Here is a 57,671-nt window from a genome sequence, read left to right as displayed (position 1 = left end):
CAGTAGGTATGAGTCCGGATAACGTGATTGCCGGTCCTATCGTAATGGTGCTGATCTTTGTGATCGGTCATGCAATCAATATCTTTATGAATGTGCTTGGTGCAATGGTTCACCCGATGCGTCTGACATTTGTAGAGTTCTTCAAGAACTCCGGTTATGAAGGAGGCGGCAAGGAGTACAAGCCTTTTAGAAATTTAGAATAAAACATTGAGAAATAATAAACTAAGAATTAAACAATAAAAATAGAATAAGATTATGGAAATGAATTTGTTTATTGCCTACATTGGCATCGCAGTTATGGTTGGTTTGTCAGGCATTGGTAGTGCTTACGGAGTAACTATTGCAGGTAACGCTGCTATCGGCGCATTGAAAAAGAATGATAGTGCATTCGGTAACTTCCTGGTATTGACTGCGCTTCCGGGTACACAGGGTCTGTACGGTTTTGCCGGTTACTTTATGTTCCAGACTATCTTCGGTATCCTGACTCCTGAAATCACTGCTATCCAGGCATCGGCAGTTCTCGGTGCAGGTATCGCTTTGGGATTGGTAGCCTTGTTCTCGGCTATCCGTCAGGGACAGGTTTGTGCAAACGGTATCGCTGCTATCGGCCAGGGACACAACGTGTTTAGTAATACATTGATTCTTGCCGTATTCCCGGAACTTTACGCTATCGTTGCTTTGGCTGCCACTTTCTTGATCGGTAGTGCACTTGCGTAAATTTTTCAAGGAAAAATTTTTTTAATAAAGATCTTTCAATCCCCTTGTGAATGCAGCTTTGCGTTCACAAGGGGATATTCTTTTTTCATGGCGGGCTAACCTTTCTTTCCTCTTATTAACTCATATTTTTCGCATAAAGTATTATTTTTCAAAGAATAATGCGTACTTTTGCACTCGCATACTAAAAAGAGTTTTAATATATTATATGGTAAAAGATTTATTAACCCCCGATTATATCTTCGAGTCCAGCTGGGAAGTATGTAATAAAGTGGGAGGGATATACACCGTATTGTCGACACGGGCGAATACATTGCAGGAAAAATTCCGCGACAGAATTTTTTTTATAGGTCCTGATGTGTGGCAAGGAAAAGAGAACCCTCTATTCATCGAGTCGGATAATCTGTGCGCTGCCTGGAAAACGCATGCACTTGAAAACGATCATCTTTCCGTCCGTATAGGACGATGGAATATACCCGGTGAACCTATTGTCATTCTTGTTGATTTCCAACCTTTTTTTGAAAAGAAGAACGATATATACACAGAAATGTGGAATCGTTTTCAAGTAGACTCGTTGCACGCTTATGGCGATTATGACGAGGCTTCTATGTTTTCGTACGCTGCTGGAAGAGTAGTAGAAAGTTTCTACCGCTACAACCTGACAGAAACGGATAAGGTGATATATCAGGCACATGAATGGATGACCGGAATGGGAGCACTTTATGTACAGGAAGCTGTCCCCGAAGTTGCTACTATTTTTACAACCCACGCTACTTCCATCGGACGTTCGATAGCCGGCAATCATAAGCCGCTGTATGACTATCTGTTTGCGTATAATGGCGATCAGATGGCACAGGAATTGAATATGCAGTCGAAGCATTCCATCGAGAAGCAGACGGCGCATCATGTAGACTGTTTTACGACAGTAAGTGAAATCACCAATAACGAGTGCAAGGAATTGCTCGACAAACCGGCAGATGTAGTACTGATGAACGGTTTCGAAGACGATTTCGTACCCAAAGGCAATACATTTACCGGAAAACGTAAGCGTGCGCGCTCATTAATGTTGAACGTAGCCAATAAATTGTTGGGAACAAATCTGGATGATGATACGTTAATCATCGGTACCAGTGGTCGTTATGAATTCAAGAACAAGGGGATCGATGTCTTTCTGGAGTCATTGAACCGCCTGAACAGAGATAAAAACCTGCATAAGAATGTATTGGCATTCATCAATGTACCCGGTTGGGTGGGAGATCCCCGTGAGGATTTGCAGGCGCGATTGAAAAGCAAAGAAAAGTTCGACACACCGCTTGAAGTTCCTTTCATCACTCACTGGCTGCACAATATGACGCATGACCAGGTATTGGATATGCTGAAGTATTTAGGAATGGGCAATCGTCCCGAAGATAAAGTAAAGGTGATTTTCGTACCTTGCTATCTGGACGGTCGTGATGGTATTATGAACAAAGAGTATTATGATATATTGCTGGGACAGGATTTGAGCGTTTATGCTTCCTATTACGAACCTTGGGGATATACTCCTTTGGAAAGTGTAGCGTTCCGTGTACCTACAATTACTACTGATCTGGCAGGCTTTGGCCTTTGGGTGAACAGTCTGAAGAATCAGCATGGCATCAATGATGGAGTAGAAGTGCTGCATCGTTCGGACTATAATGATTCGGAAGTGGCGGATGGTATCAAGGATACGATTACGCTCTTTGCGGATAAATCGGAAAAAGAAGTGAAGGAAATCCGCAAACGTGCGGCAGATGTTGCAGAGCAGGCACTGTGGAAGCACTTCATTCAATATTATTATGAGGCTTATGACATTGCTCTGCGCAATGCTCTGAAGCGTCAGTTAAGCTAAAAAAACATTTTATTCATCAATAAGTAAACAAAAACATTATGAAAATTAAAGTTAGTAATGTGAATACTCCGAACTGGAAAGAGGTTACAGTGAAATCACGTATCCCTGCTGAGTTGGAGAAATTGTCCGAAATTTCACGCAACATCTGGTGGGCATGGAATTTTGAAGCGACAGAACTATTTAGAGATCTAGATCCGGAACTTTGGAAAGAATGTGGACAGAATCCTGTGTTGTTGCTGGAACGTATGAGCTATGAGAAGCTGGAAGCTTTGGCAAAAGACAAGGTAATTCTGAGAAGAATGAATGATGTTTATACAAAATTCAGAGATTATCTGGATGTGAAGCCGGATGAGAATCGTCCGTCTGTAGCCTATTTCAGCATGGAATATGGTTTAAGCAGCGTCCTGAAAATATATTCCGGTGGTTTGGGTGTATTGGCTGGCGACTACCTGAAAGAAGCTTCTGACAGCAATGTAGATCTTTGTGCAGTAGGTTTCTTGTACCGTTACGGCTACTTTACTCAAACGTTGTCTATGGACGGTCAGCAGATTGCTAACTATGAAGCACAAAACTTCGGTCAGCTTCCTATCGACCGAGTGATGGATGCGAATGGTCAGCCGTTGGTAGTGGATGTTCCTTATCTGGACTATTATGTACATGCTAACGTATGGCGCGTAAACGTAGGACGTATTTCTTTATATCTGTTGGATACGGATAATGAAATGAACAGCGAATTCGACCGTCCTATTACTCACCAGCTTTATGGTGGCGACTGGGAAAACCGTCTGAAACAGGAAATCCTGTTGGGTATCGGTGGTATCCTGACACTGAAAGCATTGGGCATCAAAAAAGACGTTTATCATTGTAACGAAGGACACGCTGCATTGATCAATGTTCAGCGTATCTGCGACTATGTAGCTACCGGACTGACATTTGATCAGGCTATCGAGCTGGTTCGCGCTTCTTCTCTTTATACAGTTCATACTCCGGTTCCTGCCGGTCACGACTACTTCGACGAAGGTTTGTTCGGTAAATACATGGGCGGTTACCCTGCAAGAATGGGTATCAGCTGGGATGACCTGATGGACCTTGGACGTAATAATCCGGGGGATAAGGGCGAACGTTTCTGCATGTCAGTATTTGCTTGCAACACTGCTCAGGAAGTAAACGGTGTAAGCTGGCTGCATGGAAAAGTATCTCAGGAGATGTTCTCTACTATCTGGAAAGGTTACTTCCCCGAAGAAATGCACGTAGGTTATGTGACTAATGGTGTTCACTTCCCTACATGGAGTGCTACGGAGTGGAAAGAACTGTACTTTAAATATTTCAATGAAAACTTCTGGTTCGACCAGTCGAATCCTAAGATTTGGGAAGCAATCTATAATGTGCCCGATGAAGAGATCTGGAAGACTCGTATGACGATGAAGAACAAGCTGGTAGATTATATCCGCAAGTCATTCCGTGATACATGGCTGAAGAATCAGGGAGATCCTTCACGTATCGTTTCATTGATGGATAAGATCAATCCGAATGCATTGCTGATCGGTTTCGGTCGTCGTTTTGCTACTTACAAACGTGCGCACCTGCTGTTTACTGATCTGGAACGTCTTTCTAAGATTGTGAACAATCCTGACTATCCGGTACAGTTCCTGTTTACAGGTAAGGCTCATCCGCACGATGGAGCAGGACAGGGGCTGATCAAACGTATTATCGAAATCTCCCGTCGTCCGGAATTCCTGGGTAAGATCATCTTCCTCGAAAACTACGATATGCAGTTGGCGCGTCGTTTGGTTTCCGGTGTTGATATTTGGTTGAATACTCCGACTCGTCCGTTGGAAGCATCCGGTACATCTGGTGAAAAGGCTTTGATGAACGGTGTTGTCAACTTTTCTGTATTAGACGGATGGTGGCTGGAAGGTTACCGTGAAGGTGCAGGTTGGGCGTTGACTGAAAAACGTACATATCAGAATCAGGAACATCAGGATCAGTTGGATGCTGCTACTATCTACAGCATTCTTGAAACAGAAATCCTGCCGTTGTACTATGCTCGTAACAAGAAAGGCTACTCAGAAGGCTGGATCAAGGTAGTGAAGAATTCTATCGCTCAGATCGCTCCTCACTATACGATGAAGCGCCAGTTGGACGACTACTACAATAAGTTCTACAATAAGTTGGCAAAACGTTTCCATATGCTGTCTGCTAATGACAATGCAAAAGCAAAAGAAATTGCTGCATGGAAAGAAGAAGTCGTTGCCAAGTGGGATTCTATCGAAATCGTATCTTGCGACAAGCTGGAAGATTTGAAAGCCGGTGATATCGAAAGCGGAAAAGAATATACTATTACTTACGTAATCGATGAAAAAGGCTTGAATGATGCTATAGGGCTTGAACTGGTAACTACTTATACAACTGCGGATGGTAAACAACACGTTTACTCTGTAGAACCGTTCAGCGTTATCAAGAAAGAAGGCGACCTTTACACATTCCAGGTTAAACATAGCCTGTCAAATGCCGGTAGCTTCAAGGTGTCTTACCGTATGTTCCCGAAGAATCCGGAACTTCCGCACCGTCAGGACTTCTGCTACGTGCGTTGGTTTATCTGATAGCTTGACGGAGTAGGGAAGTGACGCTTCCCTGCTTGACGTCCCTATATAAAAGAAGCCCCTGCAATTCGAGCGATCGAAATTGCAGGGGCTATCTTTTTATATCTCAATGTAACGGCGTGGATAAGATCAGTATCTTCGGCAAAAGTGCCTGTACTTGGATCAGATTTACCTACTGCATTAACAGGAATAAGATACCTTGTCGGATGTTGTGCCATCCTATTGGCACAACTGTGCCAACGGCGTGGCATAACTGTGCCAATATGGTGGCACAAGTGTGACAACGGTATGGCACAAGTGTTACTTCATCAGGTGAAGTCTCTTATCAGCTTCATTTATTTGACTACTTCTGCCAATTTAGCCTGAAGACCTTCTCCATGAAGACCACGGGCAATGATAGTACCGTCGCCATCAATCAGAACAGTGTGAGGAATGCTGTTCACTGCATAAAGCTGTGCGCCTTCACTCTGCCAGAACTTCAGGTCAGACATTTGCGGCCAGGTCATATTCAGTTTTTTAATAGACTCTTTCCATGCAGCAGCATCCTGATCAAGAGATACACCGACGATTTCGAAGTTTTTGCCTTTGTACTGAGCGTAAGCTTCTACCAGGTTAGGCATTTCACGACGGCAAGGACCACACCAGCTAGCCCAGAAGTCTACCAGTACCACTTTACCTTTACCTGCGTAATCAGACAGTTTCACAGTTTTTCCTTCCGGAGTCTGCATTTCGAAGTCAATGAACTTAGTACCTACGGCAGTCTTCTTTTGTTTTTCAGTCTGTTCCTTAACTTTTACGATTGTTTCGTCATTTTGGAAATTAGCCGGGATTTGTTCCAGCAAAGCTGCATTCTCTTCAGTAGAGTTATTGTAGAAAGTCTGTTTGAACAAGAATACACCTACCGGGTTGGTGATGTTTTTCTGTACACCTTCTTTGATTACTTTATCATATTCTTCTTCCAGCCGGGCACCTTCTTTTTGCTTGGCTTCTTTCTGCTCGTCACTCAAAGAAGAATCTCCCATCGCTTCGTAGATAGCGTTCATCTTTTGGCTGATATCATTGATTTGAGTTCTGATAGCTTGGTAAGCGTCATTGTTGGAAGTACCGGTTGCAGAATCATTGTCCTTTGTCAGTGCAATGTTTATTTTACCGTTTTCAAGGAAGAAATCAATCATCAGAGGTTCTCCGTTCACTTCGCAAGTGACATAACGGTTTACTGCAGAATCCTGTGTGCCTTCGAAGGTGAAAGTACCTTTAGAGATGACTGCGGTATCTAGTTTTGTAAGATTTCTGCCTGTTGCTTCCTGAAGGTAAACAGTGTCGCCGTCAGCAGCGCCTTCTACTGTACCTGTGATAACGTATCCGGCTTTGTTTCCGGTACAAGCTACCATACCCAACGCTGCCGTCGCAATAACTAAATAAGTTAACTTTTTCATGCTTTTGTAAAATTAGTGAATAAATATTTATGCAAAGATAGATTTTTTTTCTGTCTGGCATCGAAAAACACTGTTATATTAGATTAACACGTAGGTGGAAATCGTAGAAATGTGTACCTTTGCAGCCCAAACTTTTAGTATGAATATGCAAGAAGACAAATCCATCATTGAGGTTAGCCATGTATCGAAGTTTTTTGGCGACAAAACAGCTTTGGATGATGTAACTCTGAACGTGAAAAAGGGCGAGTTTGTTACGATTCTCGGACCTTCCGGCTGCGGAAAAACAACATTGTTGCGTCTCATTGCCGGTTTTCAGACAGCTTCGGAAGGCGAAATCCGAATATCGGGTAAGGAAATCACACAGACTCCACCCCATAAACGTCCGGTGAACACGGTATTTCAGAAATATGCCCTGTTCCCGCATTTGAATGTATACGACAATATTGCTTTCGGCCTGAAGCTGAAAAAGACGCCGAAACAGACAATCGGCAAGAAGGTGAAAGCCGCATTGAAGATGGTTGGTATGACGGATTACGAGTATCGGGATGTAGATTCTCTTTCCGGTGGCCAGCAACAGCGTGTAGCTATTGCCCGTGCCATTGTCAATGAGCCGGAAGTGTTGCTGCTCGACGAACCGTTGGCTGCGCTCGACCTCAAAATGCGCAAGGATATGCAGATGGAACTGAAAGAAATGCATAAATCTCTGGGCATTACATTTGTATACGTAACTCATGATCAGGAAGAAGCCTTGACATTGAGTGATACGATTGTCGTGATGAGCGAAGGAAAAATCCAGCAGATCGGTACGCCGATTGATATCTATAATGAGCCGATCAATTCATTTGTTGCGGATTTTATCGGAGAAAGTAATATTCTCAACGGAACGATGATTCATGATAAACTGGTACGCTTTTGTGGTACGGAGTTTGAATGCGTGGACGAAGGTTTCGGTGAAAATACTCCGGTGGACGTAGTCATTCGTCCGGAAGACCTTTATATTTTCCCGGTTTCGGAGATGGCGCAACTGACCGGTGTGGTACAGACTTCGATCTTCAAAGGGGTACACTATGAAATGACTGTGCTTTGTGGCGGATATGAGTTCCTTGTTCAGGATTATCATCATTTTGAAGTCGGTGCGGAAGTGGGGCTGCTGGTGAAGCCGTTTGATATTCATATTATGAAGAAAGAACGTGTATGCAATACATTTGAAGGAAAGTTGCAGGATGCTACTCATGTAGAGTTCCTGGGCTGTACGTTCGAATGTGCTTCTGTGGAAGGGCTGGAATCCGGTACGGATGTCAAGGTCGAAGTAGACTTTGATAAAGTGATCTTGCAGGATAACGAAGAAGACGGTACGCTGACGGGAGAAGTGAAGTTCATCCTTTATAAAGGTGATCATTACCATCTGACTGTATGGTCTGACTGGGACGAGAATGTGTTTGTGGATACGAACGATGTCTGGGATGACGGAGACCGTGTGGGTATTACTATCCCTCCGGATGCGATTCGTGTAATTAAAATAACCGATTAACAGGAAAGGAAGTGAATAAGAAGTTTATAGTATTTTTGTCATCACGTAAGAGCTGGACTCTTCCTTACATTATTTTCTCGGCGATCTTTGTGGTCATACCGTTGGTTCTAATTGTCGTGTATGCGTTTACCGATGATAACGGTCATCTGACACTCGCCAATTTTCAGAAATTCTTCGAACATCCCGAAGCGATCAATACCTTCGTCTATTCCATAGGTATTGCCATTATTACGACTCTTATCTGTATCCTGCTGGGATATCCCGCAGCCTGGATATTAAGCAACAGCAAGCTGAACCGTTCCAAAACAATGGTGGTGTTGTTTATCCTGCCCATGTGGGTGAATATTCTGGTACGTACCCTTGCCACTGTCGCTTTATTCGACTTTTTCAGCGTTCCGCTGGGGGAGGGAGCACTGATCTTCGGTATGGTTTACAACTTTATCCCCTTTATGATCTATCCCATCTATAACACATTGCAGAAGATGGACCATAGCTACATTGAGGCGGCGCAGGACTTGGGGGCTAATCCTGTACAGGTCTTTTTCAAGGCAGTTCTCCCGCTTTCCATGCCGGGAGTCATGAGCGGTATCATGATGGTGTTTATGCCGACCATTTCGACATTCGCCATTGCCGAACTGCTGACGATGAACAATATCAAACTCTTTGGTACTACCATTCAGGAGAATATCAATAACAGTATGTGGAACTATGGGGCAGCACTTTCGCTGATCATGCTGCTGTTGATAGCCGCGACTTCACTGTTCAGTACCGATGATAAGGATAATACGAACGAAGGAGGTGGGCTATGGTAAAGAAGATATTCGCTCAGACTTACCTGTGGGTATTACTGCTGTTGCTATATTCCCCTATTGTGATCATTGTGATTTACTCTTTTACCGAGGCGAAGGTATTAGGTAACTGGACCGGGTTTTCGACCAAACTTTATTCATCGCTATTTAATACAGGTGCCCATCATTCTCTGATGAATGCCCTGATCAATACCATTACCATTGCGCTGCTGGCTGCCACGGCATCTACCTTGTTGGGCAGCATCGCTGCCATCGGCATCTTCAACTTAAAAGCACGCTCGCGCAAGGCGATTGGTTTTGTGAATAGTATTCCTATTCTGAACGGTGATATCATAACCGGTATATCGCTTTTCCTTTTATTCGTATCTCTCGGAATCACGCAGGGATATACCACAGTGGTACTGGCGCACATCACTTTTTGTACTCCTTACGTCGTATTAAGCGTTCTGCCGCGCCTGAAACAAATGAATCCGAACATTTATGAAGCTGCCCTCGATTTGGGAGCTACACCTATGCAGGCTTTGCGGAAGGTAATCATTCCGGAGATTCGTCCGGGAATGATCAGTGGCTTTATGCTTGCACTGACGCTTTCAATCGATGATTTTGCCGTAACTGTATTTACCATCGGTAATCAAGGGCTGGAAACGCTTTCCACCTATATCTATGCTGATGCCCGCAAGGGAGGTCTGACTCCTGAACTTCGCCCGTTGTCCGCCATTATTTTTGTGGTGGTGCTGGCTTTATTGATAGTGATTAATTACCGTGCCGGAAAAACGAAGAAGAAAGAATCATGAAAATGTGCTGCTACGTAAATAAAATGAAAAGAATAGTTTCTGTTAACTTGTTTTTGCTGGTGCTGGCTGGTTTTCTGAGCGGTTGCTACAATTCCGGTGAGTCACGCGAGAGAGTCCTTAAGATCTATAACTGGGCAGATTATATAGGAGAAGGTGTACTCGAAGATTTCCAGGCGTACTATAAAGAACAGACAGGTGAAGATATCCACATCGTCTATCAGACATTCGACATCAACGAGATCATGTTGACGAAAATAGAAAAGGGACATGAGGATTTTGATGTGGTTTGTCCTTCGGAATATATCATTGAGAGAATGCTGAAAAAGCATCTGTTGTTGCCTATTGACACCACTTTCGCCCATTCCCCTAATTACATGAATAATGTGTCACCATTTATTCGCGAACAGATTAATAAACTGAGTCAGCCGGGTGAAGAAGCAAGCCGTTACGCTGTCTGCTATATGTGGGGGACCGCAGGTATTCTTTATAACCGGGCATACGTTCCCGATTCCGACGCTTTCTCCTGGGAATGTCTTTGGGATAAGAAATATGCAGGAAAGATTCTGATGAAAGACAGTTACCGTGACGCTTATGGAACAGCCGTTATCTATGCCCATGCCAAAGAGCTGGAAGAAGGGACGGTGACGGTGGAAGACCTGATGAATGATTACTCGCCACGTGCTATGGAGGTAGCCGAAAAGTATCTGAAAGCTATGAAACCGAATATTGCCGGTTGGGAAGCGGACTTCGGTAAGGAGATGATGACGAAGAATAAAGCATGGCTGAATATGACCTGGAGTGGCGATGCGATATGGGCGATTGAAGAGGCGAATGCGGTAGGAGTGGACCTTGACTACGTGGTTCCGAAAGAAGGAAGTAATATCTGGTATGATGGCTGGGTGATTCCTAAATATGCGAAGAATCCGGTGGCTGCCAGCTACTTTATCAACTTTATGTGCCGTCCGGACATTGCGTTGCGTAATATGGATTTCTGTGGATATGTGAGTTCTATCGCTACACCGGAGATTCTGGAAGAGAAAGTGGATACGACTCTGGATTATTATGCGGATTTAAGTTATTTCTTCGGTCCGGATGCCGACAGCATACAGATTGATAAGATTCAATATCCCGACCGTAAGGTGGTGGAACGCTGCGCTATGATTCGTGACTTCGGAGATAAAACCAAAGAGGTACTGGATATCTGGTCACGCATCAAAGGTGACAATCTGGGGGTAGGTATTACTATTCTGATTTTTGTTGTCGTAGCTTTGATGAGCGGATGGATGATTTATAAGAGATGGCAACGCTACAGCCGTCGGAAACAACAAAATCGCAGAAGCAGAAGAAAGAGAAAAAAGAATGTGAAGCGGTAAGTTAAAAACACCCGGTAATAAGCGGTGGATGATAAACGAATGAAACGGTTAAAACCGGGCATCGTTTGTCATCCACCGTTTTTTATCCTACTCTTTTCATAGAACGGATGATGCCTTTCGTCTCTTTATCTACACGCAGAGATTCAATGATTTTCTGCAATGATTTATTGTATGTCCAGTTATCCAGTTTGCTTCGCTTCAGATATTTCATCGTCTTATCTGGAAATTTAATGAAACAGATTGATATCATCCATGCCATTGCCATACGTGCATAATAGGCTTCATGAGTGAATAAATCGGCATATTCTAGCAATGAATCGATATGATCCTCATCTACATAATGAAACAGCATCACAATTCCGAATCGGATTTCATATTCTTCTTTTGATTTCAGATAAGGCTGGATAAACTGCCATACTGTTTCTTTCCCTTTTCCTACCGCCGTCTTTTTCAGTTCACCTGAGAAAATATCGCATACGGCCCAGTTGTTGATACGCGGGACGAAGAGACGAATATAGTGGATTCGTTCTTCCAGCTCCATTTTAGCGAGTCCGATAATCATTCCCTGTAGCATTGTCTCTTCATAATACTGTGTATCGGTTGCTTCAACGAATGTACGCCAGCCTTCTTTCTTGGCGAGCCCTTTAGCCATTATCCGGAGTTGCGGGATGCGTACACCGAGAATATTATCGGCACCGGGAATTAAAGAGGAGTGAAATTCCCTGTATGCAGGGTCTTCCAGAGTTTTCAGTTCTTTTCGGACGCTTTCTGTTGTTGTCATTAGCTGTAGATTTATTATTGATGCAAATATAAAAAAAAGAGTGTGTCTTCTTTCGCAGACACACTCTCTTTTACATTTTATTCTGTAAATAATTAAACAGTCACCTTATTTCTTAGTCATATCAAAAGAAAAGGTCGTTGCCGGAAATTTATCAAACCGTTCTTCATTTACTGTAACTTCTGTTGCCTGAATAGCAAACTTCAGTTTCTGACCTTCATAAGCATAACTGCCTTTCTCGTCAGCTTTGATTGTCACTTTTACGGTGAGTTTAGGAGTTTCTTCTTCCCCTTCAGTTTTTCTTATGGGTTGTGGTTCCATTGCGATTTCCAATACCAAGGGTTCAGGTGACATTTGAAGTAAGATGTTGTCTTTATTATCATTGAAAGCTGCCTGATAAGGGATTTTGTATTCTACATCTCCTACCGCTTTGATGATGGCTTCGGCTGCGTCCGGATCTTCGATAATGCTTTTGATCAGATCCTCTACCGGGAATTTGCTGATTAATATATGATTATCTTTTAATTCGGCATTTACGGTGACTCCGTCTCCAGCTTCATTCTCTGCATTTTCCAAAGGAGCGATAGAGGTTGTCTGCATTTTGCCGGAATAGGTGCCTTCTACATCTTTGAGAGAATATACCGGAATATTTTCATCATCATCACTGCTACAAGAAGTAAAGATACTAGTCATCCCCAATGCCATTACCAATAAAACAAAACGACTTAAGCAACATACTTTTTTCATTTTAGTTAAGGTTTTCATACTTGTTAAACAAATTAGATTATTAATTCTCAAAATTAAGGTGTACGTACATAGAGTAAATACCGGAAATAACGGAATACTGCATCAAGCAAATGAAAAAGAAAAAGGTACTCCAGTCGATTTCTCCGTAAATATCGCGCTGGAGTACCTCCGGACATATTTTTATATGTTCGTTTTATTCCGACTATTTTTTCTTGATAGATTCTTTAGGGGTAATTCCGAAGTATTCTTTATATCTGTTGCGGAAGTTTTTTACATCTTTCAATCCGATCATTTCCGGTATGGTGCCGACAGGATATTTCCCACTTTCTAACAATTCATGTGCCTTCTCCATTCGAATAGCTTCAATAAAGACAGTGGGAGCTTCACCGGTCAGCGTTTTCCACCTGTTGTAGAATTTAGTTCTGCTCATTCTTAAGTGTGAAGCAATTGCATCAATAGTCAGGTCTTCGTGCTCTATTCGTTCCAGAATATAATCTTTCACTTCATTGATCAATGAGTTTTTAGCCCCCTCAGTAGCTTCCTTTATGATTTCTACTGGTTGTACTTGCAGAAAATGTTCTCCGAATACTTTGTGCAGGAATGCTTTTCTAAGAAGGCGGCTGTTCCTGATAAGAACAGCAATCTCTATCTTTAAATCCTCCACATGAAAAGGAGTATGCATGAATGTGTCTGCTAATGACGCTTCCCTTTTACTGCGTTGGTCGGCATCTATATGCGATCCGTAAAGGATGACCGGTATAATAGATGTTTCTTTAGACGTCTTCAGTCTTGAAGAAAGTTCATCACCGCCCATTCCGTTGAGCACTGTATCGCATATTACCAGATCCGGATGTTCCCCTTTGATATATCCCAATGCGTCCGCTCCGTTTTCAAAGCCTCTGACTATGTATTCCTCTGATAAACAGGTCTCCAGATAGGATCTGAACTCTTCGTTACTGTCGACCATAATCACGACAGGTCTGGACGAATTTCTTTTCTGCGAACTTTTGTGGAATAAGGCATCAATCTTTTCTTCTTCTATATTCTTCTCTATATGAACCAAACTGCGTTCGGATACATTTTCATAAGAGGGCTTTACAGGAAAACGCAATGTGATCGTATGACATGAATTATTGATTAATATTTCTCCATTGCATATTTCTGTCAGTTTTTTGCATAAAGCACTTTTTGCAAAGTAATATTTAGATTCTGTTTTTTGTTTAATAAGATGTTTACCGGAGCATTTATAACATTTCATTAGGTTTTCATTTCCAGTATAACTCACTTTTATTTTCCAATATTTATTGCATAAAGATGCATGTATAATAACTTTTTTTGAATATTCTGTATGATCTATTATATTCTTTATAAATTTCTCTATTACGGGAGATATTTTACTTTGATCTATCCATACGCTTGCATATTTGAATTCTGTTTGGATTTCTAATTTAATATGTCTGTTTGCTGCGTGATCTTTCAGAGAAGATATTTTATTTTTAAGGAAATTTCCTAATTCATATTCCGTAATATTCATTCTTTTGGAATGAGTGGCTATTTGCTTCAGATCCATTAATCTGGTTAAATGATCATTAAGGCAATCTATGTTGCGGATAGCCAGTGACAGATCCTTTTTGATAATGTCCGGGCAGTTATTACTATAGGTTGACTTTAAAGGCGTATGAAGCAATGTGATCGGGGTACGAATGTTTCGGAAAGAGTCCATGAAATACTGATTTTCTTCTTTTAAAAAAGCAATTTCTTTCCGCATGGCAAGAGAATGAGACAAGAGCCAATACAATAAAAGTATTCCTGCTGTTGAAAATAAAATTGGCAATAATTCACTTTGGGTGGTTGTAACCACGATAATAGAAGTGTATAATGACGTTATAATTAAATATTTCATATTAATCTGTTGTTTTAGTAACGTCACTTGGCGAAATTGATTTATTCCTCTCGTTCGAGTTTGAAGCGAGAAAAATGCACTGTATTATGGTTTCATGATTGTATATCAATAAGTTCAAATAACATGATCTCTAAATTATTTGTTCTTTGAAGGCTGATATCGGGAATGCGTAGTATATATGTAGAATTTTAATTCTAATGTTTGAACCCTTTTGAAAGGAATAGGGCAAATTTCCTCCAAGTAACAATAATTATTTGATTATTTTTTATTAAATATAAATGTTAAATATATTGTAAGTAATGCGCGCTCCTCAGGAGGTGCCCGCGCTTTGTGTTGGGTACTTTTGGAATAACTTCCATTTAGTACCAATTTAGATTCTCTCATTTTTGGGTTCTTGGATAATATATACGTATTTTTTTATAATATAATATTGCTTGTTCTTATGAGGTAAATATACGTCATAGTTGTAAAAAATTGATATAATATCTGATTAAAAATAGGGACTTGTTGCTCTTTTGTATGATGTTTGCGATAAAATGTATTGAAAACTTGTATATTTTTAATACAATGTTATATTTATTGTTCGTAGAAAATGATAATGCTTGCTTATTGAAGGTTCTGTCTATTATTAATTTATGTTTAATAAAATCATAATTAGATCAAAACAGTCATGGAATTCTTTGTTTTTATTCCTGGTTTGGGAGATTGATACGTAGATTTACAGTATGGTTCTATGAAGTATGCTTAATAAATTGGTATAATGCTATATATCTTTTCTTATATTTATCAGGTTGGTTTAAAGCATTCTACCATATGAATTAATGAATTCTTGCCAGCTATTAGCCGCTTGTTGCTTATGTTTTATTCTGTTGCACTTGTGTAGCTACAGGGATGCATAACTGTAGCAGACTTGTTGCACAAGTCTGCCTGTCTGATTACTCCACTGTAACTTTATTGTTTCTTTATGATTGGATAGGGGGGAGTGAAAAAAGTGCAGTTTTCTTCTATGAAAAAGTGAAAAGTATATAGATGATTTTTGTAAACTTGTAGAAAAAAGAACTGTTTTTGGGGGTAAAGTGTTGATTAGTAGTGCTGTGACATTTTTGCTTTTCCCCTTATAATAATTAGATTAGATACAAAAATGTCACAGCATTCATCTGATTATCCTCGGTTGCTACTTCTCTTCTTTTTTTGCACGTAACTTTCCCTCCAGTTAATTATATGAGCGTTGGAAGAGTGAGTAGCTTCCGAAGGATATATTATCTAATAAATGTTGTATGAGTAATTCTTCACATGTTTCCTTTACTAAAAAGGAACATGTGAAGAAATACATTACTCTCTCACTTTAAACTACTTCCCCCTCTTTTGTTGAAAGAGGGAGAAGTGTATTTTAATACTTCATCAAGTGTGATGCTTTAAAGCTTTTGGTTAATAATTCTTTGGATAAGAATTACCGTCATAAGTACAAGTAGAATTGAAAGCTCCTTTTGCAACACCATTCAATACGCTTACGATATTGTTGGCTCTAAGGTCATAGTAACCGATAGCACCATAACCTTTATTTGCAACTTGTGTTGCATAAATTTGGGCACTACTAGCAGATGGGGCACTGTTAAGGTTGATGGTATAAGGTGCCCATTTGCTATTCGGCATGCCAAAACCTGTACTCCATGATGCAGAGTTAAAGTATGCATAAATACCATAGTTAATATAACTATTTACGTTTGTAAGCTCATAGGCATAGCCGTAATTGAAAGCTGTAATAGTTTTGTTTGGCATTTTGTTGTGGAGCGCAGTAATCAAATTGGAGAAAGAGCCTGTACTTCCAGATGGATAACCATTTCTTCCGTATTCAGCCCATTCGTCGTCAAAGTCTACACCATCTAATCCATATTGACTAACAGCATTGGCAACGGCGGTAGCAAACTGTTCAGTCTGAGCTGAATTCATGTTTGCGAATCCGAGTCCTGTATGGTCACCTAATAGACCGAGTAAAACTTTGATACCTTTGTCTTGAAGAGGCTTAATCAGAGTGTCTTTGTGGTCCAAAATGTACTGTACATTTGGATTGTTATATAAAGTAGCGTCTGAGCCTACACCTCTTATGTTGGCAGCGAACAGAATTACATAATCGAAAAATGGAGCATCATCCATAATATATGACCCTGCATTAAGAGGATTGATATCATTTACTTCAATATAAACGATGTTTTTAATACCTGTGCCCGAACGGGTGACTACTTCAGATTGATTATTATCTGATTGGTTTACTGGCATTTCTTCTTGTGAGCATGCGCAAAATGCAAATATAGCGATAGATGACGCTAAAATTTTATACAAGTTTTTCATAATGTAAATTTTAAAATTGATTTAATGATTTTTCTTTTCTTATAATCAATGCGGAAGACATGTCTTTGGCATTGATAGGATACGTGTTTGGTGGAAGTTCCTCCTTCATAGTCTGATTTTTATGCGTAAATATTCTGCATCTCCTTTCTCAGTTTGTCCATATTCACAGATGCTTTATAAATATGAATGTTATATCTTAATAATCTTTAGGCATGAGAAGATCATGAATGTTGAGGTATTGATTATTTGGAGAGTTAATACCTGTTACAAAATATTCTTTTTCCATATCACATAAGTTACAGATAGCACCATAAGCCATATAAGTCGGTGCATAAGATTCCGTTCCTGCACTAACATAGTCTACTCTATTTACTACAAATACATGGTTTATTCCAGCGGTTATCATTGGTGAGGGTTGAGTAAACATTTCTATCACTTGATCTAAAATATTAGTTTGTTCACTTGATATATGTATATCAGTGTTCAAAGCTCCCCATTTTTCTTTGTTTAATCCTGCAATAGGACGTGTCCATTTTTCAGGAGTACTCCAAGGATCAATAATTGTGTTCAATTGATCACACCAAGCATAATCTACAAGTTCTCCTAATTTCAAATTAGCGTCATTAGTAATCCCTTCCGGAGATTCAGAAGTTTGTGTATAGGTTATGATCTTGTTTCCTAGCTTATCTCGTAGAGATTCTACGAATTTGCATAGATTGTTTGAGTAATTAATGTTTTCATTACTTTCTTCATAGGAAAAATTAGCATCATATAGATTGACTCCATCTAAATGATATATATCAATCATTTGTTTTATTCTTTCTACAAATATCATCATTTCTTTTTCTCCCAGATTGGAAAACCCAATTCCTTCTCCGGCTCCCTTAATGGCAAGGCAAACTTTGTGGTCTAACTGTTGTAATGGTACAATGTACTTCTCACGTTTTTTTAGTACGTATGCCAGATCATCTTTTAGATATAAGGATGGCAACTGATTATCGTCTGCCTTGACGGTAGCGAACTGTAGGTTGATTATATCGAATGGATTGTAGTAATCTACTTCTGGTGATGAAAGAGACATAGATTCAAAATAGAGCTTGTTGAGCAGTAGAGGATTGGTGAATTCGGGATCTACCCCTGCTATCTGAATGAAGTTTTTCTTTATAGCGTTATATTCGGCAGGAGCCATTCCCCATACATTAATTATATAATATAATGTTTTGCGTTCACTAGATATGGCCGGGGAACTATTGTTCTCTTCTACTGTCAGAGGGAGCACATAAATAACAGAATCTTCTATGGCTTCATCATATTTGAAAGCAATAGAGACAGAGTTTGACTGCTGTTCTCCTTTCTCTATTGTCATTTTTCCACTGTTACCTAAATCTACGTATTCTGTAGGATACAGAGGGTAATTCGTTCCGTGCTTCGAATTGAAGTCCAGTACTTTCGATTCGTCTACTTTTACGGTATAATTTCCTGTTTGTGAAGCCGGTTCTGTTAAGCTGATGTGAAATTGATCGCTCAAACTGGCATGGTCCATGTTTATCTGTGGGTTTTCCATCGCATAATTATCGCTTTGTAATATACCCATAGAAAGACCTATACCTCCGGTTTCGGGGAATGTACCGGCATCGATATTAAGATCGTTATTTTCGCAGGCAGTCCCAATAAAACCTGCCGCAAATGCCAGAATCAGTATATGTTTCAATATTTGTTTCATATTTTGATTTTTATAAGTTTCTCATTTCTAATCTTCCCTATTCACTTGCGGAACTTCTATGCCGCTTGGCCATAGTTCCTCATTTTTTACGTCATATTCTTCTTTGCTATTGAAATCTTTCCAATAACGAACAATGTGTGCATCGTTATGATATTTGGAGTAATCCTTGATATCATTGCCGCTTCCTTCATTGAATTTCCAGTAAGCAGCGAGGTGTGCTTCATTTTCCGGATCTTCAATGTCGTACATGTTTTTCCAGATTTCCTGTTGTGTACGTGCTACATCCCAGATACGTGCCTCACAGACATTACCGTTAAGTTGACGGTCGATAAGCCAGCGGTCATTATAAGAACGTCCTATGTAGAAAAGCCAGTCACCATCGCTTGCACCGGGAAAACTTTCCTGTTTGCGGTTGGCAAGTTTTATTTCGGAGAATTCGCTGTTGCCATAGTTAGTGCTTCGGCTTTGTTCTTTTCCATTGACGTAGAAAATAATTGTTTTGGTGGCAATGTCGTACGTTAGTGCGAGATGGTACCATTCATTTTCTTTCAGTAATTTGGCTTTGTTGGCTTCGGGGAACTTTCCTGCCGGAGTCTGTATCTGCAACTGTTGACGTGGGAAGCCTGCATCGCCTGCCCGGAAACAGAAATATTGCTCGATGCCCATCAGACTGGAAATGTCTGTATTGGCTTCGTCGAAATTGGATATACGGGTGATTATTTCAAAGGTGACAGCCTTCAAATTGTTCAGATGAGCAGCATTGCCGGCAGGCTCTGTTCCCCATTTGGGTACATAGAATCCGGGAACTTCGACGTAGCAATAGCGTAAGTCAACAGCGGTAGTGATGGCGCTGGAGCGTTTCACTATATACCAGTAGGTGGTTGAGCCATCCAATAGGCCTACACCTTGTGCGGAATTAAGAGACACTGGGCAGAGATATGCTTTATCAATCTCCAATTCTGTCAGGTTTTCAAAATAAATATGTAACGGAGCTGAATTGATTTTGCCTGCGCGTATTGTCATTTCGTTGCTCTCCAATCGGTAATGTTTGGCCGGCAATATATCATAGCTGGTATTATTGCGTGAGTTGTAGGCTTCTACTTGTGAAGGGTCAACTGTTACGTTGACCGTAACATCAGTACCAGCAGGATATGCCAGCCTGGCTGTGAAGCTCTTTTCGCGCTGAATAATCGTTTTGTTGAATGTCATAGTCTCCGACGTTTTACTTTCGGCTACACTTAAATAGACACCGTTGTCGAAGGGGGCGCTTTTACTATAATCGGCATTGTCGCAAGCAGTGACAGCAAGTAACAACATGAAAATTGCGAATCGTATTTTTTGCTTTTTCATCTTAGATTCCTCCTGTGTTTATTTTAAAGGTGAAGGGTTTAAAGTCTGTATGGCACCACGTGTCTCCTTATAGGTGATGTTAGCATGCGAATAATCTGCAGCGACATTCTGTATCATTAAGCCGCCGATAGGCCCGCAGTCTATTACCTGTATGGCGAAGAAAGGCACTTGTGAGACAAGCCCGTCATTATTGTCTGTAGTCATTAGCTCCGGATCGCCGGTAATGAGCAGCTTGTCCGAGGGAATACCTGCATAATAGATAGCTTCATTAATCAGAAGACGTAACTGGCTGGCATTTTTAGAGGAAGTAGTATTGAGTACGTAGCGGGTGAATACATCCCGGTTCGCTTCGGGAATAAAAAGTGGATTACTTTCCAGAAAAAAGATTTTTCCATTTTTTGCTAACGGTGTAATCTTGTCAAGCAGTAACTGACGCATCTCGGCTATACTTGCATTGACTGCTGCGTTATTACCAAGTCCGATGTCACCGGTGTAGGAGATTGAGGCTCCGTCAAGTCCATTGTCGTTAATGGCGGATACCATTTGTTCTAAAGCGGGAGTCAGAAGTGTTTTGATTTCTTGTCCTGAACTTTCTGCATTCTCTTTGATACTGGTCAGGTTGAAACTAAAAAGAATCTTTGTTGCAAAATTAGTCTGCAATACAGGAATGTCTTCCAGATCGGCTGAATTAAGTGTTACCGCATTTTCCAGAATGACGGCATCAATGCTATCCGGCATCGAACGAAGAAAGTCTTTTTCTCCGTCTCCGCTATGTCCATTGTCGAAGCGTACACATACGGCATAGTGTTTGCGACTTTTATAGTTGCGAACAGCTTGTGTGTAACGGGCATATAGTTCAGGGTTCTGACCATCGGGGGTAGTTACTCCGTAGTCCACCTGTTCCGTTTCGGTCCAATCGTCACACGATATCCATAGACAGCCTGCACCAATCGTGAGAGTGACGACGGTAAGGAAACTGAATATAAGGTTTTTATTTTTCATATTATCTTAGTTTTTAAAGATTCTTACTTGTTTGCTTTACGATCCCACCATACATGGGTACCACCGGTATCTCCCCCCTGATTATTACTACTTTCCTTTATCAATACATTAATGGCATTGTTAAGGTGGAAAGAATTCTGGGTGTATTCTTCGTTGGGATACATGAGTCGGCGCATGCCGGCTTCGGTACTAACATTGCGGCCTTTGTTCACGACAACAGGCAATAATTTGGGATATCCGGTACGCCTGTGTTCACTCCATGATTCAATGCCGTTGGGGAAAAGTGCAATCCACTTTTGGGTAATGATACGTTCCAAATTCTCTTCGAATGCCTGTTCTCCCATTTCATTCCATTTTACTGTAATGTTGGCGGGGCTACCTGTGCTATACGAACCTAGCGGGTCAGTATAGCCACTTGGAGAGGCTATTGAATTCAGGTAGTCTTCCGCTCCGCTGGCTCCATGTTCTTCAAAAGAAAGCTTAACCCCTGTTTCGTAGAAATCTTTGGCTTCACCGCCCATATTCCATTTGCGTAATGCTCCTTCGGCTCGCAGGAATGCTACTTCGGAGGCAGTCATCCATACATAAGGATCGCTGGCGGTCATCAAACGATTGGAGTACGATGTTATCATGTCGTCATCAGAAAATGGTGAATTTATGCCGATACGCATGCCGTAATAACCTTCCTGGTCGTTATTCTTCACCTTGGTAAAATATTTATCCCGACGTGGGTCTGCATAACCATTCATGTAACAGATGATATCGGCTCCTACACGATAGTCTTTCCAATCGTTGAAGCAGAGTGCTGAGCGATTTTCTGCTACATGGAATAAGGCATTGTCGTCGTTCTTTTCGATCACTCCTGCCGTTACGGCTTTCTCGGCAATGCTTTGGGCTTCGGCAGCCATATCGGTGTAGCATAGGCGCATAGCCATGCGTAGTTGTAGTGAATGGAGAAAAAGGCGCCATTGTTGTAGTTTTCCGTAGTAGACATCATCCAGCTTTTCAAATCCGCTATTGCCTTCTGTCATGTTGTCTTCAAGTGCCTGATCGGCTTCTTCAAGTTCTTGAAACATACGCATGTAGACATCTTTCTGTGAATCGTAAGCCGCATTCAGTCCATCGCTTTCAGAACCTTCTCCGGATACTAACACTTTGCTATAGGGGATAGGGCCGTAAATGTCCGTCACGCGTTGCATGATAGTTACTCGTAGCAGTTTGGCTAATGCAAGGGCTACAGGGGCATCTTCATGTTGTAAAACTGCATAATATTTAGGATATGTTTCTGATATAACATCTGTAAATGGTGCCTTCAACCAGTCGGTTTTAGGATTATAGGTAGAGTATTTCTCCAGCCATCCGGTACGTGTTTCACCGAAATATCCTGCATAAGAACCACCACACATGGCTTCCATGAATTGGTAAAGATGCTCTTGTGCAGGTATTACTAAGCCTTGCAGGCCTCTGATAGTGGAGCCGAGGTCGTAGTTTTCACGGCCGATTTCTTCGCTGTCCACTTCGTATTTATTACGGTTCATGTCCGTATCCATGCAACTTCCCAAAGGTAGAAGCAGGCAGGCTGAACATGCTGCTATCAGCATATATCGCAGGTTTTTCATAAATTTCATGGTTTTAGAAGTTAAACTTAACATTAAACCCGATGTTGCGGGTGCTCGGCATCATGAAGTAATCTATCCCTTGATAATAGTTGCTGGTAGTAGCGACTGATTCGGGATCGAAAGGTGCTTTGCAATAAATCATCCAGAGATTACGTCCTACCAAAGACACGTTGATATCACATATGTTTTTCAACCAACGGCGGGGAATAGTATATCCGATATGTGCTTCTTGCAGGCGAATATTAGTCGCGCTGTAAGTATAGTATTGCGGGAGTCCGCTGGAACTACCAATTGTCTCGTACCATTGCTGGGCATTGATCATAGTGCGTCCGTTGATAACTACACCACCTGCGTCGCGGGCTTTTGCACTGGCTTCAGATACTCCGTATTGGTCGAGAGCTGCTTGCGTGGCAGAATAAACGATACCTCCCAACCGGCAGGAAAGCAGGAAGCCGGCAGAAACACCTTTGTATGTGAACTCGTTACTGAAAGCAAAGTTGGCTTTAGGTAACACGCTTCCCAATTTGATCGGTTCTACGTTGGCATCTTTGGCCAAAGCACCATTGGCGTCCATCTCAATATAACCTTTGTCATTACGTACAAGGTCGGCTTTAGAGTAGAGGTCGCCCAAAGTTCCGCCTTCTTTCAAGATGAAACGTGAATAGCCCAAGCCATTCATTTCAAGTTCGGGTATATTGAGTATCTTGCCTGTCTCGGGGTGATGGAAGTCTTTTACTAATTCAATAATCTTGTTTTTATTCCATGAGAAAGTAAAATTGCTATTCCAGCCAAATTCATTCCAGCGGTGTCCGTAGCTCAACATTCCTTCCATACCCATATTGCGAACGTAACCTGTTTGAACGTAGAATTTGGAGTATCCGAAGGAAGCGGATATTTTGGGGTCGAAGGTTTGGTTATAAGTATTGGCATAGTAGAATGAAGCACTTAGGCGAAGGTCTTTGAAGAAAGTGGCGTCTAAGCCGGCTTCCCATGAATCCGTACGTTCCGGATAAAGCTTACCGATAGGATAATGTGTTTTGGGTAGCCATCCTAATATCGTGGTATCATATTTATAAGTTGGGATAGTCAGGAATCGAGGGTAGGGCATACCTACGGAACTGAATGATCCGCGTACTTTCAAATAATCAATCCATTCGGGGAGCTTGACCATTTCGCTGATCACGCCGGAAAGTCCGACGGAGGGATAGAAGAAAGAGGTTTGTGACGAACCCAGTAATTGTGAAGCCCAGTCGTTACGTCCTGTTAAAGTAAGATAGAGCATACTCTTCCATCCCACTTCCGCACTTGCAAATATGGATTGGGTCATTTCTTCCCATCCTTCTTGTGTGGCGCGTTTCTTTGTGTTATCAAGGTCGAATACGTTGAATACATTAGGTATTCCTTTTTCCTGTATCGGACCGTTGTAGCCTAGCATATCATAGCTGTTGTCGCTTAATGATGTACCAATATTGGCTACGATAGTGAAGTCGCCCACTCTCTTGTTAATATTTACAAGAAAGTCAGCGTACGTCTGGCTGTTTCCACTCTTTTCTATGCCGTAGTATCCTTGTTCGCTACCTTCGGTAAGTGTAGTGATGGTACTTGCATAGTATTTTTGCTCATACGTGTTGTTTGAATTATCTATGCGGATGCGTCCTGATAAACTTAGCCAGTCGAGTACGTCGTAAGTTAATCCTGCAGAGAGCATATAACGTTTTTTACTGTTTTCACGTAGATTACGATAGGCTATCCAATAAGGATTCTGCATGCGGAGGTCACCTTCGCCCGATGGCCAGAACTGTTCGTTGATTTTGCGAGCTTCGTTGTAGCGTTCAAAGACCTTGACTGTAGAGAAATTATCACCACGCGGATAAAGGTAAGCAGGAACTAAAGGATTGGAATACTGTCCCTGATTAGTCATATTACGGTCGTTTTGCAGGATGTAGCTGGCTCCTACGTCTAGTTTCATCTTGTCATTGAGGAAACTTGTAGTGTTGCGGAAAGTAAAATTATATCTGTTATACCTATTGTTGGGAATCATTCCGTCGGAGTTCAGCGCAGCGGCAGAGAAGAAAGTCTGGTTCTTTTCCGTACCGGTGGATAAAGTGACTGAATTGTTGTAAACAGCTCCTGTTTTTAGAAAGTCGTTGGGGTCGTAGCCAGGACTGTTTCCCATCTTCGGTCCCCAGCTCCATACGGTGGAACCGTCAGATTTACCGTTACTTCCTGTCCCGTAACGGTTTTGAAACTTAGGCATTACGAATGGTTTCAACCAGTCGATGCCGGTAGAAACACTGGCCTGTAATTTCCCTATTTTCCCTTTTTTTGTAGTGACAATAATAGCTCCATTTGCAGCATTGCTACCATAAAGGGCGGCTGCGGCTGCTCCCGTAAGAACGGACAGACTTTCGATGTCATCCGGATTGAGGTCGGCAATACTTTCCGTCTCTCCTTTTGAACCAAATTCTGTGCTGCCACCACCTCCGAAGTTATACATAGGTATACCGTCGATTACATAAAGTGCATTATTACTCTTTTCGATGGATTTTGTACCGCGCATCACTACTTTGCTGGCACCGCCGACACCGGAAGAACTGCTATTGATAATGACACCTGCTACCTTGCCACTCAAGCTGTTGACGAAGTTGGCGTCTTTGATTGTAGTCAATTGATCGCTCTTGACTTGTTGTACATTGTAACTTAACGCTTTTTGTTCGCGTTTGATACCTAAAGCGGTGACTACCACTTCGTTCAGTTGTTTAGTATCACTTGCCAATCTTATTTCGTAGATATTCTTATCTGTTATTTTTACAGTTTGAGGTGTATATCCCACGTAAGTGAAGCTTAATGTGCTGCCTTGAGGAGCCATTATATTGAAATTACCATCAATGTCGGTGATTGCACCTTCAGAGCTTCCTTCTACTTTAATATTCACTCCGATCAGTGGCTCATTATTTTCATCGATTACTATTCCACTTACTTTTTTTGTAGGAGTTTCTTTAAGTTTCTTGTCGGGAATAATCATGATATACTTATCTTTGAACTGATAAGTAAATCCACTTCCCCGAAGGATTTGCGAAAGGGCATATTCAAGTGTCGCTGCTTTTAGGTCAAGATTTAAAACAGGCTTGTTTTTCAGTTGCGAATCATTGTATCCGACAGAATAATCGGATTGTTTTTCTATTTCCTTAAGTGCCTCGATAACAGATATATTTTTCTTCTGAATCGTGATCTTGGCACTATTTTGTGCAAAGGAGGGTGTTTGCATCATCAACAAACAGAAAAAAAGTAAAAAACTTCTTCCCTTTGCGGTTTGATCTACTATAAATTCATAAATTTGTAGCATTTTCTTAGTATTAGGTTATTAACTAAATTATTTCACGGTAATTGAATAGAGTAAAACTCTAATATTGAGAATTTTGATTTCATATCCGGGATAGAGTTAGGGCTCCGTTCCGGATACTTTTTTGCATGAGTCTTTAGTGGTTAAAAAGGTTATTATATTGTTGTTTTTTTACTGTTTTTCTTTTGGGATGATACCCGTTACTTGGGGATTAAGTAACAGCGGTCTCCTTTTATCTTATAGTCCATTTGACCTACTACATTTACTATCACATCCATTACCTCAGATAGTGGTGCCTGGTCTTTAAACCTGAAACTGTATCTGTCGTCTTTCAGCGTTTTGAGCTGATACTCGAATGTATAAGGATATTTACGTTCAAGGATTGTGATGATATCTTTGACGGACATTTCTCTGAACACAAGTTCTCCACGTTGCCAGGCGGTAACTTCTTTCATGTCCGGATGGTCCAGGCTATGGTAATGAGTATTTTTGTTATAAGCCAACTGCTCATTCGGTTTTAGAATCACCTGCGATTTTAAATCATTGTATTCTACCAATACGCTTCCTGAAATCAATGTGGCTGCCAACACCGGATTTTCCGGATAAGCTGAAATGTTGAACTCCGTACCCAAAGCTGTCACCTGAAAATCATTGGATTTGACGATGAACGGATGTTTCTTATCCGGTTTGACTTTAAAGTTGGCTTCGCCGATTAAAAATACGCTACGGTTTTTCCCGGTAAAGTTTTGCGGATATAAAAGTGTACTTTGTGAGTTCAGCTGTACCTGAGTTCCATCGGGTAAAGTGAGAGTCCTTATTTCAGCAGTAGGAATATATTGTTGAATAAGGTTCTCTTCTGCATCTTTACCGATGGTAGAAAGGTAAACCGAAGATGCGGCCACTATAAAGAAAACCGCAGCGACAGCCTGCCACATACGAATCGGTCGGATTGTTCTTTTTCGTTGTATGGGAGGTATTCCGGCATTCTTTTTCAAAAGTTCATAAGACTCCTGCATATCGGTTGCGGTTCCCCGTTTATGAGCCTCATCCCATAATTTTTGTAATGCTTCGTCTTTTTCGGAAGTATGCTCTTCATCTACCAGCCACTTGTAGAAGTCTTGCTGAGTAGATTCCGGATAGTCATTTCCGGTGAATAATGTTATTATTTTCTGAAAGTAATTCTTCATATTGAGGTATTAATGTTATAACTGTTATATTAATACTTCAATTAACTAAGGCAGCTTACTTAAGGGAGTAGCAGAAAAAATGCAAAAAAGATGATTTTTTTCATTTCAAGCAGAGTTAAGTAGATATGATGTTCCACTGTTCGTCTCGAAATATTTAGTTTCTCGGCTATTTCAAGATTGCTCATATGCTTGAAACGACTCATTTCGAAAATCATTCTGCGTTGTTCCGGGAGACGTTCGAGAACTAATTTGATGATTAGTTGCGCCTCTTTATAATAGATGGGGTTGAGTGTATCTTCTGATTGGAAAAGTTCGTCGATGAGAGTTTTTTCTATAATTTTCTCCTGATAAGCCAATTCTACTTTTTTGTGTTTGATAAAATTGAGAGTTGTACTTTTAGTAAGAGTATAGATATAAGGAGTCGGATTAGGAACTTCTGCCCATAATTCAGGCTTAGTCCATAGTTTAGTGAAAACATCTTGGGTAATATCCTTCGCGTCTTCTTCGGATTTAAGCAGCATTAGGGCGAAATATTTCACTACTGAATAATACTTCGTGAATATTGTTTCGAATTGTTGCGCTAAAAGTCTTTCGTCTTGATCTGGGGTCATCGGGTTAACAGATTATTGAAATCGAAAGACAAATGTAAACAAATTAAATTAAGATACGAAGAAAAAAGGAATAGTTTATAAAAAAGAAAAAAGATAGTGACACCATCCGGTCCGGATAGTGTCACTATATGAGTGGGATGCTGACACTATCGCAACAGGATAGTGTCACTATCTTAAAGTTAGTTTTTACCAGTTCCTTTTCACTGTACGGTAGCCATAACCGATGATTACCAGGAAACAAATGAATGGCAAAATGAATGATACATTGACAGCCGGCATGGAAGCTATCTCTTTCATGTCAATAATGCTTGCTTGCAAGGGAGGAAGTATGGAACCTCCCAAAATGGCCATAATCAGACCGGCTGCCCCGAACTTGGCATCGTCTCCCATACCTTTCAATGCAATTCCGTAAATGGTAGGGAACATCAAAGACATACAGGCGGAAACTGCTACCAGACAATACAGTCCGAAGATATTCTGAAGGAAGATCGTTCCTAATGTGAAAATGCCTCCGAAGATGGCAAGGATCATGAGCAACTTCCCTGCATTGAGATAGCGCAGAATGAAAGTACAGATAAAGCGGCTGATACAGAAAATAACCATCGCTACGATATTGTATTGCTGGGACAGAACTTCCGCACTTTTTTCATCCATGCCATATTCCGGCGACATAAACAGGCGTGTACCATACTGAATGATAAAGGTCCAGCACATAATCTGAACACCCACATAGAAGAATTGTGCTATTACACCTTCCCGATAGCGTGTCTGGGTGAAAATACGTTTTAGCGTAGGAAAGAAATCTATTTTGTGATTCTGATCTCCATTCTTGGGCATTTTTACAAATCGTATCAGAAGCAGCATCGCCAGAATAACGAGTCCGATAGTGAGATAAGGAGCTATCAATACGGCAAGATCGCTTTCCTTGATGGCCTGAAACTCACTGTCGTTCAGTAAAGCGCGTTCATCAGTGCCCATCGGGTGCAGTTTAGCCTGAATAAATTGCATCGCCACGTACATTCCGAGCAGCGATCCCATTGGATTGAAAGACTGGGCGAGGTTCAGACGTCTTGTAGCTGTCTCTTCCGTTCCCATAGAAAGTATATAGGGGTTGCAACTGGTTTCCAGAAAGGAGAGTCCGCAGGTCAGAATAAAGTAAGCGATCAGAAACGGGTAATACTCTCCTGTCATCTTGGCGGGAAAGAATAAGAAGGCTCCGAAAGCATACAGGCCGAGTCCTAACAATACTCCGGCTTTATAAGAGAATTTGCGGATGAACATGGCGGCAGGGAAAGCCATGGCAAAATATCCACCGTAAAAGGCTACCTGAACCAGTGCCCCGTCGGTAGCGCTCATCCGGAAAATTTTGGAGAATGCCTTTACCATCGGGTTGGTAATATCGTTCGCAAATCCCCACAGTGCAAAGCAGGAGGTAATAAGTATGAATGGAATAAGATAGCTGACGCCATCCTTTGAGATAATAGACTGCTTAGTGTGTTTCATGGTAATTTCTTGTTATTTTAGGTATTATATAAATGGAACATTCTCTCCATGGGTCTCCATTTCTCAGCGGAACTCATTCCCGGAGCGGCCTGCTGGAGGATGGACATGTATTCTTCCCATTCTTGTTGCCGGGGGAGAGTGTTCAGACGTGCCATGGCTGTGTCCCAGTCAAAGTCGACGGGTGCTTCGACGATCATGAACAAACGGGTGCCGAGAATGTAAATTTCCATCTCAAGGATACCAACTTCATGGATTCCTGCAAGGATTTCGGGCCAAACTTCTGCCTGGCTGTGTCTTTTCCGATATTCAGCTATTAACTCCGGTGAATCCCGTAGATCAAGAGTCTGGCAATATCGCTTGACAGGGACGTTGTAGGTTTTTACTTGATAGCCAGTTTGAGGTGTTTCCATATCTTTCTTATTTTTCAGGGTAATATACTTGTGGTGTAACACTGCGGCTTACTACTTCTCTGATTTCCCGGAGGCTGGATATTTCTCCTTTCGCCATTGCCTGAGTCAGGATATTCCCCATTGCTGTGGCTTCTACCGGTCCGGCATAAACAGGGATGCCGAGTGCGTTGGCAGTAAGTTGGTTGAGCAGTTTATTTTGTGAGCCTCCTCCGATAATGTTTAGCCGGTGAATCGGAGAGGGGAGACAACGATTGAGCTGTGCTACCGCCTCACGATATTTGGAGGCCAGTGACTGTAGTACGCATTTGACCATTTCTGCCTTGTTTCCGGGAACTTTAAGTGAATGATTCCGGCAGTAGTTCAGAAGGGCTGTTTCCATATTTTCGGGGTTCATGAACTCTGCATCGTCCACGGGAATAATCGTGTCAATTTCTGCGTCCGCAGCTTGCGGAAGAATCATATCATAACTTTGTTCTTCGCCACGTAGCTTCCATTCGCTCATCAAGCGTTGCAGAATCCACAGTCCGGTAATGTTTTGCAAGAATCGGATGTGACCGCCTACGCCTCCTTCATTGGTAAATTGAGCCAGTCTCGCTTCTTCCGTCAATATGGGTTCATCCACTTCGACTCCCAACAATGACCAGGTGCCGGAACTGAGAAAGGCTACTTGACCTTCAGTTGCCGGAACGGCAGCAACGGCACTGGCTGTGTCATGCGAGCCGACAGCGATAATGTCGACGGTGCCTAATCCTGTTTCACGGCCTATCTCTTCTTTAAGTGTTCCTCTGACAGTTCCCGGCAGAATAATTTCTCCGAATAAGTGTTCGGGGAGTCCCAAAGTACGGATGGTATCCATCGACCAGTTTCGTTGGTGTGCATCGACTAGTTCGGAGGTGGAAGCTATGCAATATTCATTATTGGCTACTCCCGTCAGGTAATAGCTGAAGAGGTCGGGCATAAAGAGAAGCCGCTGTGCAACTTCTAACAGTACGTCCTGATTCTGTTGCATGCTGTAAAGCTGAAACAGCGTATTGATAGGCATTACTTGTATGCCTGTGCAGGCGTAATGCTTTTGTGCATCCAGTATTTGAAATACCTTGTCCGGCATTCCGTCTGTTCGGGCATCCCGATAGCAGACAGGGTTGCCCAGTAAATTTCCTTTTTTGTCAATCAGGCCGAAGTCTACTCCCCATGTATCTATGCCGATTCCTTTGACATGATATCCCTTTTGTACAGCAAGTTTCAGTCCGGTTTTCATATCTTCGAACAGGGCGGGAAAGTCCCAGTAAACATGATTCCCGAGTTTAACCTGCCGGTTGGTAAAGCGGTGTATTTCTTCTAATTCCAGCTTTCCCTGGAGAAGGGAGCCGGCGATGACCCGACCGCTTCCTCCTCCAAAGTCTACTGCTAAATATGTGTTTCTTGTGGTATCTTTCATGGTATTCCCGGATACTTATTTGGTTTTCTTTCCTAATACGTATATTTCCAGGTCTTCTATTTCTTCCGGTGTCAGTACGGAGTAATCACCGCCGGACTGAACTATGATGCGGCAAGCCATTTCGAAGAAGGTAGCCCGTTCGTAAACTTGGTCGAAGTCTTTTCCGCATACTACTTGTCCGTGATTGGTCAGTAAGACGGAATTATGTTTCAGCATTGCTTCTACTACTGCTTTGGCTAATTCGGGAGATCCCGGCCGGTAGTAAGGAATCACGGGAATTTCCGACCCGACATGACAAGGTATTTCTGCCGTTACGTTGAAATTTGTCGGTTTGTTTTTCATGCAAGAGATGGCAGTGGCATATTCCGACTGGAAATGGAGTACTACATTTACATCCGGCCGTTCGCGGAGAACGCCAAGATGGAATGTGCTTTCCATAGATGGTTTTACGCCATTCGTCGGTGTACCGCTGGCTATATTACAGATAGAAACTTTTTCTTTGGCAAGGGTAGGGACCCATGAACCTGTACCCGAAATCAGTGCTTCTTCTCCGATTCTCCAGGAAAGATTACCGCTGCTGCAAAGCATTAATTTTGCGTCTCCGTAGCGGTGTGCCTGTGCCAGAAACAGTTCGATGTGTTCGTCAGTTATCATAGTGTTTTTATTTAAGCCGTCATATAGTGGAAGCTTGTGTTTGAAGACTGCTTCCACTATGATACGGCAAAGTTAAATTATTAAATCAAATAGGACGAAAGATTCTTGTTTATTTGTAGATAGGACCGTAAGTTGTACAAGCTCTGTAATCTGCTCCTTCTTTGTCCATACCGAATGCGTTCCATGCAGCCGGACGGAAAATTTCGTTTTCATCTACATTGTGCATGCAAACAGGGATACGAAGCATAGAGGCAAGCGTAATCAGGTCTTGTCCGATGTGACCGTAGCTGATGGCTCCGTGGTTAGCGCCCCAGTTGTTCATTACAGAATATACATCCTTGAAAGCGGATTTATCACACAGACGAGGAACGAACCACGTAGTCGGCCATGTCGGGTCGGTACGCATATTCAGTTTCTGATGGATTTCCGGATCAATCTCAACGGTCCATCCTTCTGCGATTTGCAGGACAGGGCCCAAGCCTTTGATCAGGTTCAGACGCATCATAGTAACAGGCATTCCACCTTTTGAAAGAAAGTTGGACGAGAAGCCGCCGCCACGGAAGTAATCGCGGTCTGCCGGATACCAGGTCGTTGCTTTGAGGCAGTTTTCTACGTCTGCATCAGTCAGATTCCATGGTTCTTTCATGACAGGATTTCCTTCTGCGTCTAATGACTGGCCGGAACCGTCGAGTGTTGTTGCACCGGAGTTGATCAGGTGGATGATACCGTTGGCTGCCAAGCCGGTCAGTTCTTTACCGGTTACACGTTTCACGGCTTCAGGGCTCCAATACGTACGTACATCAGAGAATATTTGTGCACGATTGGTCAGCAAGTGTCCGAACAGCATTGCTACACCGTTACAAGCATCGTTTTCGGTAGCCACTACGAATGCTTCACGAATACCGTTCCAGTCGAAAGAAGTGTTGAGCAATGCTTCCGGATAGTCACCGTTAGGATAAAAGTCTGTCCATTGGCGTTGTCCCTGGAAGCCGGCAGCGATAGCATTGTGTCCCAAAGCTTCTTCCTTGAATCCCATTTCTTTCAGTTTCGGGTTTCCGGTCATCAGGTCACGCATGATGATCATCATCTTCACGACAAATTCCCAGTCAGCATCTTTTTGTTCGCGGTTTTTGCGTTTCTCCGGGCGGTTTTTGAAGTCTTCTCCTTCATTTACTTTGCAGTATTTTTCAGTCCATGCCATTGCTTTGGCATATTCTTCGTGGTCATAGATACCTTCTTCCATGCGGCGGATGATTTCCGTCAGGTCAATTGACTCATTGCGCATTCCCAGATATTCCTGGAAGAAGTCGGGGTTGACAATAGAGCCGGCGATACCCATTGATACACTACCCATTGACAGATAAGATTTGCCTCTCATCGTTGCTACTGCCTGTGCGGCACGTGCAAAACGAAGAATTTTTTCCGCTACGTCTTCCGGAATTGTATTATCGTCGAGGTCTTGCACATCGCGTCCGTAAATACCGAATGCAGGGAGTCCTTTTTGTGCGTGTCCTGCCAATACGGCTGCAAGGTATACTGCTCCCGGACGCTCGGTTCCGTTGAAGCCCCAGACAGCTTTCGGGTAATGAGGATTCATATCCATTGTCTCCGCACCATAGCACCAGCAGGAGGTAACAGTGATAGTGGACCCAACGCCTTCTCTTTCGAATTTCTCTGCGCAAGCAGCGCTTTCGGCTACACGTCCGATAGTATTGTCTGCAATAACACATTCTACAGGACTTCCGTCACCGTTCTTCAGGTTGCTGCTGATTAACTCGGCTACTGCTTTGGCAAGATTCATAGTCTTTTCTTCAAGGCTTTCACGAACGCCGCCCTGGCGACCGTCGATAGTGGGACGAATCCCGATTTTCGGATACTTTTTCATGGTTTCTAAATTTTTATTTGGTGATTGAATTCTGTGCTGAACTGTGCTGTCAATACAGCAAAAAAATTACAGGGACTTTCGGAGTCTTACTTCAGTAGGCAGGTACTTTTGTATCGGGACATTGTTCAGGACAAAGTTTGCCGCTTCATTTCCCATCATCTCCCAATCAATACTCAATGAAGTAATTCCTTCGTCGATCACTTCGTAGGAAGGAATATCATTGTATGCCAACAGACCGAAATCTCTTCCGCATTTCAGTCCTTCCAGTCTTCCTTGTTTCACAACCTTCACTACATCTTGTTGCTTGATGGCTATGTAGACTACTCCTTTGCGTACGGTCAGATTCTCGATATCTTCCTGAATTTCGCATAAAAATCCTTGTTCCTCACAAAAACGGGTAAAATACTCTTTACTGCTTTGGGGATGCTTCAGATTTTTAGAGAATAACAGAACAAGTTGTGGGTAGTGCCGTAGTTTCTCCTTCAGCATGAGTAATGCCTGATAGAAAGCTTCATCAAAATCCTGACAGATATAAGAATACTTTTCTTTCTCGAATTTACCGAAGTCAAGAAGCAATAATTTTGTTGGATGAATCTTATTGAGAACCATACTGAATTTCTCATTATCGAAATTCATCACTATGTATTTATTATATTTCCCGACAGATTCGCGGATAATGGTATTGAAAAGCCGTTCATTATATTGATGAAACAGCAAGTCTACTTTGTAATTAATAGGCAGATGTTTGACGAAACTATTGTAAAGGGCTTCTTTAAAAGGAGTGTACTGGTCGAGCAGGAGCAGGACATTGGTCACCTGACTGGTTACATAATATCCTTTTCCCGGAGTGGAATCGATCAGTCCCCGTTCGCGCAAATCAAGAAAGGCCTTGAAAACGGTATCGCGTGATACTCCATATTCTGCACTTAACTGATTGATGGAAGGCAAAGAATCTCCTTCACGAAATTTTTTCATGGAAATCGCCTGGCTTAATGTATCCGCTAATTGCGTAACTTTGCTGGACTGTTGACCGAATGTTTTCTTTTTATCAGTTCGTCTCATACTGTTATAAGATAAATGACTGTGCTGAGCTATGCTGTTGCAAAGAAAAGAAATTTATTCAGAAGTAGAGAACTATTTTAATATGTTCTATAGCAGGAAATAAAAAAATCCCCTTCGGCGAACCGAAGAGGATTTATAGCTTTTTCCAAATGTCTTGTTAGGAACCTGCCGAAATTTATTCAGCAGCAGCTTCTGTTGCAGCAGCTTCTTCAGCCGGAGCTTCAGTTGCTTCTTCTGCAGGTGCTTCAGCAGCAGCTTTTTCAGCAGCTTCAGCAGCTTTCTTTTCAGCGAGTGCTTTTGCTTTCACTTCGTTGATCTTCTTTTCTGCTTCCAGACGTGCTTTAGCTTCAGCTTTCTTTTCTTCGTCTTGTTTAGCTTTCAAAGCAGCCAGACCTGACTGTTTGTTGTTCTTCCAAGCTTCGAATTTAGCTTCTGCTTCTGCTTCTCCGAATGCGCCTTTTGCAACACCGCCAAGAAGATGTTTCTTCATGTAAACACCTTCACGAGAAAGGATATTACGTACAGTGTCACTTGGTTGTGCACCTTTCAGTACCCATGCCAATGCAGCGTCGAAATTCAAATCTACTGTAGCAGGATTGGTGTTCGGGTTGTAAGTACCAATCTTCTCAATAAATTTACCATCACGTGGTGCTCTGCTGTCTGCAATTACAATTGAATAAAACGCGTAACTTTTACGTCCGTGTCTTTGCAATCTGATTCTAGTTGCCATTTTTAATAATTGTTTTTAATTAATGATTTGAATTATGCTACTAACTCGTAATAGCGGGCGCAAAGATACAGCTTTTCTTTTGATTGACAAATATTTCCTTTCTTTTTCTTATGAATACCTCCTCGGATATCGGAACAGGATAGCGAGCAGGGCACAGATCCCCATCGTAAACGGATAATAGAGATTGCCGATGATACTGATAGGAGAGATGTTGGCTAACCCTGCAGCAATCAGCATTTGTGCTCCATAGGGTATGATGCCTTGTATCAGACAGGAGAATGTATCCAGAATACTGGCTGTTTTTCTCCGGTCGAGATGGAATCTCTTTGCAATATCCTTTGCAATAGGTCCTGTGGTGATGATGGCAATCGTATTGTTGGCAGTGCATAGGTTGGCGATACTTACCAGAGCGGCGATGCTCAGTTCCGCACCACGCTTGCTGTTGACATGACGGGTCAGTTTTTTGATGATGAAATCAATACCTCCGTTATAACGGATTGTTTCGAGCATACCGCCTGCCAGTAATGTGATAATGATCAATTCACCCATGCCTGTGATACCCGTACCCATTGCCCCAAACCAATCGAATACGCCAAAACTTCCGGTAGCTATGCCGATGATACCGCTGGTCAGGATACCAATTATTAATACCAGCATCACGTTCATTCCGGCAATGGCTGTTCCCAGTACTATTATATAAGGTATGACTTTTATCCATTCAATAGTCTGTACTTGTGCGGGCGCAGTGATGGATAGTCCTTGAAAAATGTAGATTCCCAGTACGATAATCGCTGCCGGAACCACAATCATAGAATTTACCCGAAACTTATCACGCATCACGCATTCCTGAGTTTTGGTTGAGGCAATGGTCGTATCGGATATAAACGACAGGTTATCTCCAAAGAAAGAACCTCCGACAACGACTGCTACCATAAACGGAAGGGCGATATCTGTCTTTTCGGCCAGGCCGACAGCAACGGGAGTAAGGGCTACAATTGTCCCTACGCTGGTTCCGATGGATAATGAGATAAAACAGGCGGCAATGAATATCCCGGCCAATAGCAGATTATCAGGGAGGATATGCAGTGTCAGATTGACGGTTGCATCAATAGCTCCCATCTGCTTGGCGCTTTGTGCGAAAGCTCCGGCAAGGATGAATATCCATATCATCAGAAGGATATTCTTGTTGGCGGCTCCTACGGAGAACTGGTAGATTCGCTGGTCGAGCTTCAATCCTCGCGTAATGGCAATTGCGTAACAGGAAGACACGAGGAAAGCCACAGTGATGGGTACTTTATAAAAGTCATTAACAAGAATGGAAGTTACCAGATAAAGGCAGAGAAAGACGAGTAACGGACTCAATGCCCACCAGCTGCCATGACGTTCTTTATGTATTTTTTCTTCAGTCATAAATTGATATTGTGGTATATATTCGAACTGCAAAGATAGTAAGGAAACACATAAGTCATAGCAATACAATACGTTTTTGCATGATATCTGTCAGTTGCGCCTTCAACTGACGGGCATTGATAGGTTTCGGCATATACCCGTCAAAACCACTTTCCATCACCCGTTGCTCGTCTGAAGCATATGCAAAAGCCGTAATGGCGATAATCGGTACTTTGGCAGAGTACTTGCGGATTTCTTTGGTTGCTTCATATCCATCCAGGACAGGCATATTGATATCCATTAATATAATTTGTGGATTATGCTCCTTGAACATGTTTACAGCTTCCTGACCATCCCAGGCATGAAGCAGATGATAATCATATTTTAGAATAGATTCGAACAACTTATAATTGCTTTCATTATCTTCAGCAATCAAAATTACCAGCTTATCCTTTTCTATGGCAATAGGTTGTATGTCCTTTGGAAGGCTCTTCTTAACAGTCTCTGCTTGCTTGTAAGGCAAAGTGAACCAGAATGTAGAGCCGTTTCCTTCTTCTGATTCTACCCCGATTTTACCTCCCATGTGTTCGACAAGTGTCTGGCAGATTGAGAGTCCTAAACCCGTACCTTGTGCAAATGAATTTAATTTGACGAAACGTCCAAAAATACTTTTTTGCTTATCTTGAGGAATGCCGCAACCTGTATCAGCCACATAGAAATATAATTCATTGTTCTGACGTTTGTATCCAAATCGGATACTACCTTGAATGGTGAATTTTATGGCATTCGTCACCAGGTTAATAATTAACTGAGATAACCTGTTCTTTTCTATATGTGCGAAACATGGTTCTTCAGGAGCTACGAATTCCAGTTTGACAGCATCCGACTTAAGTTTCAGTTGACACATGTTTTCCAGGTCTTTCATTAAATCATTGATTTCAACATTGGAATAGTGCAGGTCCAATGTTCCTGCTTCTATTTTTGATAAATCAAGGATATCACTGATGAGCTGCAATAATAACGTATTATTGTTTTCAATGATACTGACATATTCTTGTTTTTCCTCTTCTTCTTCGGTGGATGCCAATATACCGGAGAAACCGACGATAGCATTTAGAAGAGTACGAATTTCATGACTCATGTTGGCAAGGAAAGCAGACTTCAGCCGATTGGACTCTTCGGCACGGTTTTTGGCATTAATCAGTTCCATCTCCATTTTTTTTCGTTCAGTGATAACGAGTGAGGAGCCAACAAGAGTCAATGGGTTGCCATTTTCGTCCCGCGTTTCAACGGCTGCTTGGGCTTCCACCCATTCTATCCTATGAAATCCTTTTTGTGTGCTGACTACGCGATATTCTTCTTTTACTTTTTCCGAATGACCGTCTATTAAGTTCTGATAAGCTTGTTCTACCCGTTTCCGGTCTTCCTTAAATATCTTGGAAAAATAGTGATAGTCGGGTACTGCCAGTTGTTCTTCGGCAACGTCTTTTCCTTGTGTGCTAAGTTCTATCGGTTTGTTGATGTCGCATAAAATTGTTTTACTTCGCAAATCCCATTTCCATGGCACGATATTAGCTACGTCAAGTGACATGGCGAGTTTGTTGTTGATAGTGCTTAGCTTTTGTTGTGCCTTATGGAGCTCTGTGCTGTTCAGGCAAAATACATCAATCATATTATTTTGCCGGTTTGCTTTAAGTACTATATCGTAGAAGGTATCTATTTTTTTGAAATAGTAGGGGAATGTTATTACTTTATTTTCTGATAAGGCTATTTGAGTGAAGTGCAGGAAGTCCGGCATTGATTCTGGAAATATTTCACTCGCTTTTTTCCCGACAACTTCTTCTTTGCGGAAAAAGTTTTTCTCAAAATGCGCATTCACATTGCGGTAAATCAGTTCTACGGGAATGCCATTTTTATCAGCAAGCACTTCTTCCTGCATATAGAGAATGGGCATGTTATTAACCAGATTCTTATAATTTGTCATTGCGTCAATTTCTTTTTGCTGTGCTTTTTTGATGCTATTCAGGCTATGGATACGATAAAAGAATACGATTGCCAGTAATATCATAAAAGACAAGGTACCCATAATGAAATATTTGTTCTGTTTCCAGAATCCAAGCGGTTTATTCAGAAAATGTGTGTTTGGAGGACACATGGAAGGAGAGAATCCTTTACGGAGTAATATCGTATAGTTGATAATAGGTGCGCCATCTGATGGCATATAAAAGGGAATTTCTCTAGCCGGCTTTCCTGTAAGTATTTCTGAAATGGTATGAATTAATTGCTGGTTATAGTGTTTTTGGTCATAAGTATAACCACCTATCATGCCACCGTTTTCTTCTGTTATATCAGCCATATTAAGGGTGAAAATTGGAGCTGTAGTTGTTACGATAAGTTTGTGAGCATTGGTAACTAATGAAGTATTACCTGCAAATGTCGTTTTGTAGAACCAGGAAGCAAATAAAATTCCGGTTGTATTCGGATCAACATGATACAATGAATCCAATAATTGGTTCGTTGTCATTTTTTGTGGCGTGATGTACTGGTATTCAATATTAGGATTTATGGCTTTTAACTTTGTCTGTATTTCCAAATTATTGGTCTGATTGATTTCTCGCTCGTCACCGATAAATATGAATTTCTTCATATCAGGGATTATGTGAGAAATCAGTTGGATATTTTCCCGTAAATAAAGGTTTGAATATAAAAGTACCAGATTGTAGGGATCGGCAAGTTGGGAGATCGGAACACGCTCCGCTTGTGTAACTGGTTGTTTGTAGATGTAGGTGTCTTTAGGACCTATAAACTTTTCTTCCGAACAGAGTACAATAGGAATGTCTCCCCAAAGCTCTCTATATTCATCACGTAGTAATAGAGAAGGGTTTCCCAATAATATTAGCAGCCGTGGGCGATGATGCTCGTATTTTTGAGAGATCATATTCTTGAATTCTCCTAAAATCGTATCGTTATCGATCATTAAAGTATTCATATGTTCCGCATATAATGCCAGTTTTGGGTTCTTTTGAACCTACTCCGATACGGTTGAAATCATCCTGTTACTCCAAGGAGAAGATTCTGCATAGGAATTGATGCATAAAATATAGTTTGAAATATCTATGTGGTCTCTTTGTGCTAAAATAGGAGTAATAGATATGAAACATAGAAAAAATGCTAGCACATATTTTTTCATATTCATGAGAGTATGATGTTTGTGTTCGATATATTATTTATTGATTTGATACGGGCAAAAGTACTAAAAACAATCTGAAAAACGATGGCATCCAATTAAAAAATAATAAAGTAGATGTATTGCTCAAGGAATTTCGAATCCGACCTTATACGGATGTGTAAACCAAAAATATGTAGGTGTACGAAAAAGGATGCACTTGTTTTTATCAATAATTGGCCTATTGTTGTCTGTTTTTATTAATGAATGAAGCTGCAATATTTGCTTGTTAAAAGCAGAATGCGTAAATTGTTGATTATGAATGTTGTATGGGTGACTGTTTTTTCCTTTAAAACCAACGGCTCGTTGGTTTTAAAGGAAGGACCCGTTGCACACCGAGGAACGGGCCGTTGGTTTTAAAGGAACGAATGAGTTTATTATTCAATTGTATGAATAATTCTTTTTGTGTGTGGATTTATTCCTTTCTATACTTTCCGGCATTATTTCAATGCTTCTATGACTTTCGGCAACATTGTCCAGATCGTATTCTCATCTTGTGCAGTAAAGAAGTTGCCATCTATCTCAGATTTTTCATCCGTGGCAATTCCGTTTTGAATGGCAGGTTTGGCCAGCGGATGGACAGCGACTTTTTTACCTTTTGTTATACCTGTAAAGTCAAACATCATTGCACCGGCACAGTGTCCGATCATCATCTTTCCTTTTTCTCCGAAAGTCTTGATGACTTCCATCAAGTCCACATTGTATGGCTGGTTTGCATACTGCTGGAATACAGGTACTGCATCTCCACAGGAGAATACAAGTGCATCAAATTCGTCTTCATGCCCTTTTAGATTAGCAATCACATCATCTACTATTAGGACCATTCCTGAATTGGTTTTGATCTCTTTCGTATCCGATACGGCAAATACTTTATAGGAAATGCCATTTTCGAAAAAGGCTTCCAAGTATTGGAATAAACCACAACCATTTACCGGATTCACTGCTAAAACTGCTACTTTCTTTGCCATAATCATAATTATTTAAATGAAACAATAGTTATTTTTAGTAAGTTTATTACTTTTGTGATGCAAATGTATCTACCTTAATTGAAAAATACAAGAACGAACCTCAGAATAAGGTAGTTACATGGAAGTAACTATTGTTGAAACTCAGTATAATACAAAACGTTAAAAAGATGAAAAACTTTCACCCGACAGGGAATTGCCCCGTAAGAGATGTCATAAGCCGCTTGGGAGACAAATGGTCGATGCTGGTACTGATAACTTTGAATGCGAATGGTACGATGCGTTTTAGCGATATTCATAAAACGATAGAGGATATTTCACAGCGGATGCTGACTGTTACTCTTCGTACGCTCGAATCTGACGGTTTGATTGAACGGAAAATATATGCGGAAGTACCTCCCCGTGTAGAGTATTATCTGACAGATACAGGAGGAACTTTGATTCCGCATATTGAAGGATTAGTAGGCTGGGCTTTGGAAAATATGGATACGATTCTGGAGCATAGAAAAAGTAACTGACCGGATTATGAATAAAGTAGTGGATACTGTTCTACAAAGTATTCACTATTTTATTTCATTCCATTTCGGCGGAGTTGTATTTAATAGATTGCGCACGAAGAAGTCGTAGCGTTTATGTTCACCGAAACTTTCTCCCATAGTGTGGTGAGCACCGGGAATAACCACTAACTCAAAATCTTTATTGGCTTTGATCAACGCATTTGCTACCTGCATGGTAGAAGCCGGATCTACGTTATCATCCATTTCACCTACTACCAGCATTAACGGGCGACTGAGCAAGTGAGCATTCTCAACATTCGATCCTTCTTTATATTGTTCACCAACCGGATAACCCAGCCATTGTTCATTCCACCATATCTTATCCATACGATTGTCATGGCAGCCACAGGCAGAATATGCTGCTTTATAAAATTCGGGATGAAACAGTACTGCTGTCATTGATTCCTGTCCACCTGCGGAACAACCATAAATTCCGACACGATCTATGTCCATATAAGGGTACTTTTGGGCAGCGGATTTTATCCAGGCAATATGATCGGGCAATCCGGCATCTTTCAGATTCTTGTAACATACGTTTTCGAAAGTGCGTGAACGGAAAGAAGTTCCCATCCCATCTACCATGACAACAATAAAACCGAGTTCGGCAATACCACTCATAAAGTAGTTATAAGGAATAAAGGTTTTGGGTACGTATTGATTACCCGGTCCTTGATAGATATACTCCAAAACGGGGTATTTTTTGTCAGGATCAAAATTGCTGGGACGAATGATGATTCCCCACATATCCGTTTTTCCGTCACGACCTTTGGCGGTGAATACTTCGGGAGCTTTCCAGCCTTCAGCTTCCAGACGACTGATATCAGCCGTTTCAAGTGGCATGATGACTTTTCCGTTTTTGGCATCCCGGAGTACGGCTACAGGAGCTTTGTCTACCATAGAATATACATCAACTAAATATTGCATATCTTTTGAGAACCATGCATTATGCATTCCTTCTGTCGGAGTGAGACAAGTGAGATTCTTACCGTCGAAGCCGATACGATAATAACGGATCAGGTAGGGATCTTCTTTAGCTTGTACGCCATTTGCCGAGAAATAAATAAGTTGGTTGGTTTCATCTACCCGGAGGATATCACGTACGTACCATTCGCCTTTGGTTATCTGACGAATAGGCTGGGCTGTAGTACGGTCATACATATACAGGTGATTCCAGTTGTCACGTTCACTCATCCATATCATTCGTTTTCCATTTTGTAAATCATGTCGGAAACGACGGGAATAATTAACGTATTTGTCGCTTGTCTCTTCTATTAACGGGCGTACCTTTCCTGTTGCGGCAGAAAATTCCAATACCCGGTAGACCTGATGTCCGCGCTGATTGTATTCGAAAGTGATGGCTTGACTGTCGCTGTTCCATTCGGGGGCCGTAATGTAATATTGTTGAGAGAATAAATCTGTCGATGGAATCACACTGTGTCCTGTTTCCACATCGTATATGCAGGGTATCTTAAACGGAAGTTCATCGCCCGGTTTGGCATACTCTTGTTTGTGGAGTTTGGGTTGAAGCTGATCGCTTGGGGAGGATTCCACATAATATACATAGCGTTTTTCTACCGGACGAATCTTGCAGGAAGCGACTTTTTTGCTGTCGGGAGACCAGCGGATATAGGCTGAGTAATAATTTCCCAAAGTACCGTCCAGACTTAGCTGTTTTTCTTTTCCGGTAGCTGTTTCTTTTACATATATATTATGATTCTTAATGAATGCTGTATATTTCTTGTCAGGAGAGGTGACGGGAGCAGCCGTCTTTTCATCATCTGTTTCCATCCAGTGGCGTTGTTTGCGTGGAGTGGGCAGAGCACCTTCATCTGTCAGCTGATTTTTGTCGATGACATACATCCAGCGATGATTGTTGAAAACGAAATGTAGCGTATCCAGTCCGTTGTTGACAGACAGACGATCCAGATAAAGAGAAGTGGCTTCTATTTTGCGTCCCGATGCCTCACTTAAAGCTGCTGCCACGAGTTTGTGGTCAAACAAGTCTTTTCTGTTTTGAGTGTCGGCATCCACTAATACATAGATACGTCCGTCGGGAGTATTTCGTACATACCAGAAATAATGCGTTTTACCAATCCACTCCGGATTGACATTGGAATAGAATACTTTGTTTGCACTGAATTTTTCTCCTGCTGAGTAAGCACGACGGTAATCTTCTATAGTACCTTGTGCGATGGCTATGTTTGTGCAGAAAAGCATGGCTGCTAATAGTAGGTTTTTCATGGCTCGTTAATTAATTTTTGCCAACAAAGTAAACGATAATAATAAGAGAAAACAAGTGCATTGTATTATTTTTCTATTGATTTGGATGATTGTTTGATTCTTTAGTACACCTTTAAATTGGAGAATGACTACTTCCTTGAAATGGAAGTCAGTGGTGTGGTGCGTGAATAGTATTCGGAAATATTTTGTTGTATTATACGGAAGAAGCTGCTCAGGAGTTTTCGGGAACAGTATATGTTCCCGAAGACGTGGAGAAAATACTTCTCTGATATATGTGATGCAGCAAGCTGCTATCAATTTATCCCTTTACGCCCATAAATTTGAAAGGCAGCGCTGTTTTAAAATTCTTGGCTGTATTTCCATGATACATCTCTCCATTGGCAATAGACAGTTTGAACACCGGAGCCCCTTCCGATAAATCGAAATCTTTCAGATTTACCCAAAAGGTATTCGGAGTCAGACTTGATTCGAAAAAGTATCTCAGGTTCTTGCTCTCCGAAACGGTTCTCCATTGCGTAGTGGAAATCTCGGGACTTTCGGGAGTGGATATCCCGTAAGGAACAGAAGCATTGCGTACAACACTGAATACACTGGCAACAGCTATTCTTTCATCATCGGTCTCGGGCAATGCGTTGATGTAGAAGCTGGCTCTGGCAAAGCGGTCGGCAGCGCAATTCGTACCGGGCAGAAAGCTCAGTCCTCCTATCGATTTCCAGTATTCGCTCAGTGCCAGTTGCTTGTTGTAAGTAGGAGAGTTGGTCATAACCTTGTATTCCTTACTGTGATATACCGTGAGTTTCCCACCGATATATTCAAAAATGGCACAGTCACCTGTAGCATCCGAAATAGATAAATGTAAAGTAGCCAACCGGGAACCGTCCGGCATCATATCCGAAACGACCTGAAAGGTATCTTCGTCAATGTATGCTACGGCTTCTTCTACGGTGGCAAAATTGTCCAGCATATATTGCACCCAGGCTGTAATGGCAAGTCCCGGTTTATTCTTATCTCTTACGGGGTATTCGGTTTCGGGCAACCAAAGCAGATTGGCGACCAATCCTTTCTCATTCATACCGTCCGTACTGGCGATCTCGAAAGCGGAAGTCACTACGCTACCGTATCTGGAAGTCCATTCCAGCGAGTTCTCTCCGGTTTCTCCGTTCCGTTTCATCCCTCTGGGAAACACCCAAAGGTTGCTGTGCATATCTGTTTTCCAGTCCATAGAACGACCGGTTGCTACCATACCATTGCTTCCTGAATAAACGACTCTCGTACACATAATTTCGATTTTTAGTTATAGGTTTATTATTGGTTATTCATCTGTGAGATGCAACCTGTTCGGAATTCTGTCACAGAACTATCAGTCACGATAGTGACAAGTTAACAAGAATATGCCCTTAAAGTTCAGCGTTTGTATTGATAGTGCGAGATTGCTGAGCCGGTTTTTCAAGATATACTTTCGGGAAATTGTTTATCAGGTGAATTTTTATACCTTTGCAAGATACTGATGAAAGGTTCAAAGTTTTAAAATATGGAGATAAAAAAAGTAATTTCGGATAAAAAAGAGTTCTTGGAACTGTTGCTTTTGGCTGATGAACAGGAGAGTATGATCGACCGCTATCTGGAACGTGGCGATATGTTTGTCTTGTATGATAACGGATTGAAAGCGTGCTGTGTCGTAACTCGTGAAGGGGAAGGAATTTATGAAATCAAGAACATAGCTACGATCTCTTTTTTCCAGCGGCAGGGATATGGAAAACGCTTGATTCAATTTTTATTTGATCATTATCGGGGGAAATGCTCAGAATTGCTGGTCGGTACAGGCGATGTACCTTCTACGCTTTCTTTCTACGAACATTGTGGCTTCACCATTTCCCATCGGCTAAAGAATTTCTTTACCGACAATTACGACCATCCTATGTACGAAGACGGCAAGCAACTGGTGGATATGGTATATCTGAAAAAGACATTTTAGTATTTGCTTTGTGATGGAGATGGATATAAATCGGTTGGTGAAAGAGTATGGAAGCTATTAAAAGAGATTTAGGTTATCCGATTGTGTGGATGGAATAATAGAACTGTATGTTTATATTATCAATAGAAGAGCCCGTAATATTGATAGTTTCTTCATCTAAAAAGAAAGGTCTATTATTCTTACATTTATTATTCCCGTTATTAATAAACGCAGTTTCAGTTTCTAATAAACTTTTTGCACGTTTATTAGAAACGGTATCCGAGTTTATTAAAAACTATTTTTTGAGTTTTGGAAGAAAATATAAAATGAATTAAGCGGAAATATAAACAAAATGGGGCAATAATCATCCGACTATTGCCCCATATCATGGTTGCTCTGATATAAAGATATATCAGTTTATGTGTGTGCTATGTATCTATTTTTTTAATAAAACTCATTCTTTTTTAGTTTTCTTTCCTCAAAGATACAACATTAAAAGCCGTTTGTCAAGTGTTTCATAAGAAAAGCGGATTATTCACCGAATAGCTCTGATTTTATTTATAAATCATATACGGTTACAGCTATTTCTTTGGTGATAAGCTCTTCTTTTATGATTTGCTCCATAAGTTCCCACTTGCCACCTGCCAGTCCACAGCCAATACGGGGCATATGTACACTTGCCTTGTGGTCAATTGCAAACAGGGCTACCTCCTTCAAACATTGCCGAACAGCGTCATAACGGATGGGAGGGAGTCCTTTACTGTCTTTATAAATGCCATGTTGTCCTATCATATTGGCGACATATAACTCATTTTCAACATTTACAAACTGTACAGCTCCCAAAGTAAATTCTTCCTGTGATTTGTACCACTGGCGATAGGCTTCTTCCGGCATTTTCCATTTTTTAGAAAGTGCCAGTACAAACCCTTTTCCCCATCCTCCGATATCGTTGCAAATATGAGTAATCACTTTGACACCTAAACCAATCGGTGCTGTGGCATCTCCTTTTATATATAGTATTTCCATCGTTTTATCTTTTTAATCAAAGCAAAGATAGAAAAAAACAGAGATATGGTGAATAATAATGGAAAGTTCTTCTTTGAATGAATATAAAAATGATTATAATTAAATCAATAATGAATAAAATTAAATTCTATATTAATATTATTGATGTAATCGTTTGTTTTATTCGAATTTATCTCTACTTTTGCATCATAAATGAAGATGATATGAATGAAGTAAAGAAACGGTTACCATTGCAATGTCCATCCTGTGATGCTCCATTGAAAGTAGGACGGTTGTTTTGTGAAGAATGCAATACGGAAGTTTGTGGCAATTTTGAATTGCCTTTACTGGCGCGCCTGTCGGAGAAAGAGCAGCAATTTGTTCTTGATTTTGTAAAGTCAAGCGGCAGTTTGAAAGATATGGCAAAGAACATAGGAGTCAGCTACCCTACAGTTCGGAATATGTTGGACGATATAATAGATAAACTAACTAAAATGGATATGTGATGAAAAACAAAGTAAAATTAATAGTGAATCCGTTTATTCGGATTGCAGGTGGTCAAGCGTTGATATGGGGCTTTCTGGGCTTAATAGTATCTACCTTATTGTGTTGGATATCGGGTTATCATTATCATGGTTTGCTTCATTTTGGACCGGCCCCCAATCCGGCTTGGTGGTGTTATCTGGCGGAACATCTGATTGTGTGGCTGATTCCTGCACTGCTCTTTTATCTGGGAGGTCTTTTTCTGTCTCATTCCCGCATTCGTGTGATAGATGTACTGGGTACTGTTTTGTTTGCTCAGCTGCCGTTGTTTGGAATGAATCTGATCAGCCTGTTGCCGGCCATGCGGATGATGTCACAAATGAACATGAATATGTCTCCCGAAGAAATGCTGGCACAGCCTTATTTTATCCTGGCAATGATTCTTACACTGTTGGGATTGCCGTTTCTGATACTTACTTTGATTTGGATGTTTAATGCCTTGAAAGTGTCTTGTAACTTGAAACAATGGAAGTTATGGACAGTCGCACTTATAGGAATTATTGGTGGTGACGTCTTGTGCCGGTTCCTGATAGGATGGTTGTATTAACGGCTTAAATATAGTGACACTATCCCGTCACGATAGTGTCACTATGTCTCTGTGATAGTGTCACTATAACGAGCGGATAGTGACACTATTTTCAATCATGGTAATTATTACACCATAATTAATTTTACTCATTGAACCAGTCTATCTTCTTGGAGAAATACATTACCATTGCCAAAATGATAAATAGTCCCAGACTGCCTGCTAATAATGCAAAGGTTTCCAGTTGAATCAAAACGAAGATATAAAGGTAGAGTACACTTAATAGTCCGGACATGATCAATGACGGTTTCTTCTTTTTGGTGATTCCCAACATATATCCGCCAACTAATATAATAGTCAGTGCCGCAGATAACAAATAAGCAGGATTAAAGCCGATATGTTCGGAGAAGGAGAGCAGCAGACTATAGAACAGGCAGAGTGCTAAACCTACCAATAAATACTGTAACGCATGAATACGGGTTTTATTCATGATTTCAGTGAAGAAAATGACACCGAACGTCAGCAGAATAATCAGAATAGCATATTTGGCTGAACGCATGGACTGTTGATACTGCTCTACCGGTATTTTGAAGTTGACGCCGAAACTGGAGTTCTCAATATCCTTGATATTGGTATTGTTGTAATTCACCAGAACCTGCGAATAGTTGCGGTTCAGATTCAGTACCTGCCATTGTGCCGAGAATTCTTTTTCTGTAATCTCGCGGTTGTTGGGCAAGTAGTTTCCTGTAAAACTTGGAGTATTCCAGTTGGCTTTCAAATCAACACGGGTCGTTTTACCCAATGGGATAAAGTTGATGGACTGCGAACCTTTCAGCTTGATTTTAATCTCATAAGGCAGTTTCTTGTTCTTCTTCAGATCGGATAAGTCGGTAATGGCGTGTACTCCCGTAGCGCCTATCCCTCTGTTATCCATTCCCGGTTCAAAGACGTAAACTGAATCTCCCAGCGTGATACTGATCTGTTCGCTGATGCCCCGCATATCCGTCAGGTTCAGGCAGATGGCAGCTCTGTCAAATTGTAGTTGTTCCATATCCACCCTGCTTTTTATCAGCTCTTCGGGACTGAATAAACCTTTCAAAGTCAGTTCCGACTGATACACGTTCACTTCATAAATACTTCTTTTGAGTATTTCGGTTTTCAATTGTCCATTGACCAGAAGTTCGTCCGGAAACAAGAAAAGGTCCTTGATTGATATCTTCTTTTCCCCGTTGTTCTCTGTCGTTACCGGATACTGGATATTCAGATAGGGACCGGTAATGGTTTGGGCAAGGCTCCATTTCTCGCTTACCTCATTAATTGCTTCTTCCTGCGTGCGTCCCCGCTCGGAAATAAGATCTTCGATCATGAACATCGGTATCATCAGAAGAATGATTAATCCTCCGATAATGATGACCTTGATTGTTTTAGAGAAGCGGCGGAGGCATCCCAGCGGTTGTTGTTCCTGCACTTGCTCAGTTGATTTTTCATTGAAACCGTCCATAAGATAATAGTGTTTAGTGAATTATTATGTTGACTTTAGAAAATTCTCCAGGGCTTCAATATGAGATTTGAAGGCTTCTCTGCCTTGCTTTGTGGCCCGGAAAACAGTTCGCGGTTTTCGTCCTACAAAGCCTTTGCTGCATTCGATGTAGCCGAGTTCTTCCAGCGCACGGGTGTGGCTGGCCAGATTGCCGTCTGTCAGTGAGAGTTGTTCTTTCAGAAAATTGAAATCAGCTTCCTCATTGACCATCAGAACAGCCATAATTCCTAGCCGGACCTTACTCTCGAATGCCTTATTTATATTTTGAAATGCTTCTATCATTTATGACTGCTTTCTTTCGTAATGTAAATAGAACAGTATTCCATAGAGGATATGAAATCCACCGAAACCTATCGTCCAGAACAGTAAGGCGTGGCCTTCCCAAAAACTATCTATGACTCCCAGACAGATAAAAGCGTATCCCAACCAAGCTATATTGGCATAGGTAAATTTAGAAACATTGACCAAAGTCAGTCCATAGAATAAAAGCATGACCGAGGATAAAATGTCATAATATCCATGCAGCAGCAGAGAAATACATAAAGCGCCTCCGGTCAGCATCGGAAGTGAAAAATTCCATAATGCCCGATAGGTCAGCTTGCTGAAAAATTTTTGTCGCAGCTTTTTGGACTTGTTGTAAGACAGTATGCCGGCAGTGACGGCGGCAGCTGCCAATACAAGGATGGCCACTATAATCATCAGCTTCAAGGCTGTGATTAATGTTGTGTCCGGGGTAACAAAGCATGTGGCGATGTATGTACCCGCTAGTGCGTAAACTCCGGCCATGATAGCCGCTAATCCACTGATCGAGATAAACTTGGAGGACTTTTCCATCAACTCTTTTATCTCATTTACTGATTCTAATGCTTTATCTTTATTCATATAAAAAGTACTTTGTGATGCAAAGTAAAATAAAAGATTTCAGATGAACAAAGATTCTGCTCATTTATTTTGAAAATTAGAGATTAGTGTGGGTGAATGGAACAATTTATAGAGTTGTTTTATACGAAATTAGTCAAACATTTGACTAATTCGGTAGAAATACATACCTTTGCGCCCGAAAAAGGTAAAAAGTACTTTTATGATAAGAGAAGGAGCAGAGTTTAGAGAACTCATGCTACAGGTTTTCCGTACCCGCATGGCTTTTCGTAGGTCGATGCAGCGGACACTGAGAAAGAACAACGCAGGTATCACATTCGAAATGCTTCAGGTACTGAGCTGTTTATGGCATGAACAAGGCATTAGCCAGCAAATATTGGCTGAACGTATCGCAAAAGACAAAGCATGTCTGACCAATCTGATGAACAATCTGGAGAAGAAAGGGTATGTCCACCGGAAGGAAGATCCGGCAGACCGCCGCAACAAACTGGTTTATCTGACTCCGGAAGGAGAGGAGTTTAAGGAACAGATTCGTCCCATACTGGATCAGGTTTATGTATACGCGGAACAGGTGATTGGCATAGAAAGCATTGAACTCATGTTATCGGAATTAAAGAGAGTATACGATGTTCTTGAAAACGTATAGGGTATATCTGATGGGGCCGCTCTGCCTGATGTTCGCCGGTCAGCCGGCAAAGGCGCAGACGGATTCTTTATTTCTTTCCGTAGACCAGCTTTTCGAACGGGGGGTGCAGCATAGTTTGCAGCTTCAGGCGGATGCGCTCAAAGAAGCCATGGCACAAGAACGGACACAGACGGCACGCACATCATCACTGCCCGATCTGCAAGTGGGATTGAAAGGAGGTTTTGTGGGACAGCCGGTCGTTTGGGAACGGGGATTGTCCGGCCCGACATATCCGGATATTCCGGACTGGTCACAGAATTACGCCATCGACTTTTCCCAACCACTGTATCAAGGTGGCAAGATTCGGAGGACTATCCGTAAGGCAGAGATGGAAAAACAAGTTGCCGAGTTGCAGACATTAACAGACCAGGCGGAAATCAAACTTGGTTTGCTGAACCAATACATGAATCTGTTCAGCCTTTTCAAGCAGCATGAGATATTGATGCGGAACATTGAGGAATCCGAATTACGCCTGCGGGATATTCGCCGGATGAAAAAGGAGGGGGTGATAACGAATAATGATGTATTGCGCAGCGAGATGCAGTTGACGAACGACCGTTTGTCTTTGCAGGAAACGGAAAATAGCATCGTACTCGTGTCGCAGCAGTTGGATATTTTATTGGGACAGGATGAGAACCTGTTACTGAAACCGGATACGACCCTACTGCATCAGGCAGTTGCTCTGGAAGCGTATGACGACTATATCACCCTTGCTTACACAAATGATCCGGCAATGAAATTGCTCAGAAAACAAACGGAACTTGCCCGGAACGAGATCCGGTTGGCTCAGTCGTTGTCTCTTCCCAGCATATCGCTGTATGCCTCAAATACACTGGCACGCCCTGTTTCGCGTACATTGGCGGATATGTACAACAATAACTGGAATGTAGGACTGTCGGTTTCTTATCCTTTATCCTCAATCTACAAAAACAGTCATAAAATAAAGGAAAGCAAACTGATGGTGTCTTTGCGTAAGAATGATGAAGAGCAGAAGATGCAGAGAATCCGTATGGATGTGCGCACTGCTTTTCTGCGGCATCAGGAAGCTTTGCAACGGGTAGAAGCCTTACAGTTGTCTGTCCGGCAGGCGCAGGAGAACTATCGTATTATGCAGAACCGTTATCTGAATCAGTTGGCTATTCTGACTGACTTGCTGGATGCCAACTCTGTCCGTTTGAATGTAGAGTTGCAGCTGGTCACTGCCCGCACTCGTGTGATTTATACTTATTATCAACTTCAGAAGGCTTGTGGTCGTCTATAATATATTAGGGTTATGGCAACATTAAAGGAAAAAAAACGGAAACTTAAAAAAATGAGAGCTCGCAACATCATATTAAATATGGTGTGTGTATGTTTGGCTGTCTCCGGGCTCTGGTGGACTATTACTTATTTTTGGCGTTACATTAACTACGAAGTGACCAATGATGCTTTTGTAGACCAATACGTTGCTCCGTTAAATATACGTGCTTCGGGATATATCAAGGATATCCGTTTCAAGGAACATCAATATGTGCGTCAGGGAGATACCTTGTTAGTGCTCGATAACCGTGAATATCAAATTAAAGTGAAGGAAGCCGAAGCAGCTCTGCTGGATGCGCACGGTTTGCAGGATGTTCTTCACTCAGGTATCGAAACTTCCCATACTAATATAGCCGTGCAGGATGCCAATATAGCCGAAGCGAAGGCGAAGCTCTGGCAATTGGAACAGGACTATCATCGCTTTGAACGTTTGCTGAAAGAAGAATCGGTGCCGGAACAACAGTACGAGCAGACCAAAGCCGCGTATGAAGCAGCTGAGGCACGCTATCAGGCATTAGTCGCACAAAAACAGGCTGCTTTGTCGCAATATGCGGAAACTAGTAAAAAGACAACCGGAGTTCAAGCCGGTATCTTGCGTAAAGAAGCGGATTTGGATCTGGCTAAATTGAACTTGTCTTATACGGTACTCACTGCTCCATACGATGGATATATGGGCAGGCGCACCTTAGAACCCGGACAGTATGTCCAGACGGGACAAACCATCTCTTATCTGGTACGCAACAAGGATAAATGGATTACTGCTAATTATAAGGAAACACAGATTGCCAATATCTATATTGGTCAGCAGGTGCGCGTTAAAGTAGATGCGTTGCCCGGGAAGATTTTTAACGGGGAAGTCACTGCTATCTCGGAGGCAACCGGGTCGAAATATTCTCTGGTCCCCACAGACAATTCCGCGGGAAACTTTGTGAAAGTACAACAGCGTATCCCGGTACGGATAGAGCTGGAGAATATCTCTACTGAAGAAATGGCACAATTAAGAGCGGGTATGATGGTTGAAACAGAAGCTTTGCGCAAATGATAACAATGAAAGAGTTGGGAGTACCCGTTCGTTCCTGGGTGCCCGATTGGCTGGGGTTCTGTTGCATTTTCATTGTAATTCTTCCGGTTACCATGCTGAATGGTTCGTATACCGGAAGTATGCTCGAAGTATCGAATACGCTTGGAACCAATTCGGAAGATATAACGATGGGATATTATGCGGCTTCGGCAGGCATGGCCATTGCTTATCCTATTATTCCTAAAGTGCTGGCAGCCGTTTCGGTCAAGTTTCTCTTGCTGATAGACTTGCTCCTGCAGTTCTTTTTGAGTTGGATTTGCGCCCGTTCGCAGAATGCCGATATTCTGATAGCCTGCAGTTTTGCTATCGGCTTTCTGAAAGGTTTTCTGATGTTATGGTTTATTCGTTATGCACAGAAGATTTTCAGTGCGAAGAATATCCGTAGCGAGTTCTATTCCTATTTTTATCCATTGGTGTATGGGGGCGGACAGGCCTCCATGCTGGTCACTGCGCAATTGGCATATCACTATAACTGGAAGTATATGTATTACTTCATGATGCTTTTGATTCTGGTTTCTATTCTGTTTGTTATCATCTGCTTCCGGCATAACCGCCCGATTAAATCGGTACCGTTATCCGATTTGCATATTCGGGAGATGTTTATCATTTCGGTAGGGTTGCTGATGCTGATTTACGTCATCAATTATGGGAAAGTTCTGGATTGGATGGCTTCTGCCAAACTTTGTGCTTATATTGTAATTTCCCCTATACTGATTGCATTATTTATCTGGATTCAGCACCATTCGAAGAATCCCTATGTTAGTCTTGCCCCTCTGTTTCAGCCTAAAGCAATCATCGGATATTTCTATATGATGCTTGTTATGTTTTTCAGTACATCCACCACATTATTGACCAATTACCTGAGCATCATCCTGAAAGTGGACAGCACGCATACCTATTCTCTTTATATCTTTTTGCTTCCGGGGTATGTAATCGGAGCTTTTATCTGTTTCTGGTGGTTTCGTTGGCAACGTTGGCGCTTCCGGTTTCTGATAGCGGGCGGAATGAGTTGTTTTGTTATTTTCTTTGGTATTCTATATTTTGGCATTGCGCCGAACAGTACGTATGAAATGTTATATATGCCCATCTTTTTCCGCGGATTGGGTATGTTGACTTTGATTATAGCCTTTGCCCTGTTTGCCGTAGAAGATTTGAACCCGAAGTTTTTGTTGTCGAATGCTTTCTTTCTGATAATCTTCCGTTCGGTACTGGCACCTATCATGGCTACTTCTTTTTACAGCAATATGCTGTATCGTCTGCAACAGAAATATATATATTCTTTGTCGGAGACTATCACGACTGCCGACCCGCTGGCTGCGTCCCGTTATACTCAGTCTCTGAATAATGCGCTTGCACAAGGACACAGATATGATGAAGCGGTACAGATAGCTACCCATTCTCTTTATGGAACTTTGCAGGAGCAGAGTCTGTTGCTTGCACTGAAAGAAATATTAGGTTATCTGTTGGTGATATCGGTCATAATAGCTGTTATCTCGCGTTTCATTCCGTTTCATAAGACGATTCGTGTTACATTTGCCAAGACGGGAGATGATATGGTATAGCATATAAAAATGAGTAAATCATCCCAATTTTTCAATTCTTTTTCCTATATTTGGCTGGTAATCACTGGAGAACAGATTCTCTCCGGAGTAGGACAGATCTAATCTTAAACACGAATTTGAAATAGATGAATTATGATGAACAGGGCTATCCTCGTCTTACTATTCCTCTTGTCGGCACTGCCATTTTCTTTGCAAGCCCAGATGCCGGACAGTATCGTTCGTAAATTATCGGGCTATATTGAAGCAGTGCAGAATTTCGGAGAAATGCTGCCACAGGAAAAAGTCTATTTACATTTCGACAATACCAGTTATTATCAGGGAGACCCTGTTTGGTTTCAGTGTTATGTTGTGACATCCGAACTGAACCGCCCGTCGGATTTGAGTAAAACCCTTTATGTCGAATTGTTGAATCCGGGTGGGGAAGTCATAGCGAAACGTGTATTGCCTGTTAGGAACGGCCGTTGCCACGGTAGTTTCGAATTAACACAACTACCTTTTTATTCCGGTTTTTATGAGGTTCGTGCCTATACGAAATATATGTTGAACTTTGGAGAGGAGGTTATTTTCTCCCGGGTTCTTCCGGTATTCGATAAGCCTCGGGCAGCTGGTGATTTTAAAGAGAAGAACATACAGAAATATGCTGTTTATAAATATCCGCAGGTACGGAAAAAAACGGCTAAGGAGAAAAAAGTCAATCTGAAGTTTTTTCCTGAAGGAGGAAATTTGGTCGAAGGCATTCCTTCCCGCGTTGCTTTTGAGGCAACGGATGCCTATGGAAATCCGATCGCACTGTCCGGAACGGTTATCAACCGGGAAAAGAAAGAAATCGCCTCCTTTGCCACTGTACACGAAGGACGTGGCACCTTTGTGTATACTCCTACGAACGGAGAGAATCATAAGGCTGAGGTGGAGTTGAATGGCAAAAAGTACCGTTTTGATTTGCCGGAAGCCCGGTTGCAGGGATATGTCTTGCAAGTTGATAATCTTTCTTCGGAAGACAGTATAGCAGTCAGTGTACAAAAGAATCCGCATACACCGGAGTCTGTCTTAGGCTTAGCTGTGCTTGGTCATGGGAAACTGCTTAATTATTGTCTGTTGAACATCCGGAAAAATACACCTGTCTCTTTCAAACTTGACAAGACGGAATGGAAGGCAGGGGTGGCACAGATCGTATTGTTTGATACAGCAGGACAGATTATTGCCGACCGCCTTATCTTTATGAGAAAACCGGAGCCATTGACAATCAGTGTCCGGAAAAACAAAGAGGATTATCAGCCGTTTGATCGTGTCTTATTGGACTTTTCAGTACGTGACACGGCGGGTAAGCCTGTGTCCGCTCCGATATCAGTATCTGTGCGTGACGGATGGGAAGAAGTGGAAAGCCGGCATTCTATGTTAGCGGACTTATTGTTAATGTCTGAGATTAAAGGCTACGTTCATCGTCCGCTCTATTATTTCGAAGCGGATGATAAAGAGCACAGAACAGCTTTGGATCACTTGTTGTTGGTGCAGGGATGGCGGCGTTATGCATGGAAATACGAGTCGGGGGTGGAACCGTTTGAATTGAAGTACATGCCCGAACAAGGGATTGAAGTGCATGGACAAGTTGTTTCATTTGTTAGAGGTAAGCCTAAACCAAATATACAAGTCTCTTCTTTTCTGGCGAAGCGGGGAGATGAGGAAACTTCGCCGGGAGCGCTTTCTCTTAACCTGTTTGAAACAGACAGTGTGGGACGTTTTGCTTTTATTACCGATATTATTGGCAAGTGGAATCTGATTCTTTCTGTGATGGAGAAAGGTAAGCGGAAAGACCACCGGATTGTATTAGACAGAGTCTTCAGCCCTCAACCTACACAATATCCGCTGGGAGAAATGCAGATAAGCCTGTCCGGCAGAGATAAACCGGGAGCAGAACAGGAACTACAGACAGATACTGTGATTGGTGATGATATCGATTATAATCGTTTTATGGATGCTTATGAAGATTCTCTGTCAAAACGGGGTATGAGAGAGAAAAATCACCGTTTGGGTGAAGTGGTGGTGAAGGCTAAGAAATGGAGTCGTGAGAAGGATATTTATGAAAATCGTTCGAAGTCGGTTGCTTACTACGATGTACCTTCGGAGATGGATGATATTTTGGATAAGGGAGGTTATATCGGTGAAGATATCCACGAGCTACTTGTCCGTATGAATCCCAATTTCATACGCAGGTATAGTGGTGGTGAGGAATGGTTGCAGTACAAAGGTCGCTCTCCCTTGTATGTGATAAACTATAAACGAACGGAGGCTACTGAAATAGATCAGACCCGATACCGGACACTTCGCCTGGTGGCTATCAAGTCTATTTATATCAACGAGGAGTTATCGGCAAGATGTCGTTATGCTGACATCCGTATGTCTCCGATGGATGTAGATGAAATATATGGTTGTGCTGTTTTTATTGAAACCTATCCGGAAGGAGAGATTCCCGTAAAAGGAGGCAGGGGAGTCAGAAAAACTTGGTTGGATGGCTATAGCGAACCTGTAGAGTTTTATCATCCCGATTATTCTGTTCTTCCCAAAGAAGAGGACTATCGCCGCACATTATACTGGAACCCGGAAGTGATGCCGGATGAAGCAGGGAATGCTCAGGTGAGGTTCTATAACAACAGTCGTTGCCGCAGGTTAAAAATAACGGCTGAAATGATTTCTGCGGATGGGGCTATTGGCATGTTTAACGAGTGATATAAAAAAAGAGGGTGTTTTGATACATTTACATTTGCAGTATTAAATATCACAACAAAATATAAGTGTAT

At 41.7% G+C, this 57,671-nt stretch carries 45 protein-coding genes (1 of these 45 running past the window's edge); 17 read left to right on the top strand and 28 right to left on the bottom strand.

Translation table 11 applies throughout. The features are described from left to right. The 4 genes from DW640_RS17950 to DW640_RS17935 form a co-directional block, all read left to right on the top strand. A protein-coding gene (locus DW640_RS17950) for a V-type ATP synthase subunit I (protein ID WP_032850648.1) crosses the window boundary here: on the top strand, window positions 1–203 show its 3' end. Its footprint begins 1,621 nt before the window's first position; only the last 203 of its 1,824 coding nucleotides appear in the window; its start codon lies beyond the left edge, outside the window; the stop codon is at window positions 201–203. A gap of 52 nt (window positions 204–255) precedes the next feature. Continuing rightward, the gene (locus DW640_RS17945; protein ID WP_005675599.1) at window positions 256–717 is read left to right on the top strand and encodes a V-type ATP synthase subunit K; all 462 of its coding nucleotides are present in this window, start codon (window positions 256–258) and stop codon (window positions 715–717) included. Window positions 718–922: 205 nt separating this feature from the next. Continuing rightward, entirely contained in the window at window positions 923–2,584 is a 1,662-nt protein-coding gene (locus DW640_RS17940) for a glycogen/starch synthase (RefSeq protein ID WP_117578784.1), read from the top strand. A gap of 38 nt (window positions 2,585–2,622) precedes the next feature. Then, a complete protein-coding gene (locus DW640_RS17935; RefSeq protein ID WP_008762995.1) occupies window positions 2,623–5,187 on the top strand; it encodes a glycosyltransferase family 1 protein in 2,565 nt (854 codons plus the stop codon). Between the two features lie 335 nt (window positions 5,188–5,522). On the opposite strand, the gene DW640_RS17930 is transcribed toward DW640_RS17935, so the two are convergent. Further along, the gene (locus DW640_RS17930; protein ID WP_008762996.1) at window positions 5,523–6,623 is read right to left on the bottom strand and encodes a TlpA disulfide reductase family protein; all 1,101 of its coding nucleotides are present in this window, start codon (window positions 6,621–6,623) and stop codon (window positions 5,523–5,525) included. Between the two features lie 139 nt (window positions 6,624–6,762). On the opposite strand from DW640_RS17930, the gene potA reads away from it, so the two are divergent. From potA to DW640_RS17910, 4 genes are read left to right on the top strand one after another with little or no spacing between them, the layout of a single operon-like run. Beyond that, a complete protein-coding gene (potA, locus tag DW640_RS17925) occupies window positions 6,763–8,154 on the top strand; it encodes a polyamine ABC transporter ATP-binding protein (protein WP_008762997.1) in 1,392 nt (463 codons plus the stop codon). 11 nt (window positions 8,155–8,165) lie between these two features. Further along, entirely contained in the window at window positions 8,166–8,966 is an 801-nt protein-coding gene (locus DW640_RS17920) for an ABC transporter permease (RefSeq protein ID WP_008762998.1), read from the top strand. Further along, window positions 8,960–9,757, top strand: a complete 798-nt coding sequence (locus DW640_RS17915) for an ABC transporter permease (RefSeq protein ID WP_008762999.1) — start codon at window positions 8,960–8,962, stop codon at window positions 9,755–9,757. Before DW640_RS17920 ends, DW640_RS17915 begins: the two co-directional genes overlap by 7 nt. A gap of 23 nt (window positions 9,758–9,780) precedes the next feature. After that, entirely contained in the window at window positions 9,781–11,130 is a 1,350-nt protein-coding gene (locus DW640_RS17910; RefSeq protein WP_048696620.1) for an ABC transporter substrate-binding protein, read from the top strand. An 82-nt stretch (window positions 11,131–11,212) separates the two neighbouring features. On the opposite strand, the gene DW640_RS17905 is transcribed toward DW640_RS17910, so the two are convergent. The 21 genes from DW640_RS17905 to DW640_RS17805 all read right to left on the bottom strand — a co-directional run bounded on the left by DW640_RS17905 (window position 11,213) and on the right by DW640_RS17805 (window position 41,007). Continuing rightward, on the bottom strand, window positions 11,213–11,911 hold the full coding sequence (locus DW640_RS17905) for a DNA alkylation repair protein (protein ID WP_048696598.1): 699 nt from the start codon (window positions 11,909–11,911) through the stop codon (window positions 11,213–11,215). A 105-nt stretch (window positions 11,912–12,016) separates the two neighbouring features. Then, window positions 12,017–12,673: a DUF4840 domain-containing protein gene (locus DW640_RS17900; RefSeq protein ID WP_016267247.1), complete on the bottom strand. Its 657-nt coding sequence runs from the start codon at window positions 12,671–12,673 to the stop codon at window positions 12,017–12,019. Between the two features lie 184 nt (window positions 12,674–12,857). After that, window positions 12,858–14,558: a response regulator gene (locus DW640_RS17895; protein ID WP_048696600.1), complete on the bottom strand. Its 1,701-nt coding sequence runs from the start codon at window positions 14,556–14,558 to the stop codon at window positions 12,858–12,860. Window positions 14,559–15,986: 1,428 nt separating this feature from the next. Beyond that, window positions 15,987–16,907 carry an endo-beta-N-acetylglucosaminidase family protein gene (locus DW640_RS17890; protein WP_048696603.1) on the bottom strand — a complete coding sequence of 307 codons (921 nt, stop codon included), beginning with the start codon at window positions 16,905–16,907 and terminating at the stop codon, window positions 15,987–15,989. Window positions 16,908–17,103: 196 nt separating this feature from the next. Beyond that, a complete protein-coding gene (locus DW640_RS17885) occupies window positions 17,104–18,630 on the bottom strand; it encodes a BT_3987 domain-containing protein (RefSeq protein WP_048696605.1) in 1,527 nt (508 codons plus the stop codon). A 27-nt stretch (window positions 18,631–18,657) separates the two neighbouring features. Further along, window positions 18,658–19,980 (bottom strand): DUF1735 and LamG domain-containing protein, encoded by a 1,323-nt coding sequence (locus DW640_RS17880; protein ID WP_048696608.1) that lies wholly within the window; start codon window positions 19,978–19,980, stop codon window positions 18,658–18,660. 18 nt (window positions 19,981–19,998) lie between these two features. Then, a complete protein-coding gene (locus DW640_RS17875; RefSeq protein WP_048696611.1) occupies window positions 19,999–20,982 on the bottom strand; it encodes a glycoside hydrolase family 18 in 984 nt (327 codons plus the stop codon). A 23-nt stretch (window positions 20,983–21,005) separates the two neighbouring features. Further along, window positions 21,006–22,601, bottom strand: coding sequence for a RagB/SusD family nutrient uptake outer membrane protein (locus DW640_RS17870; protein ID WP_008763016.1), 1,596 nt, complete (start codon window positions 22,599–22,601; stop codon window positions 21,006–21,008). A gap of 13 nt (window positions 22,602–22,614) precedes the next feature. Further along, window positions 22,615–25,947: a TonB-dependent receptor gene (locus tag DW640_RS17865; RefSeq protein ID WP_008764985.1), complete on the bottom strand. Its 3,333-nt coding sequence runs from the start codon at window positions 25,945–25,947 to the stop codon at window positions 22,615–22,617. A gap of 197 nt (window positions 25,948–26,144) precedes the next feature. Then, window positions 26,145–27,131 (bottom strand): FecR family protein, encoded by a 987-nt coding sequence (locus tag DW640_RS17860; protein WP_048696616.1) that lies wholly within the window; start codon window positions 27,129–27,131, stop codon window positions 26,145–26,147. A 59-nt stretch (window positions 27,132–27,190) separates the two neighbouring features. Next, window positions 27,191–27,742, bottom strand: a complete 552-nt coding sequence (locus tag DW640_RS17855; protein WP_008763018.1) for an RNA polymerase sigma-70 factor — start codon at window positions 27,740–27,742, stop codon at window positions 27,191–27,193. 186 nt (window positions 27,743–27,928) lie between these two features. Beyond that, window positions 27,929–29,245 (bottom strand): L-fucose:H+ symporter permease, encoded by a 1,317-nt coding sequence (gene fucP / locus DW640_RS17850; protein WP_008763019.1) that lies wholly within the window; start codon window positions 29,243–29,245, stop codon window positions 27,929–27,931. A 17-nt stretch (window positions 29,246–29,262) separates the two neighbouring features. Next, on the bottom strand, window positions 29,263–29,655 hold the full coding sequence (locus tag DW640_RS17845; protein ID WP_008763020.1) for an L-rhamnose mutarotase: 393 nt from the start codon (window positions 29,653–29,655) through the stop codon (window positions 29,263–29,265). A gap of 7 nt (window positions 29,656–29,662) precedes the next feature. Next, on the bottom strand, window positions 29,663–31,093 hold the full coding sequence (locus DW640_RS17840; RefSeq protein WP_117578783.1) for a rhamnulokinase family protein: 1,431 nt from the start codon (window positions 31,091–31,093) through the stop codon (window positions 29,663–29,665). Between the two features lie 15 nt (window positions 31,094–31,108). Beyond that, entirely contained in the window at window positions 31,109–31,747 is a 639-nt protein-coding gene (locus DW640_RS17835) for a class II aldolase/adducin family protein (RefSeq protein ID WP_008763022.1), read from the bottom strand. A 109-nt stretch (window positions 31,748–31,856) separates the two neighbouring features. Then, the gene (fucI, locus tag DW640_RS17830; RefSeq protein WP_016267259.1) at window positions 31,857–33,632 is read right to left on the bottom strand and encodes an L-fucose isomerase; all 1,776 of its coding nucleotides are present in this window, start codon (window positions 33,630–33,632) and stop codon (window positions 31,857–31,859) included. Window positions 33,633–33,698: 66 nt separating this feature from the next. Continuing rightward, a complete protein-coding gene (locus DW640_RS17825; RefSeq protein ID WP_008763024.1) occupies window positions 33,699–34,694 on the bottom strand; it encodes a GntR family transcriptional regulator in 996 nt (331 codons plus the stop codon). A gap of 175 nt (window positions 34,695–34,869) precedes the next feature. Next, complete coding sequence (locus tag DW640_RS17820) at window positions 34,870–35,424, bottom strand: 30S ribosomal protein S16 (RefSeq protein ID WP_008763025.1); 555 nt, start codon at window positions 35,422–35,424, stop codon at window positions 34,870–34,872. A gap of 108 nt (window positions 35,425–35,532) precedes the next feature. Then, on the bottom strand, window positions 35,533–36,834 hold the full coding sequence (locus DW640_RS17815) for a Na+/H+ antiporter NhaC family protein (RefSeq protein ID WP_117578787.1): 1,302 nt from the start codon (window positions 36,832–36,834) through the stop codon (window positions 35,533–35,535). A 55-nt stretch (window positions 36,835–36,889) separates the two neighbouring features. Continuing rightward, entirely contained in the window at window positions 36,890–39,823 is a 2,934-nt protein-coding gene (locus tag DW640_RS17810) for an ATP-binding protein (RefSeq protein ID WP_233525454.1), read from the bottom strand. A gap of 656 nt (window positions 39,824–40,479) precedes the next feature. Further along, window positions 40,480–41,007, bottom strand: coding sequence for a DJ-1/PfpI family protein (locus DW640_RS17805; protein WP_008765001.1), 528 nt, complete (start codon window positions 41,005–41,007; stop codon window positions 40,480–40,482). Between the two features lie 167 nt (window positions 41,008–41,174). On the opposite strand from DW640_RS17805, the gene DW640_RS17800 reads away from it, so the two are divergent. Further along, on the top strand, window positions 41,175–41,522 hold the full coding sequence (locus DW640_RS17800) for a helix-turn-helix domain-containing protein (RefSeq protein WP_008763033.1): 348 nt from the start codon (window positions 41,175–41,177) through the stop codon (window positions 41,520–41,522). Between the two features lie 45 nt (window positions 41,523–41,567). Here DW640_RS17800 and DW640_RS17795 read toward each other — a convergent pair whose 3' ends face one another. Further along, a complete protein-coding gene (locus tag DW640_RS17795) occupies window positions 41,568–43,802 on the bottom strand; it encodes a DPP IV N-terminal domain-containing protein (protein ID WP_022471474.1) in 2,235 nt (744 codons plus the stop codon). A 298-nt stretch (window positions 43,803–44,100) separates the two neighbouring features. Beyond that, window positions 44,101–45,081, bottom strand: a complete 981-nt coding sequence (locus DW640_RS17790; RefSeq protein WP_117578782.1) for a linear amide C-N hydrolase — start codon at window positions 45,079–45,081, stop codon at window positions 44,101–44,103. Between the two features lie 252 nt (window positions 45,082–45,333). On the opposite strand from DW640_RS17790, the gene DW640_RS17785 reads away from it, so the two are divergent. Further along, a complete protein-coding gene (locus tag DW640_RS17785; RefSeq protein ID WP_008765003.1) occupies window positions 45,334–45,777 on the top strand; it encodes an N-acetyltransferase in 444 nt (147 codons plus the stop codon). 537 nt (window positions 45,778–46,314) lie between these two features. Here DW640_RS17785 and DW640_RS17780 read toward each other — a convergent pair. After that, window positions 46,315–46,782 (bottom strand): macro domain-containing protein, encoded by a 468-nt coding sequence (locus DW640_RS17780; RefSeq protein WP_061473156.1) that lies wholly within the window; start codon window positions 46,780–46,782, stop codon window positions 46,315–46,317. Window positions 46,783–46,985: 203 nt separating this feature from the next. On the opposite strand from DW640_RS17780, the gene DW640_RS17775 reads away from it, so the two are divergent. Then, a complete protein-coding gene (locus DW640_RS17775; RefSeq protein ID WP_008763038.1) occupies window positions 46,986–47,267 on the top strand; it encodes a DUF2089 family protein in 282 nt (93 codons plus the stop codon). Then, window positions 47,267–47,851 (top strand): hypothetical protein, encoded by a 585-nt coding sequence (locus tag DW640_RS17770; protein WP_061473155.1) that lies wholly within the window; start codon window positions 47,267–47,269, stop codon window positions 47,849–47,851. Before DW640_RS17775 ends, DW640_RS17770 begins: the two co-directional genes overlap by 1 nt. Window positions 47,852–47,975: 124 nt before the next feature. Here DW640_RS17770 and creD read toward each other — a convergent pair whose 3' ends face one another. The 3 genes from creD to DW640_RS17755 are packed head-to-tail and all read right to left on the bottom strand — an operon-like array spanning window position 47,976 to window position 50,252. Beyond that, entirely contained in the window at window positions 47,976–49,331 is a 1,356-nt protein-coding gene (gene creD / locus DW640_RS17765; RefSeq protein ID WP_074858740.1) for a cell envelope integrity protein CreD, read from the bottom strand. Window positions 49,332–49,355: 24 nt separating this feature from the next. After that, window positions 49,356–49,652, bottom strand: coding sequence for a transcriptional regulator (locus tag DW640_RS17760; RefSeq protein WP_008763041.1), 297 nt, complete (start codon window positions 49,650–49,652; stop codon window positions 49,356–49,358). Beyond that, window positions 49,653–50,252 (bottom strand): hypothetical protein, encoded by a 600-nt coding sequence (locus DW640_RS17755; RefSeq protein ID WP_187323744.1) that lies wholly within the window; start codon window positions 50,250–50,252, stop codon window positions 49,653–49,655. A gap of 202 nt (window positions 50,253–50,454) precedes the next feature. Here DW640_RS17755 and DW640_RS17750 point away from each other — a divergent pair, with 202 nt between their 5' ends. The 5 genes from DW640_RS17750 to DW640_RS17730 all read left to right on the top strand — a co-directional run bounded on the left by DW640_RS17750 (window position 50,455) and on the right by DW640_RS17730 (window position 57,600). Next, window positions 50,455–50,895 carry a MarR family winged helix-turn-helix transcriptional regulator gene (locus DW640_RS17750; RefSeq protein ID WP_061473169.1) on the top strand — a complete coding sequence of 147 codons (441 nt, stop codon included), beginning with the start codon at window positions 50,455–50,457 and terminating at the stop codon, window positions 50,893–50,895. Further along, window positions 50,876–52,195, top strand: coding sequence for a TolC family protein (locus DW640_RS17745; protein ID WP_117578781.1), 1,320 nt, complete (start codon window positions 50,876–50,878; stop codon window positions 52,193–52,195). The genes DW640_RS17750 and DW640_RS17745 overlap by 20 nt, the downstream gene beginning before the upstream one ends. Before the next feature lie 12 nt (window positions 52,196–52,207). Further along, a complete protein-coding gene (locus DW640_RS17740) occupies window positions 52,208–53,275 on the top strand; it encodes an HlyD family secretion protein (protein WP_008765010.1) in 1,068 nt (355 codons plus the stop codon). Further along, window positions 53,272–54,876, top strand: coding sequence for an MFS transporter (locus DW640_RS17735; protein ID WP_199610416.1), 1,605 nt, complete (start codon window positions 53,272–53,274; stop codon window positions 54,874–54,876). The genes DW640_RS17740 and DW640_RS17735 overlap by 4 nt, the downstream gene beginning before the upstream one ends. 132 nt (window positions 54,877–55,008) lie before the next feature. Then, window positions 55,009–57,600 (top strand): hypothetical protein, encoded by a 2,592-nt coding sequence (locus DW640_RS17730; RefSeq protein WP_117578780.1) that lies wholly within the window; start codon window positions 55,009–55,011, stop codon window positions 57,598–57,600. Window positions 57,601–57,671: the final 71 nt, after the last annotated feature.

This window comes from Bacteroides sp. AM23-12 (assembly GCF_003434395.1).
In the GTDB taxonomy this organism is placed as follows: Bacteria; Bacteroidota; Bacteroidia; order Bacteroidales; family Bacteroidaceae; genus Bacteroides; species Bacteroides thetaiotaomicron.
Note: the sequence above shows the minus strand (reverse complement) of the source record. Positions and strands in the feature narration are given on the sequence as shown.

Coding starts and splice junctions, on each gene's coding strand:
- DW640_RS17945 (WP_005675599.1), top strand. CDS start 256: ATGGAAATGAATTTGTTTATTGCCTACATTGGCATCGCAGTTATGGTT.
- DW640_RS17940 (WP_117578784.1), top strand. CDS start 923: ATGGTAAAAGATTTATTAACCCCCGATTATATCTTCGAGTCCAGCTGG.
- DW640_RS17935 (WP_008762995.1), top strand. CDS start 2,623: ATGAAAATTAAAGTTAGTAATGTGAATACTCCGAACTGGAAAGAGGTT.
- DW640_RS17930 (WP_008762996.1), bottom strand. CDS start 6,623: ATGAAAAAGTTAACTTATTTAGTTATTGCGACGGCAGCGTTGGGTATG.
- potA (WP_008762997.1), top strand. CDS start 6,763: ATGAATATGCAAGAAGACAAATCCATCATTGAGGTTAGCCATGTATCG.
- DW640_RS17915 (WP_008762999.1), top strand. CDS start 8,960: ATGGTAAAGAAGATATTCGCTCAGACTTACCTGTGGGTATTACTGCTG.
- DW640_RS17910 (WP_048696620.1), top strand. CDS start 9,781: ATGAAAAGAATAGTTTCTGTTAACTTGTTTTTGCTGGTGCTGGCTGGT.
- DW640_RS17905 (WP_048696598.1), bottom strand. CDS start 11,911: ATGACAACAACAGAAAGCGTCCGAAAAGAACTGAAAACTCTGGAAGAC.
- DW640_RS17900 (WP_016267247.1), bottom strand. CDS start 12,673: ATGAAAACCTTAACTAAAATGAAAAAAGTATGTTGCTTAAGTCGTTTT.
- DW640_RS17895 (WP_048696600.1), bottom strand. CDS start 14,558: ATGAAATATTTAATTATAACGTCATTATACACTTCTATTATCGTGGTT.
- DW640_RS17890 (WP_048696603.1), bottom strand. CDS start 16,907: ATGAAAAACTTGTATAAAATTTTAGCGTCATCTATCGCTATATTTGCA.
- DW640_RS17885 (WP_048696605.1), bottom strand. CDS start 18,630: ATGAAACAAATATTGAAACATATACTGATTCTGGCATTTGCGGCAGGT.
- DW640_RS17880 (WP_048696608.1), bottom strand. CDS start 19,980: ATGAAAAAGCAAAAAATACGATTCGCAATTTTCATGTTGTTACTTGCT.
- DW640_RS17875 (WP_048696611.1), bottom strand. CDS start 20,982: ATGAAAAATAAAAACCTTATATTCAGTTTCCTTACCGTCGTCACTCTC.
- DW640_RS17870 (WP_008763016.1), bottom strand. CDS start 22,601: ATGAAAAACCTGCGATATATGCTGATAGCAGCATGTTCAGCCTGCCTG.
- DW640_RS17865 (WP_008764985.1), bottom strand. CDS start 25,947: ATGCTACAAATTTATGAATTTATAGTAGATCAAACCGCAAAGGGAAGA.
- DW640_RS17860 (WP_048696616.1), bottom strand. CDS start 27,131: ATGAAGAATTACTTTCAGAAAATAATAACATTATTCACCGGAAATGAC.
- DW640_RS17855 (WP_008763018.1), bottom strand. CDS start 27,742: ATGACCCCAGATCAAGACGAAAGACTTTTAGCGCAACAATTCGAAACA.
- fucP (WP_008763019.1), bottom strand. CDS start 29,245: ATGAAACACACTAAGCAGTCTATTATCTCAAAGGATGGCGTCAGCTAT.
- DW640_RS17845 (WP_008763020.1), bottom strand. CDS start 29,655: ATGGAAACACCTCAAACTGGCTATCAAGTAAAAACCTACAACGTCCCT.
- DW640_RS17840 (WP_117578783.1), bottom strand. CDS start 31,093: ATGAAAGATACCACAAGAAACACATATTTAGCAGTAGACTTTGGAGGA.
- DW640_RS17835 (WP_008763022.1), bottom strand. CDS start 31,747: ATGATAACTGACGAACACATCGAACTGTTTCTGGCACAGGCACACCGC.
- fucI (WP_016267259.1), bottom strand. CDS start 33,632: ATGAAAAAGTATCCGAAAATCGGGATTCGTCCCACTATCGACGGTCGC.
- DW640_RS17825 (WP_008763024.1), bottom strand. CDS start 34,694: ATGAGACGAACTGATAAAAAGAAAACATTCGGTCAACAGTCCAGCAAA.
- DW640_RS17820 (WP_008763025.1), bottom strand. CDS start 35,424: ATGGCAACTAGAATCAGATTGCAAAGACACGGACGTAAAAGTTACGCG.
- DW640_RS17815 (WP_117578787.1), bottom strand. CDS start 36,834: ATGACTGAAGAAAAAATACATAAAGAACGTCATGGCAGCTGGTGGGCA.
- DW640_RS17805 (WP_008765001.1), bottom strand. CDS start 41,007: ATGGCAAAGAAAGTAGCAGTTTTAGCAGTGAATCCGGTAAATGGTTGT.
- DW640_RS17800 (WP_008763033.1), top strand. CDS start 41,175: ATGAAAAACTTTCACCCGACAGGGAATTGCCCCGTAAGAGATGTCATA.
- DW640_RS17795 (WP_022471474.1), bottom strand. CDS start 43,802: ATGAAAAACCTACTATTAGCAGCCATGCTTTTCTGCACAAACATAGCC.
- DW640_RS17790 (WP_117578782.1), bottom strand. CDS start 45,081: ATGTGTACGAGAGTCGTTTATTCAGGAAGCAATGGTATGGTAGCAACC.
- DW640_RS17785 (WP_008765003.1), top strand. CDS start 45,334: ATGGAGATAAAAAAAGTAATTTCGGATAAAAAAGAGTTCTTGGAACTG.
- DW640_RS17780 (WP_061473156.1), bottom strand. CDS start 46,782: ATGGAAATACTATATATAAAAGGAGATGCCACAGCACCGATTGGTTTA.
- DW640_RS17775 (WP_008763038.1), top strand. CDS start 46,986: ATGAATGAAGTAAAGAAACGGTTACCATTGCAATGTCCATCCTGTGAT.
- DW640_RS17770 (WP_061473155.1), top strand. CDS start 47,267: ATGAAAAACAAAGTAAAATTAATAGTGAATCCGTTTATTCGGATTGCA.
- creD (WP_074858740.1), bottom strand. CDS start 49,331: ATGGACGGTTTCAATGAAAAATCAACTGAGCAAGTGCAGGAACAACAA.
- DW640_RS17760 (WP_008763041.1), bottom strand. CDS start 49,652: ATGATAGAAGCATTTCAAAATATAAATAAGGCATTCGAGAGTAAGGTC.
- DW640_RS17755 (WP_187323744.1), bottom strand. CDS start 50,252: ATGAATAAAGATAAAGCATTAGAATCAGTAAATGAGATAAAAGAGTTG.
- DW640_RS17745 (WP_117578781.1), top strand. CDS start 50,876: ATGTTCTTGAAAACGTATAGGGTATATCTGATGGGGCCGCTCTGCCTG.
- DW640_RS17740 (WP_008765010.1), top strand. CDS start 52,208: ATGGCAACATTAAAGGAAAAAAAACGGAAACTTAAAAAAATGAGAGCT.
- DW640_RS17735 (WP_199610416.1), top strand. CDS start 53,272: ATGATAACAATGAAAGAGTTGGGAGTACCCGTTCGTTCCTGGGTGCCC.
- DW640_RS17730 (WP_117578780.1), top strand. CDS start 55,009: ATGATGAACAGGGCTATCCTCGTCTTACTATTCCTCTTGTCGGCACTG.